The organism is Bacillus sp. FSL W7-1582, from assembly GCF_038593325.1.
In the GTDB taxonomy this organism is placed as follows: Bacteria; Bacillota; Bacilli; order Bacillales; family Bacillaceae; genus Bacillus; species Bacillus altitudinis.
Map to the genome: position 1 here is coordinate 762,296 of NZ_CP151987.1, position 57,671 is coordinate 819,966.

At 40.5% G+C, this 57,671-nt stretch carries 55 protein-coding genes (2 of these 55 running past the window's edge); 34 read left to right on the forward strand and 21 right to left on the reverse strand.

Going from position 1 to position 57,671, the window contains the following annotated elements:
* Window position 1, forward strand: partial view of a nitric oxide synthase oxygenase gene (locus NSQ11_RS03790; RefSeq protein ID WP_058214353.1) — a 1-nt sliver only. 1,106 nt of this gene lie to the left of the window's left edge; only 1 of the gene's 1,107 nt is visible here; its start codon lies beyond the left edge, outside the window; its stop codon straddles the left edge of the window (only 1 of its three bases is visible, at window position 1).
* A gap of 100 nt (window positions 2–101) precedes the next feature.
* The gene (locus NSQ11_RS03795; RefSeq protein WP_058214352.1) at window positions 102–527 is read left to right on the forward strand and encodes a hypothetical protein; all 426 of its coding nucleotides are present in this window, start codon (window positions 102–104) and stop codon (window positions 525–527) included.
* A 14-nt stretch (window positions 528–541) separates the two neighbouring features.
* On the opposite strand, the gene NSQ11_RS03800 is transcribed toward NSQ11_RS03795, so the two are convergent.
* Complete coding sequence (locus tag NSQ11_RS03800) at window positions 542–814, reverse strand: acylphosphatase (protein ID WP_058214351.1); 273 nt, start codon at window positions 812–814, stop codon at window positions 542–544.
* 122 nt (window positions 815–936) lie between these two features.
* Here NSQ11_RS03800 and NSQ11_RS03805 point away from each other — a divergent pair, with 122 nt between their 5' ends.
* Window positions 937–1,587, forward strand: coding sequence for an MOSC domain-containing protein (locus NSQ11_RS03805; RefSeq protein WP_058214350.1), 651 nt, complete (start codon window positions 937–939; stop codon window positions 1,585–1,587).
* Window positions 1,588–1,628: 41 nt separating this feature from the next.
* Here the strand turns inward: NSQ11_RS03805 and NSQ11_RS03810 are convergent, their stop codons facing one another.
* The 3 genes from NSQ11_RS03810 to map form a co-directional block, all read right to left on the reverse strand.
* Window positions 1,629–1,766, reverse strand: coding sequence for a YflJ family protein (locus NSQ11_RS03810; protein ID WP_008341771.1), 138 nt, complete (start codon window positions 1,764–1,766; stop codon window positions 1,629–1,631).
* A gap of 134 nt (window positions 1,767–1,900) precedes the next feature.
* Window positions 1,901–2,062 (reverse strand): hypothetical protein, encoded by a 162-nt coding sequence (locus NSQ11_RS03815; RefSeq protein WP_008341770.1) that lies wholly within the window; start codon window positions 2,060–2,062, stop codon window positions 1,901–1,903.
* A gap of 262 nt (window positions 2,063–2,324) precedes the next feature.
* Complete coding sequence (map, locus tag NSQ11_RS03820) at window positions 2,325–3,074, reverse strand: type I methionyl aminopeptidase (RefSeq protein WP_008341769.1); 750 nt, start codon at window positions 3,072–3,074, stop codon at window positions 2,325–2,327.
* A gap of 190 nt (window positions 3,075–3,264) precedes the next feature.
* Here map and nagE point away from each other — a divergent pair, with 190 nt between their 5' ends.
* Window positions 3,265–4,629 (forward strand): N-acetylglucosamine-specific PTS transporter subunit IIBC, encoded by a 1,365-nt coding sequence (nagE, locus tag NSQ11_RS03825; RefSeq protein WP_342501273.1) that lies wholly within the window; start codon window positions 3,265–3,267, stop codon window positions 4,627–4,629.
* 19 nt (window positions 4,630–4,648) lie between these two features.
* On the opposite strand, the gene NSQ11_RS03830 is transcribed toward nagE, so the two are convergent.
* Window positions 4,649–5,407 (reverse strand): DUF817 domain-containing protein, encoded by a 759-nt coding sequence (locus NSQ11_RS03830; protein ID WP_254506371.1) that lies wholly within the window; start codon window positions 5,405–5,407, stop codon window positions 4,649–4,651.
* A 194-nt stretch (window positions 5,408–5,601) separates the two neighbouring features.
* On the opposite strand from NSQ11_RS03830, the gene NSQ11_RS03835 reads away from it, so the two are divergent.
* Entirely contained in the window at window positions 5,602–6,105 is a 504-nt protein-coding gene (locus tag NSQ11_RS03835; protein WP_007496570.1) for a DoxX family protein, read from the forward strand.
* 42 nt (window positions 6,106–6,147) lie between these two features.
* On the opposite strand, the gene NSQ11_RS03840 is transcribed toward NSQ11_RS03835, so the two are convergent.
* Together NSQ11_RS03840 and NSQ11_RS03845 are read right to left on the reverse strand one after the other, a co-directional pair.
* Window positions 6,148–6,735 (reverse strand): YjgB family protein, encoded by a 588-nt coding sequence (locus tag NSQ11_RS03840; RefSeq protein WP_017366815.1) that lies wholly within the window; start codon window positions 6,733–6,735, stop codon window positions 6,148–6,150.
* A 101-nt stretch (window positions 6,736–6,836) separates the two neighbouring features.
* Entirely contained in the window at window positions 6,837–8,819 is a 1,983-nt protein-coding gene (locus NSQ11_RS03845; protein ID WP_254506370.1) for an LTA synthase family protein, read from the reverse strand.
* A 578-nt stretch (window positions 8,820–9,397) separates the two neighbouring features.
* Between NSQ11_RS03845 and NSQ11_RS03850 the strand changes: the two genes are divergently transcribed.
* The 7 genes from NSQ11_RS03850 to NSQ11_RS03880 all read left to right on the forward strand — a co-directional run bounded on the left by NSQ11_RS03850 (window position 9,398) and on the right by NSQ11_RS03880 (window position 17,827).
* Window positions 9,398–11,056: a pyridoxal-dependent decarboxylase gene (locus NSQ11_RS03850; protein WP_007496575.1), complete on the forward strand. Its 1,659-nt coding sequence runs from the start codon at window positions 9,398–9,400 to the stop codon at window positions 11,054–11,056.
* A 31-nt stretch (window positions 11,057–11,087) separates the two neighbouring features.
* On the forward strand, window positions 11,088–12,812 hold the full coding sequence (locus tag NSQ11_RS03855; RefSeq protein ID WP_048002723.1) for a methyl-accepting chemotaxis protein: 1,725 nt from the start codon (window positions 11,088–11,090) through the stop codon (window positions 12,810–12,812).
* 81 nt (window positions 12,813–12,893) lie between these two features.
* Window positions 12,894–13,280 (forward strand): DUF1992 domain-containing protein, encoded by a 387-nt coding sequence (locus NSQ11_RS03860; RefSeq protein WP_057078330.1) that lies wholly within the window; start codon window positions 12,894–12,896, stop codon window positions 13,278–13,280.
* 162 nt (window positions 13,281–13,442) lie between these two features.
* Window positions 13,443–14,876, forward strand: a complete 1,434-nt coding sequence (gene treP, locus NSQ11_RS03865) for a PTS system trehalose-specific EIIBC component (protein ID WP_017358785.1) — start codon at window positions 13,443–13,445, stop codon at window positions 14,874–14,876.
* A 15-nt stretch (window positions 14,877–14,891) separates the two neighbouring features.
* On the forward strand, window positions 14,892–16,592 hold the full coding sequence (gene treC, locus NSQ11_RS03870; protein ID WP_046527354.1) for an alpha,alpha-phosphotrehalase: 1,701 nt from the start codon (window positions 14,892–14,894) through the stop codon (window positions 16,590–16,592).
* 19 nt (window positions 16,593–16,611) lie between these two features.
* Window positions 16,612–17,328 carry a trehalose operon repressor gene (gene treR, locus NSQ11_RS03875; RefSeq protein WP_007496585.1) on the forward strand — a complete coding sequence of 239 codons (717 nt, stop codon included), beginning with the start codon at window positions 16,612–16,614 and terminating at the stop codon, window positions 17,326–17,328.
* Window positions 17,329–17,392: 64 nt separating this feature from the next.
* On the forward strand, window positions 17,393–17,827 hold the full coding sequence (locus NSQ11_RS03880) for a hypothetical protein (RefSeq protein ID WP_048002063.1): 435 nt from the start codon (window positions 17,393–17,395) through the stop codon (window positions 17,825–17,827).
* 214 nt (window positions 17,828–18,041) lie between these two features.
* Here NSQ11_RS03880 and NSQ11_RS03885 read toward each other — a convergent pair whose 3' ends face one another.
* Window positions 18,042–22,322, reverse strand: coding sequence for a multifunctional 2',3'-cyclic-nucleotide 2'-phosphodiesterase/3'-nucleotidase/5'-nucleotidase (locus NSQ11_RS03885; RefSeq protein WP_342501274.1), 4,281 nt, complete (start codon window positions 22,320–22,322; stop codon window positions 18,042–18,044).
* A gap of 254 nt (window positions 22,323–22,576) precedes the next feature.
* On the opposite strand from NSQ11_RS03885, the gene NSQ11_RS03890 reads away from it, so the two are divergent.
* Window positions 22,577–23,095, forward strand: coding sequence for a type 1 glutamine amidotransferase domain-containing protein (locus NSQ11_RS03890; protein WP_007496591.1), 519 nt, complete (start codon window positions 22,577–22,579; stop codon window positions 23,093–23,095).
* Between the two features lie 107 nt (window positions 23,096–23,202).
* On the opposite strand, the gene NSQ11_RS03895 is transcribed toward NSQ11_RS03890, so the two are convergent.
* Together NSQ11_RS03895 and NSQ11_RS03900 are read right to left on the reverse strand one after the other, a co-directional pair.
* A complete protein-coding gene (locus NSQ11_RS03895) occupies window positions 23,203–23,418 on the reverse strand; it encodes a DUF1128 domain-containing protein (protein ID WP_008341757.1) in 216 nt (71 codons plus the stop codon).
* Between the two features lie 75 nt (window positions 23,419–23,493).
* Complete coding sequence (locus NSQ11_RS03900; RefSeq protein ID WP_007496593.1) at window positions 23,494–24,849, reverse strand: sodium:alanine symporter family protein; 1,356 nt, start codon at window positions 24,847–24,849, stop codon at window positions 23,494–23,496.
* A gap of 174 nt (window positions 24,850–25,023) precedes the next feature.
* Here NSQ11_RS03900 and NSQ11_RS03905 point away from each other — a divergent pair, with 174 nt between their 5' ends.
* From NSQ11_RS03905 to NSQ11_RS03915, 3 genes are read left to right on the forward strand one after another with little or no spacing between them, the layout of a single operon-like run.
* Window positions 25,024–25,494: a low molecular weight protein-tyrosine-phosphatase gene (locus NSQ11_RS03905; protein ID WP_035391345.1), complete on the forward strand. Its 471-nt coding sequence runs from the start codon at window positions 25,024–25,026 to the stop codon at window positions 25,492–25,494.
* A 20-nt stretch (window positions 25,495–25,514) separates the two neighbouring features.
* Window positions 25,515–25,847, forward strand: a complete 333-nt coding sequence (locus tag NSQ11_RS03910; protein ID WP_017366825.1) for a hypothetical protein — start codon at window positions 25,515–25,517, stop codon at window positions 25,845–25,847.
* 18 nt (window positions 25,848–25,865) lie between these two features.
* A complete protein-coding gene (locus NSQ11_RS03915; protein WP_008341753.1) occupies window positions 25,866–26,684 on the forward strand; it encodes a YhjD/YihY/BrkB family envelope integrity protein in 819 nt (272 codons plus the stop codon).
* Window positions 26,685–26,891: 207 nt separating this feature from the next.
* Here NSQ11_RS03915 and NSQ11_RS03920 read toward each other — a convergent pair whose 3' ends face one another.
* Complete coding sequence (locus NSQ11_RS03920) at window positions 26,892–27,401, reverse strand: GNAT family N-acetyltransferase (RefSeq protein WP_342501275.1); 510 nt, start codon at window positions 27,399–27,401, stop codon at window positions 26,892–26,894.
* Between the two features lie 14 nt (window positions 27,402–27,415).
* Window positions 27,416–28,579 (reverse strand): MFS transporter, encoded by a 1,164-nt coding sequence (locus NSQ11_RS03925; RefSeq protein WP_017366827.1) that lies wholly within the window; start codon window positions 28,577–28,579, stop codon window positions 27,416–27,418.
* Window positions 28,580–28,654: 75 nt separating this feature from the next.
* On the opposite strand from NSQ11_RS03925, the gene NSQ11_RS03930 reads away from it, so the two are divergent.
* The 3 genes from NSQ11_RS03930 (at window position 28,655) to NSQ11_RS03940 (ending at window position 31,015) form a co-directional block, all read left to right on the forward strand.
* A complete protein-coding gene (locus NSQ11_RS03930; protein ID WP_017366828.1) occupies window positions 28,655–29,032 on the forward strand; it encodes an OsmC family protein in 378 nt (125 codons plus the stop codon).
* Between the two features lie 65 nt (window positions 29,033–29,097).
* Window positions 29,098–30,165, forward strand: a complete 1,068-nt coding sequence (gene cax / locus NSQ11_RS03935; protein WP_017366829.1) for a calcium/proton exchanger — start codon at window positions 29,098–29,100, stop codon at window positions 30,163–30,165.
* Between the two features lie 88 nt (window positions 30,166–30,253).
* Window positions 30,254–31,015, forward strand: coding sequence for a YfkD famly protein (locus NSQ11_RS03940; RefSeq protein ID WP_241511948.1), 762 nt, complete (start codon window positions 30,254–30,256; stop codon window positions 31,013–31,015).
* Window positions 31,016–31,389: 374 nt separating this feature from the next.
* On the opposite strand, the gene NSQ11_RS03945 is transcribed toward NSQ11_RS03940, so the two are convergent.
* From NSQ11_RS03945 to yfkAB, 4 genes are all read right to left on the reverse strand, one after another.
* On the reverse strand, window positions 31,390–32,109 hold the full coding sequence (locus NSQ11_RS03945) for a YebC/PmpR family DNA-binding transcriptional regulator (protein WP_007496614.1): 720 nt from the start codon (window positions 32,107–32,109) through the stop codon (window positions 31,390–31,392).
* 132 nt (window positions 32,110–32,241) lie between these two features.
* A complete protein-coding gene (locus NSQ11_RS03950) occupies window positions 32,242–32,643 on the reverse strand; it encodes a nuclear transport factor 2 family protein (RefSeq protein WP_017358797.1) in 402 nt (133 codons plus the stop codon).
* Window positions 32,644–32,743: 100 nt separating this feature from the next.
* Window positions 32,744–33,580, reverse strand: coding sequence for a mechanosensitive ion channel domain-containing protein (locus tag NSQ11_RS03955; protein WP_046527360.1), 837 nt, complete (start codon window positions 33,578–33,580; stop codon window positions 32,744–32,746).
* 7 nt (window positions 33,581–33,587) lie between these two features.
* Window positions 33,588–34,709: a radical SAM/CxCxxxxC motif protein YfkAB gene (gene yfkAB / locus NSQ11_RS03960; RefSeq protein ID WP_017358799.1), complete on the reverse strand. Its 1,122-nt coding sequence runs from the start codon at window positions 34,707–34,709 to the stop codon at window positions 33,588–33,590.
* Window positions 34,710–34,856: 147 nt separating this feature from the next.
* On the opposite strand from yfkAB, the gene NSQ11_RS03965 reads away from it, so the two are divergent.
* A complete protein-coding gene (locus NSQ11_RS03965) occupies window positions 34,857–35,048 on the forward strand; it encodes an SE1561 family protein (protein WP_003218031.1) in 192 nt (63 codons plus the stop codon).
* 102 nt (window positions 35,049–35,150) lie between these two features.
* Window positions 35,151–35,942, forward strand: a complete 792-nt coding sequence (gene pdaA, locus NSQ11_RS03970; RefSeq protein WP_039168013.1) for a delta-lactam-biosynthetic de-N-acetylase — start codon at window positions 35,151–35,153, stop codon at window positions 35,940–35,942.
* 232 nt (window positions 35,943–36,174) lie between these two features.
* On the opposite strand, the gene NSQ11_RS03975 is transcribed toward pdaA, so the two are convergent.
* The 3 genes from NSQ11_RS03975 to NSQ11_RS03985 all read right to left on the reverse strand — a co-directional run bounded on the left by NSQ11_RS03975 (window position 36,175) and on the right by NSQ11_RS03985 (window position 38,306).
* Window positions 36,175–36,669, reverse strand: a complete 495-nt coding sequence (locus NSQ11_RS03975; RefSeq protein WP_041090709.1) for a DUF2716 domain-containing protein — start codon at window positions 36,667–36,669, stop codon at window positions 36,175–36,177.
* A 33-nt stretch (window positions 36,670–36,702) separates the two neighbouring features.
* Window positions 36,703–37,662: a magnesium/cobalt transporter CorA gene (gene corA, locus NSQ11_RS03980; protein WP_007496624.1), complete on the reverse strand. Its 960-nt coding sequence runs from the start codon at window positions 37,660–37,662 to the stop codon at window positions 36,703–36,705.
* 131 nt (window positions 37,663–37,793) lie between these two features.
* Window positions 37,794–38,306, reverse strand: coding sequence for a hypothetical protein (locus tag NSQ11_RS03985; protein ID WP_017366836.1), 513 nt, complete (start codon window positions 38,304–38,306; stop codon window positions 37,794–37,796).
* Window positions 38,307–38,739: 433 nt separating this feature from the next.
* Here NSQ11_RS03985 and NSQ11_RS03990 point away from each other — a divergent pair, with 433 nt between their 5' ends.
* The 4 genes from NSQ11_RS03990 (at window position 38,740) to NSQ11_RS04005 (ending at window position 42,861) form a co-directional block, all read left to right on the forward strand.
* Window positions 38,740–39,609, forward strand: a complete 870-nt coding sequence (locus tag NSQ11_RS03990; protein ID WP_035391333.1) for a DNA-3-methyladenine glycosylase — start codon at window positions 38,740–38,742, stop codon at window positions 39,607–39,609.
* Window positions 39,610–39,705: 96 nt separating this feature from the next.
* On the forward strand, window positions 39,706–41,097 hold the full coding sequence (gene rlmD / locus NSQ11_RS03995) for a 23S rRNA (uracil(1939)-C(5))-methyltransferase RlmD (RefSeq protein WP_046526917.1): 1,392 nt from the start codon (window positions 39,706–39,708) through the stop codon (window positions 41,095–41,097).
* Window positions 41,098–41,541: 444 nt separating this feature from the next.
* Window positions 41,542–42,300, forward strand: coding sequence for a methyltransferase domain-containing protein (locus NSQ11_RS04000; RefSeq protein ID WP_048002093.1), 759 nt, complete (start codon window positions 41,542–41,544; stop codon window positions 42,298–42,300).
* Window positions 42,301–42,447: 147 nt separating this feature from the next.
* Window positions 42,448–42,861 (forward strand): DUF6508 domain-containing protein, encoded by a 414-nt coding sequence (locus tag NSQ11_RS04005; protein WP_144684861.1) that lies wholly within the window; start codon window positions 42,448–42,450, stop codon window positions 42,859–42,861.
* 29 nt (window positions 42,862–42,890) lie between these two features.
* Here NSQ11_RS04005 and NSQ11_RS04010 read toward each other — a convergent pair whose 3' ends face one another.
* A complete protein-coding gene (locus NSQ11_RS04010) occupies window positions 42,891–43,775 on the reverse strand; it encodes a LysR family transcriptional regulator (RefSeq protein ID WP_058214335.1) in 885 nt (294 codons plus the stop codon).
* A 111-nt stretch (window positions 43,776–43,886) separates the two neighbouring features.
* On the opposite strand from NSQ11_RS04010, the gene NSQ11_RS04015 reads away from it, so the two are divergent.
* From NSQ11_RS04015 to NSQ11_RS04050, 8 genes are all read left to right on the forward strand, one after another.
* Window positions 43,887–44,276 (forward strand): tautomerase family protein, encoded by a 390-nt coding sequence (locus tag NSQ11_RS04015; RefSeq protein ID WP_046526906.1) that lies wholly within the window; start codon window positions 43,887–43,889, stop codon window positions 44,274–44,276.
* Between the two features lie 26 nt (window positions 44,277–44,302).
* Window positions 44,303–44,626: a carboxymuconolactone decarboxylase family protein gene (locus NSQ11_RS04020; protein ID WP_046526907.1), complete on the forward strand. Its 324-nt coding sequence runs from the start codon at window positions 44,303–44,305 to the stop codon at window positions 44,624–44,626.
* A 140-nt stretch (window positions 44,627–44,766) separates the two neighbouring features.
* Window positions 44,767–45,594: a MerR family transcriptional regulator gene (locus NSQ11_RS04025; protein ID WP_342501276.1), complete on the forward strand. Its 828-nt coding sequence runs from the start codon at window positions 44,767–44,769 to the stop codon at window positions 45,592–45,594.
* Window positions 45,595–45,620: 26 nt separating this feature from the next.
* Window positions 45,621–46,808, forward strand: a complete 1,188-nt coding sequence (locus NSQ11_RS04030; RefSeq protein ID WP_335358027.1) for an MFS transporter — start codon at window positions 45,621–45,623, stop codon at window positions 46,806–46,808.
* A gap of 190 nt (window positions 46,809–46,998) precedes the next feature.
* Entirely contained in the window at window positions 46,999–47,829 is an 831-nt protein-coding gene (locus tag NSQ11_RS04035) for a DNA alkylation repair protein (protein ID WP_046526910.1), read from the forward strand.
* Between the two features lie 239 nt (window positions 47,830–48,068).
* A complete protein-coding gene (locus tag NSQ11_RS04040) occupies window positions 48,069–48,638 on the forward strand; it encodes a hypothetical protein (protein ID WP_046526911.1) in 570 nt (189 codons plus the stop codon).
* 31 nt (window positions 48,639–48,669) lie between these two features.
* The gene (locus tag NSQ11_RS04045; RefSeq protein WP_212339221.1) at window positions 48,670–49,944 is read left to right on the forward strand and encodes a hypothetical protein; all 1,275 of its coding nucleotides are present in this window, start codon (window positions 48,670–48,672) and stop codon (window positions 49,942–49,944) included.
* Between the two features lie 369 nt (window positions 49,945–50,313).
* A complete protein-coding gene (locus NSQ11_RS04050) occupies window positions 50,314–50,595 on the forward strand; it encodes a hypothetical protein (RefSeq protein ID WP_017366847.1) in 282 nt (93 codons plus the stop codon).
* 52 nt (window positions 50,596–50,647) lie between these two features.
* On the opposite strand, the gene NSQ11_RS04055 is transcribed toward NSQ11_RS04050, so the two are convergent.
* Entirely contained in the window at window positions 50,648–52,156 is a 1,509-nt protein-coding gene (locus tag NSQ11_RS04055; RefSeq protein ID WP_035391314.1) for a helix-turn-helix domain-containing protein, read from the reverse strand.
* Window positions 52,157–52,855: 699 nt separating this feature from the next.
* On the opposite strand from NSQ11_RS04055, the gene NSQ11_RS04060 reads away from it, so the two are divergent.
* Window positions 52,856–57,671, forward strand: partial view of a SpaA isopeptide-forming pilin-related protein gene (locus tag NSQ11_RS04060; RefSeq protein ID WP_342501277.1) — the 5' portion only. Its footprint extends 1,343 nt past the window's final position; 4,816 of the gene's 6,159 nt are visible here — the first part of the coding sequence; it begins with the start codon at window positions 52,856–52,858; the stop codon falls past the right edge of the window.

Genomic DNA, 57,671 nt, shown 5'->3' on the forward strand with positions numbered 1-57,671 from the left:
GCGAAAAGCTAGGTTTTTTTGTATGAAATGAGTCTTTTGAATGTTGTTTGATTTGGAAAATGATGGTTTAATGGCGGTGAAATCAAAAAGGGGGAATATAGATGAAAAAAATGACGTTGCTCATATTTTTGGCTGTATTCAGTTTCAACGGATTTCTACCACTAGGTGATGAAAGAGCTAAAGCAACGACTGGAGCAATGGTTCAGAATGACATCGATTTAAAGGTGACAACCGATCGTTCAACTTATACTTCGCTTCATCCTCAGGTCAACGTCAACATGACAGCAACAACAAATGAAACACTTTATTATACAGCTGCTGTTCGAAAACTTACTTTCCCAGTGACACCAGTCTTTACACACGAAGGGTCTATCTCTGGACAAAACGCTTTCGCAGCACCTACTCGTTTATTACTTCCTAACAGTGGATCAGCCAACTATGATGTTCATGTGAGTCTCTACAAAGATGCTTCACGTACAACCTTGATTGGTTATGATGTTGCAAACCCATTTACTGTTGTGAAATAAAGGATACACATCAACTATCCTCTAATCCGAAAGTCTTGATAATGGGCGAACGTGGTGAGCGGCTTCATGTCCAAATGTGTGACTTTTGAAAATGGACTACCTTTACGGACGGTCTCTAAAAAGTCAAACACCTCCTGCTGCTCTCCTTCTACTTTTAACTCCACGTGACCCTCATCTGTGTTGCGTACCCAGCCTTTCATCCCTCGATTGACGGCTTCTCCTTGAACAAAATAACGAAAACCGACTCCTTGCACTCGTCCTTTTACAATAGCGTGATAATGAACCAATGTCATCTCTCCTTTTTCTCATCGTACCATAACCTGCCTCATTCCTTCATGTACCGACTATGATTTAACTGTCAAACCATGTAAAATAAAAGGCAATCAGACAATCTAAGGAGATGGCGAGAGTGGGGCAGACAAGGTACGACATCGAAGGAATTCAAGTAGGGCAACCTATCACCACCTATGTGAATGGTAAAGAAATCAAAACAGCCATCAACAAAAAGCGTATTCACGAGCCTGTTTATTTGAGTAAGCTCAATTTTGATGGAGATGGCCAGGGTGATTTGGTCCATCACGGAGGTGATGATAAAGCCATTTGCGTCTTTCCATATGATCACTATACTTACTTTGAGCAATTTTTAGGAGTGTCGTTACAGGAGGCAGCTTTCGGTGAGAACGTGACCGTGCATCAGCTTGTAGAGACAGAAGTCCGTATTGGTGATGTATTTCAGTTTGGGGAAGCGATTGTTGAGGTCAGCCAGCCAAGACAGCCATGTGTGAAGCTCTCTCTTAAGCATGGAAACATGAAGCTTGTGAAGGAAGTGCAGCAAACGGGATATACCGGTTTTTATTTGCGTGTGCTGAAAGAAGGAATGGTCTCTCCTGATGAAGCTCTTGTGTTAGTCGAAAAAGCGCCCCATTCCATCACAGTCCACGAAGTCAATGAAGTCAAATACCGTCAAGTAGATCAAAACAGGCTGAAAGCAGTTCTTGAAGTAGATGCCTTAGCAGATGTGGTCAGGAAGTCTTTAGAAAAACGTGTTCAGCCCATATAAAAAAGCCGTACATCTGCTATGGATGTACGGCTTTTCAACATTTAAGAGCTCGTTTTCTTTTGCTCAAGAAGATTTGCAAGGAAATAAGTTTTAAAGCTTTGAAGCTTTCTTCCTTCATGCTTGGTCACACCAAGCTTCTTTAATTCTTCGACATACCAGCCTTTGCTACCATAATGCATGATAGAAAACTCCTTTCAATGGAAACTGCCTGCATTGTAACATCTCAAAAAAGGACGTGAAAAGTGTGCAGGTGTTTAGAAATGAAAACTGATTCTATCTGCCTATGATCCATGTATATGCTGGAAATAATTATTTATGAATTTGGCGGGTTGAGGGTAACGATGATCATGCCCACTGTCATAATCATGATGACAATACCGAGGTAGGTCATCATGGATTGTTTTTTCTTAATACCTACAACCGTTAAAATAATACTTTCAATAAAGAAGATAACACCGATGATGATGAACCACATATCAAATAAGACCCCTTTCGCATATCTTTGCCTATTTTACCACAGGCATTTTTGTTTAGTCGTGACAGATTCGTGAAAGGGATTGCAGATTGTTGAGAAAGGGCTAAAATGAACTTGATTTTAGCCCTTTGTCTTCTCTTCAGCGTGATAGAAAACCTTTGAAGTCTAGGAAGGACGAGTACTGGCGCGCAGGACTGACACCGAATGCGAGGGTTTGTCTACACGCTAAAATCCCCTCCAGTGAAGGAGGGGACCCGCTTGCTTACAGCTTTGTTAAAATAATCGGTTCGTCTTTTGTGATCACAATCGTATGTTCAATCTGTGCGACCAGACTCTTATCAGGTGTTTTAAATGTCCAGCCGTCATCCGCTTGATAAATCGACTCAGCATTTGTTGAAATGAAAGGTTCAAAGGCGATGACAGTCCCATTCTTAAACAAAGCATTATCGAATGGATCATAATAGTTCAAAATATGGTTAGGTGCTTCATGCAGGCTTTTCCCAATGCCGTGTCCTGTCAAGTTCTTAATGACGGTAAATCCTTGTTCTTTCGCCGTATTGTAGACCGCACGGCCAATTTGATTTTGTCTTTTTCCGGCTTTCGCATGCTTTAATCCTTCAAGGAATGCATCCTCTGCACACTGGCATAATGCTTCAAGACGAGCATCTCCTGTACCTAAAACGAATGAAATCCCAGTATCGGAATAATATCCATCAAGCTCTGCTGAGATATCAATATTAATGAGGTCGCCCTCTTGTAAAATGGTTTTTTCACTTGGAATGCCATGTGCGACTTCATCATTGACACTGATACAAGTCGTACCGGGGAAATCATATTCTTTTTCAGGAGCTGAATTGGCTCCATGCTCTTCTAATATTTTTTTTCCAATCAAATCTAATTCTTTTGTAGACATGCCTGGTTTCGCTTGGCTTTTCATTTCTTCTCTTGCCAAAGCGACAATTCGGCCGACTTTTTTTAAGGCTTCTAACTCATGATCATGTTTGACAATCACTGTTCATTCCCGCTTTCTATAACTTCATTCTATTCAATAGCTTACCACATTTTACGCCAAAAGAGTAAAGGCTGAGATTTGGGTGAGATGTGGACAAATTGGTATAGATAACTAGATGTGCATATGATATATTTTTTATGAACATCATGAGAGATTTGTTCATGATGATGACGAAGGGGGGAGAAATAAGATGGTGTTTCAGTTTTTTCAAAAGTTAGGAAAATCATTTATGCTTCCAATCGCTGTGCTTCCTGCAGCGGGTATCATTTTGGCTATTGGGCGGGAAGATGTATTCAACATCCCGTTTATTCATGCGGCAGGAAATGCAATTTTTGCGAATTTGGCTTTAATTTTTGCTATGGGTGTAGCGATTGGTATTTCAAAGGATGGTAACGGAGCAGCGGCGTTATCTGGAGCGATCTCTTATTTTATTTTGTCAGCTGGTACCACATCGATCAATTCGACCAACAATATGGGGGTATTGGGTGGTATTTTGTGCGGACTTTTGGCAGGTTACGTTTACAATAAATTTAAGGACACGAAACTGCCTGAATACTTAGGTTTCTTTAGTGGAAGACGGCTTGTGCCTATTATGACAGCACTTTTTACCATTCTATTAGCAGCCGTTTTTGGTTATGTATGGCCTCCAATTCAAAGTGTGATCAATGATTTAGGGGAGTGGATTTTAAGTCTTGGAGCAACGGGTGCCGGGCTGTTTGGCTTCTTTAACCGCTTGCTCATTCCATTAGGACTTCACCATGTGCTGAATAATCTATTTTGGTTTCAATTTGGTGAATTCAGCGGAGCGACAGGTGATTTAGCGCGGTTCTTCAAAGGCGATCCAAGTGCAGGTGTCTTTATGACTGGTTTCTTCCCAGTGATGATGTTTGGGCTGCCGGCGGCATGTCTCGCGATGGTTGTGACCGCAAAGCCTGAAAAACGAAAAGCAACAGCCGGTCTTATGATTGGAATGGCACTGACGTCATTTATTACAGGAATCACAGAACCAATTGAATTCTCATTTATGTTTTTATCTCCACTTTTATATGGTGTTCATGCGATATTAACTGGTCTTTCGCTCTTTATTGTCAACACCTTAGGCATTCATAGCGGTTTCGCTTTTTCAGCGGGTGCGATTGATTACGTTTTAAGTTTTGGAATTGCGCAAAAACCCATTCTGTTACTTGTGGTTGGGGTCATCTATGGCGTGATTTACTTTGTTGTTTTCTATTTCCTGATTAAATTGTTAAAGCTAAAAACACCGGGCAGGGAAGATGATGACATCGAAGATATTTCAGGGGATGATACACATACTGCCGGAGCAAGTATGCTCATAGAGGGACTAGGCGGCAAAGACAATATCACCACAATTGACCATTGTGCGACCCGTCTTCGTTTAACAGTAGAAGATACCAATTTATTAAATGAAGGTACATTGAAAAAAGCAGGTGCCAAAGGGGTACTGACGTCAGGAAAAACTTCCGTACAAATCATCATTGGAACAAATGTCGAATTTGTCGCCGATGATCTTCGTAAGGAAGTCGCTCAGGACTAAAAAAAAGCGTTCAGCCAGATCAAATGGGCTGAACGTTTTTTTGTTTTCGCTGTTCGATTACCAGTACAATGCTGATGACAACAAGTAAAAACCATGAACTGATTTTACCAAGATGGACGAGAGACCAAGCATGCTGCTGATTTGGATATTGCCATGCTCCTAAAAAGGTCGTGACATTTTCGGCCACCCAAATAAAAAAGCCAATCAGCAAAAACGAGATAACAAGCGGCATGCGAAAGGTCGATGAACCGACCTGAAAGGAAACGGTTGTTTTTCGAAACACAACCACTAGGAGTAATGTCAGCCACCAGCGTAGATCATAAATCCAGTGATGAGTAAAGAAATTGAGGTAAATACATAAACTGATCCCAATCGAAAGATACGGATGAGGCCATGCTTTCACCTTCACGTGAAGTCGAGTCAGTGCCTGATAAATATAGCTTGCCACGCTCGCATACATAAAACCGCTATAGAGCGGAACCCCCAAAATTTTCGTATAAGCTTCTTCAGGATAGGACCATGAACCCATATGTACTTTGTAGATTTCTAAGCCTATTCCAATCACATGAAAGAGACAAATAACCTTCAACTCTGTCAGTGTCTCAAGCCGCAGCATCAGCATGAGGAGCTGTGCCATAAGGCAAAGCAGAAGAATAACATCATATCGATGAAGAAAAGGAATAGACACGACCTTTGATAGGGCAAGCGCCGTAAAGATCATGACAGGAAATAGACAAGAGATGGCCTGTAAATAAGCAAAATGAAATAATGTTTTCATACAAAATGTAGCCCCTTTTTACTGTCTGAAATAACTTAGACGGCCATAGCAAGGGGAAAGTTTACCTCGACTAGATATTCATGAACAATTTGTGAATATATATGTGAAAAGGATCACAAATGTATATTAAGTAGTATAATAAGATCATAAAGAAAATGTGAAATATTTCACATAATTTAAAAGGAGGCATCATCATGTTTACAAAATTCTTACAAACGAATGTATGGGCAGCGGTTATCCTTTTGGCAGCAAGACTTTATATCGGATGGACTTGGCTGACATCTGGTATTGGAAAACTAACAGGCGGATTCGATGCATCAGGATATTTGCAATTTGCCATAGCTGAACCTGTTGTGAAAGATGGACATCTTGTTTATCCGTTCTATGTCTGGTTTTTAGAAAATGTCGCGTTGCCAAATGCCGGACTCTTCAGTGCCATGGTCATGTGGGGAGAAATCTTAGTTGGTCTAGGACTAATTGTTGGATTGTTCACAACAACAGCAGCCTTTTTTGGAAGCGTGATGAATGTCTCTTTCTTACTAGCTGGAACCGTTTCTGTTAACCCGCTTCTTCTTCTAATCGCCGTCTTCATTATGGCAGCGAAAGGAAATGCCGGAAAACTTGGCCTTGATTATGTAGCAGGTCCAGTCCTTAAGCGAAAACTGAAAAGAAAGCCGCATTTAGAAGTGGCATCATAATAAAGAAAAGCATCCTGAGCGAAAACTCAGGATGCTTTTTATTTAGGAACCGGCTTTGATGAGGTTAATATGCACCACAGTCAGCTCGTGCTGACTGATATCTGGATCATGTCCGACGATAAATTCGAGCTCATAATCACCGGTCTGATAAACGTATTTCTTCTCTTTTGTTTGTGGGATGGTGCTGACTGAATCTGCTGGTCCAAGCTGTTTCTTTAATAGGGAAGGAGTCATTCCTCCGATATTCGTTTCTTTTTCTACATTTGTTCCAAAATAACGGATTTCGTTAATCTTGCCTTTTTTGTCATAGTGAAAAGCAAATCCAGGGTTGCCCATCTCAGCATGATACAAATCAAAGCCGCTTTGACCCGTTTCTGGATAAGGCTGTCCTAGTTTATGCCGAACGTCTTTTTTTGTTTGAACCCCTATTTTGAGTCCTTCTGCATAGTATGGCATTTGTCCTTTATGCGCCAGCTGATAGATGCTGTTTAGCGCTGCATTCGGCCCTTGAGGAATGGACTGTTCTGCCTGCGTTTGGGTCATGGCGTGCGCTGAAATCGATGGGCTGAAAGCAAATAAGGTGGAAGAAGCGAGTGAAGCGGTCACAACAAAAGCTGCTGTTTTTTTCATGATCAATAATCCCTCCTTCTTCAACTATACCCGGTGTCATGCGGATCAAACGTAAAAAGCCCCAGCTGATCTTGGATCGGCTGGGGCCTTAAATGAGAAAGTTATTTGGAAGACGAGCTGGATTCATCTTTGGCGGAAGAGGAATCTTTTTCATCCTGTACTTTCTTTGTGTAGTCATAATCATTTCGCTCAATTGGTGTAAAGCCTTTAGGTTTGTAGAAACGGAGTAAATCTTCCGTGACAATCTTATCAGATGTCTCTAGCATCTTTTTCACCGTTTCGTTTTCTTGTGATGCCTTTTCAGTCGGCTCGATTTTTTCACCTGTTTTGTTGCTGTAATAATTGTTGCCTACTTTCGTGTAGTCCTTAGACACGAAGTCTCCATTTCTAAATGGCACAAGCTCTTTAAAGTTCTTCGATAAGATATCAGAACCAGACATTATATAGTTCTTCGTATCATCTCCGAGCAGGTGGAGAAGGGTAGGCGCAACATCGACTTCACCAGAGTATTTATGAATCTGTCCGCCTTTTACGCCTGGCACATGGATAAAGAGCGGCACACGCATAAGCTGGGCATTTTCATAATCTCCAATTTTTTCGCCAGTCACTTTTTCCATCGCTTCATTATGGTTTTCTGAAATGCCGTAATGGTCACCGTACATAATGACGACGGTATTGTCATAGAGACCGGATTTCTTCAAGTCATTAAAGAACTGTTCAATGGCTTCATCTAAATAATGAGCAGATTGGAAGTAGTTATCAACGACGGAGTCTCCGAAGTCGCCAGGTTCAAAATCGGTATCACCTTCATCCATACCAAATGGGAAGTGGTTTGACAGCGTAATGAATTTCGAATAAAACGGCTGTTTTAGATTTTCAAGCATTGGCATGGATTCTTTGAAGAAAGGTTTGTCTTTCAATCCATAGTTCTTCGTATCTTGTTCATTCATATCGTAGTACTCAGAATCGTAAAATCTGTCATATCCAAAGGACTTAAACATTTCATTTCGGTTCCAGAACGTTTTCGTATTTCCGTGGAATTCAGCGGACGTGTATTGGTCCTTTTTCAAAATGCCAGGAAGCGCCTGATATGTGTTTTGAGCTTTGTTAATAAACACAGAGCCTTGTGATAATGGGAAAAGCCCCGTATCCATCATAAATTCCGCATCAGATGTCTTTCCTTGTCCTGTTTGATGGAAGAAGTTATCAAAATAAAACGTTTTGTTGTCATGGGCTAATGAATTGAGGAAAGGAGTGACCTCTTTTCCATTCACTTTGTAATCAATGACAAAGTTTTGCAGTGATTCAAGAGAAATTGTAATGACGTTCATGCCTTTCGCTTTCCCGTAATAAGCCGGGTTAGGATCAGCGCTGTTCGCCTTTAGATAATTCTCTACATCTGTTACGTCACTTGAATTTGCCAGGGCACGCTGGCTGTTTGATTTCACATTTTGAATAGCATCAAACACCGTAAAATTATAAGCACCCAAGTATTTGACTAAATAATTGCGGTCGAACGATCTTGATAAAAGCTCTGGGCGATCAATTTCTGCTGCGATTAAGTTGACAACAAATATCAGAACAGAGGACACAAGAACGAGTCTAAACGATTTTGTTTTTTGAACAGGTACAGTCGCTGTACTTGTTTGCTGCTGTCTTTTCATGCGGACTGCGAGTACGATCAAGATGATGGTATCGAGAAAGTAAAACATATCAGTCCAACGCATGAGTGAAAATGCACTATCACCTAATTGTCCGCCATTCGTTCCTGCCTGCATCACTGTAGGCAGCGTGATAAAGTCATTGAAGAATCGATAGTACACGATATTTGCGTAAAGTAAAAAAGACATGAAAAAGTGAATCACAATGATAGCGGCAGGCTGCCATTTTTTCTTGAACAATAAAGCAAAGCCAAGAAAGAACAAGCTGGAGCTAATAGGATTCACAAAAAGCAAAATATGCTGAAGCACATTTGATATACCAAGTTTAAATTCGATTAAATAAGCTGTATACGTCTTGAGCCATAACAAGATGGCTGCAATTACAAAGAAGCCGAGGCCTCTTTTTTGAATAAATGTTTTCATTTAAACACTCCTTTTCTCCGTTAAACGGAAGAGGCGGAACGAAAGAAAACGAACCATTAGAATATACCATGAAATGCACAAATAGAAAAGTCATAACCGGTGAGCACCTAAGGCAGCCTGTCCGAGCTAGAGTTGGGAAGACATCGAAAACATTCGATTTCCGAAAAACTTTTTGTGAAATCTATCCTAATAATTACAGAAAATTCTGTATTTTTCCTGTTGCTATATCAATAAAACAGGTAAAAAGACACAAGTCTAAAGAATTAATTTGATTTCTACAATGGTGCATTTAGGCGGATTTCCAGTGTTTATTAATGTTTATGCAGGTTAAGTAAAAAAAATGAATGAATAAGCAGCTGAATTGTCTGGATAATAATTCCTTCATGGAAGTATATTAATATATTTTATTGTTTCACAAACATAATGGTTTTGATGTGTATTGTAAGGGTTTTATTCGTTTTGACGAGCGAACAAATTATCTAAATATACTTAAGCGAACAGTTCGACACTATAAACTTTTGAAACGGGGTCGATATAGACAGTGACAGGAAATCTTCCATTGAAAGGATTGATAGTATATGACTGTACGAGCACAGAACCTCGTTCAGAACTGGTTTCCGAGTGAGGACGGAAATGCAGAAGAGCGGAAAGAACTCATTAAATTAATGGAACAGATCATTTCAGGGGTCGATGACCTGAAGGATCCGAACCGTGCTCACCTAAAAGGTGAAAAGAATCGTGAGGAGGACTTTTACAAAAAGCTCACTGAAACAAGTCAAATTCCGATGAACGGACAACAAGCGGAACTTGTGAATGAAGAATTACTGAAGCTTTTACATAATCATCCATACCACACGAAGTATTTCTTCACGAACATTTTGCCAATGGCAAGTACACCAGGAATTCTAGGCATGCTGACGGCTATGCTGGTTAACGGAAACAACCTATGGGATGTGTATGGACCAGCAGGCGCGGAAGCTGAGGTCAGAGTGGTCTCAATGATGTCTAAGCTCATCGGATATGATCCAAATGTGAGCGGGGGCTACACAACATGGGGAGGTCAAGGGGCTATTTTCTCGGGACTTCGTTTAGCGATTGCGAAAGTTGCACCGGAGTCATTACGAAAAGGTGTCCCGCAAAATCTTTATGCGTTTTGTTCTGATGCAGCACATTACAGCTTATTTAAGTCAATGGAAGCAACAGGGATTGGCACAGACAACTTAATCAGAATTAAGACGAATAAAGATCATTCGATGGATATGGAAGATTTGCGTTGTCAAATGGAACGTGTTGCCCAAAATGGCGGAATTCCCGTTTATATTGTGGCAACAACCGGAACAACAGATGCCATTGCAATTGATGATGTAAAAGGGGTGCGTGAAACGGCAGAAGCCATTGCTGAGAAGTATGGTCTCAAGGTGCCGCATATTCATGCAGACTCGGCGCTTGGTGGATTCTTTGCTTTCTTTAATGAGTATGATGTATCTGAAAACCCGCTGCAATTCTCAGACGGTGTTCTTCGTATGTTAAAAGAAATCAAAGCAAAGTTTCAGCATCTTTCTCTTGCTGATACGATGTGCTTTGATTTTCAAAAACTTGGACAAACACCGTACACATCTAGTTTATTCTTAGTGAAAAACGCTGCTGACTTAAAGCGCTTGGACCTAGAAGAACAAGAAACACCATATGTTGGACATAGAGGATACGGGGAATACCATACCGGTTATACGCTTGAATGCTCAAGAATGGGAAGCTCCATCAGCATGCTAAGTGTGCTGCTAACGTTTGGAATTGAAGGATACCAGCGCTTGCTCGGTCAATTTTTAGAGGTGAACCTTGCATTTAGAGAAGCACTTCGTCAGGAAATTCCACAAGCAGAAGTCGTCAATGATGACAATGTCGGAATGGCTACATTGTTTAGAATTTACCTAGACGGCTCTCCTCGTTTTAAGGAAGAAATATCTGGAGAAGCAACTGCTATGGAAATTGAGCGCAACAATGATTTGAACAAAATCCTCTTTGAAAAGCTTGGAGAGAAAAGAGACGAAATGTTCTTTGGTGATACAACGAAGTTTTTACAAGTCAATGCCAAAGAAGGTCAAGAATTCTATCTAAGTGTGAGTAAATTTTTTGTGATTTCACCTTATACGTTACCGGAGCATATCCCTCATATCGTATCTTATTTAAAAGATGTCATTGCATCTGTTTGTGGACAATTTGAAAGTGTAGAGGCTTAAATTAAAATTGAGAGTGGAGATGTAGAAAAAAATGGCGAAACAAAGGAAGTTTGGAGGACTTACGATATCCTCCAAAATCATGTCAGTCGTTGTCGTAACATTACTCGCAACCGTTGCATTATTCGTTCTAACATTTTATTTAGTTAGCCAGGATTTATCTTCCCAATTATTAAAGCAATTTGATTATCGATTAACAACAGATATTGATACAGCGAAAAAAGAAATCGATAATATTGATGGAAATGTCCTTAGCATTAGCGGGAAGGATGATCCCATTTATGTGGAGATCAAAAAGAAATTCACAGAACTACAAAAAGATCATACGCTTGAGAACTTATACGTGTTATCAAATAAGGGCGGCAAAGAAAGAATCATCGTACTAACAGGGGAAGACAATGATTTTGATCAAGATTATGTCTTTTCAGATGAAATGAAACAAGCTCTTTCTGAAGATAAAATGGTCAAAAGTGACATTTATGTTGATTCGTATGGGACTCATAAATCCGTCTTTTTACCAATTAAAGATTCAGGCGGTGAACTCACGGGGATTTTAGGAATTGACTTAGATGCGTCTGTTGTTCCAGCAACAACGAAAAAGCTGACAATTTATATTACAGTAGCATCTGCGATTGTGCTCATCGGCGGATTACTCTTCTCATTCTTCATGGGAAGAAGAATTGCAAAACCAGCACGTTCATTAATGGAATCAGCGGATCGAATTGCAGATGGTGATTTAACTGGCATGGTAGAAGTTCAAAGTCAAGATGAGATCGGTCAATTAGCGGCTTCCTTCCAGAAAATGCAGGGACGGATCAAAGAGCTTATTGGAAAGATCTCAAACTCATCAAGTGAAGTGTCGAAAATGTCTTCACAGCTTCGCACAGTGACAACGGAATCTAGTCAAAGTGCACAACAAGTGTCAGAAGCGATGACGAATATGAGTGAAGGAATCAATGATTCAGTCGCAAACATTACAGACTGCACAACATCTGTTGCGGAAATCGATACTCAAATCGAAGGCGTGACAAAAGAAGTGGATGAAATGAAATCTGTTTCATCAAAAGTACAAGAGCAGTCAGAATCTGGTCAAAAATTGGTGCAGCATGTGCTTGAACATCTCAACATGTTACACGACATGATGACAAGCTCCAAGCAAGCGGCAGAAGAATTGCAATCACATTCAACAGAAATTGAAAGTGTCATCTCCATTATTACGGACATTTCAGCGCAAACGAATCTGCTTGCACTGAATGCTTCTATTGAAGCCGCACGTGTAGGAGAAGAAGGAAAAGGATTTGCTGTTGTGGCTGATGAAGTCCGTAAGTTAGCTGAACAGTCAGCTGATGCAGCTAAAACGGTCTCAGACTTAGTCATTGGCACACAGGAAAATAGTCAGCGTGTCCTTGAAAGCGTGGAGGAAAGCAGTAAAGCAGTGGAAGAAGGCCGTGAGCAAATGAAAGGCACCTCGCAGAACTTCGCTGGTATTTATGATGGAGTGTCTCAATTTGCAAGCAGAACGAACAATTTGCTTCAATCTATTCAGCAGGTAGAACGAGCATATCAAACAATTTCTACATCGATTGAACAAATTTCGGTCGTGTCAGAAGAACATGCGGCAAGCTCTCAAGAAGTAGCGGCAGCAACAGAACAACAAAGTGCTGGCATGCAGCAAATTTCAAGTGCGATTGAACAGCTCTCTGACATGTCAGAGGACTTGGCACAAATGGTATCTACTTTTAAAATCGACAAAAAATAACGAGAAAGCTGGCTCTTGTGAGAGAGTCAGCTTTTTTGCTATGCTTAACCAAATATCAGACGATCTGAAAGGAGACGTGTCATGGATTTTGCGCAGAGATTGTCAGAAGAACGGATCAAAAAGGCGATGGACCATGGAGCTTTTGAAGGACTATCAGGCTTTGGGAAACCTCTGCCAAAGGATGATGCTGCTCATGTACCTGAAGAGCTGAGGATGGGCTATCGAATCATGAAAAATGCAGGCTTTGCCGGGGAAGAAACCGCTTTGAAAAAAGAACTAATGACGGTCAAAGAATTACTGAAAACGAGTATAGATGGAGAAGAAAGAAAAAAACTCTCTCTCATATGTGAGGAAAAACAGAAACGCCTCGATGAACTCACATCCAAGCGCCAAACGTTTGCTCGACCAGCCTCCTCCTTTTATAAGAATAGGGTCTACGAAAAACTAACGGAGCATAAAAAAAGATGATGACACGCTGCCTCTCTGAGCACATTGAGGGAGCTTTTTTTATGAAAGCGCTACATTTTCTTATTGACTACATGTATATACAAATATAAAATATGAAGTGAACATGTATATACAAGTTTTGATTCTTTTTTCTTATAAAAAAACGATCTCGGAGGGGATAGCATGGCTGATTATCAGGCAGCGGCAGATCAGATTGTGAAAGCCATTGGCGGCAAAGAAAACATTGATCAAGCCACACATTGTGTGACAAGACTTCGTTTTGTGCTAAAAGATGAAGGTAAGGTGGATGAGAAAGCACTAGAACAAATTGATGAAGTGAAGGGATCTTTCTCAGCGAATGGCCAATACCAAGTGGTCATTGGTCAAGGAGTGGTGAATCGGGTTTATGCCGAAATGGTCAAACAGACGGGAATCGGCGAAGCGACAAAAGAGGACGTCAAGCGTGCCTCTGATCAGAAATTAAACCCACTTCAGCGTGCGGTGAAAACGCTTGCAGATATCTTCATTCCAATCCTTCCAGCTATCGTGACAGCCGGTTTATTGATGGGGATTAATAATATTTTAACAGCTCCTGATATTTTCTTTGATCAAAAATCCATTGTGGATGTGTATCCGGCATGGGCGGATTTAGCAAATATGATCAACTTGATTGCAGGTACTGCCTTTACCTTTTTGCCAGCATTAATCGGCTGGTCGGCTGTCAAGCGGTTTGGAGGTAATCCACTTTTAGGGATGGTCCTCGGACTGATGCTTGTACATCCAGATCTGTTGAATGCGTGGGGATATGGAGCGGCGGAAAAGACAGGTGACATTCCTGTCTGGAATTTGTTTGGACTTGAAGTACAAAAGGTAGGTTACCAAGGGCAGGTTCTTCCGATACTTGTCGCCTCCTATTTACTCGCAAAGCTCGAATTATTTATTACAAAGCGGACACCTGAAAGTATTCAGTTGTTAGTTGTTGCACCAATTACATTACTACTCATTGGATTTTTATCATTTATCGTCATTGGTCCCGTTACATTTGCGATCGGAAACGTATTAACATCTGGACTCGTCACTGTATTCCAGCAATTCGCAGCACTTGGCGGCCTTTTATATGGTGGATTATATGCAGCGTTAGTCATTACAGGCATGCACCATACGTTCCTAGCTGTCGATATTCAGCTGATTAACTCAAAACTGCACGGCACGTTCCTATGGCCAATGCTCGCACTATCTAATATTGCTCAAGGATCAGCGGCACTTGCGATGATGTTTGTCTTAAAAGATGAAAAGCAAAAAGGGCTCTCGCTGACATCAAGTATTTCTGCTTACTTGGGGATTACTGAACCGGCGATGTTTGGGGTGAACTTGCGCTATAGATTCCCGTTTATTTTTGCCCTGATCAGTTCAGGGATAGCTGGTATGTTTATTGCCTCACAAGGGGTACTGGCAAGTTCAGTCGGCGTTGGAGGCATTCCAGGAATCTTCTCGATCATTCCGAAATATTGGGGGGCATTTGCCATCGGAATGGTGATTGTGCTGATCGTCCCATTCATTGGTACCCTTTTATATGCAAAACTTAAGAAGAAGGATGTATCACAAGAACTTAACTAGTGGTGGTGAAGGAAATTGAATCAACAAACAAACGAACCGTGGTGGAAAAAAGCCGTGGTCTATCAAATCTATCCGAAGAGCTTTTTAGACACAACAGGCTCTGGTACAGGTGATATCAATGGTGTGACGAAAAAGCTCGACTATATTAAAGAGCTAGGGGCGGATTGTATTTGGCTGACTCCTATGTATGAGTCACCACAGCATGACAATGGTTATGATATTAGTGATTATACAAAAATCCATGACATGTACGGCACAATGGCTGATTTTGAGCACATGCTGAAAGAAGCACATGAACGAGGGATCCGTGTCATCATGGATCTCGCCGTGAACCATACGTCGATTTTCCATGAGTGGTTTCAAGCCTCCCGAGAGTCGAAGGAGAACCCGTATCGAGACTATTATATTTGGAAGGAGCCGAAAGCGGACGGCTCTCCTCCGAATGACTGGCAGTCAAAGTTTGGCGGGCCAGCGTGGGAATTAGATGAAGCGACAGGTGACTATTATCTTCATTTATATGATGTTACCCAGGCAGACCTCAACTGGGAACATGATGAAGTACGCAGGAAAGTATATGACATCATGCACTTTTGGTTTGAAAAAGGGATCGATGGATTCAGACTGGATGTCATCAATAACATTTCAAAGGATCAACGCTTTTTAGATGATGCCGGGCAATCAGTGCAAGGTGATGGACGTATGTACTATACAGATGGGCCGAGAATTCATGAATTCTTGCATGAAATGAACCAGGAAGTGTTTTCGAAATACGATAGCATGACCGTGGGGGAAATGTCTTCAACGAATATTGCAGACTGCATTCGGTATACAAGACCTGATCGGCAGGAGCTGGATATGACGTTTAATTTTCATCATTTAAAAGTTGACTATCCTAACGGTGAAAAATGGGCCATTGCGCCATTTGATTTTCTAGAGTTGAAGTCAATTCTGTCAGAATGGCAGACGAAAATGCATGAGGGCGGCGGCTGGAACGCACTCTTTTGGTGCAACCATGATCAGCCACGCATCGTGTCTAGATACGGTGATGATGGCACGTACCATCAGCAATCAGCGAAGATGCTGGCGACCACCATTCATTTGATGCAAGGCACTCCTTATATTTATCAAGGTGAAGAAATTGGGATGAAGAATCCTCGCTTTGAGGACATTTCGTCATACCGCGATATCGAATCACTCAATATGTACGAAGTCATGCTTGAAAAAGGGAAAACAAAGGAAGAAGCTTTGGCGATTTTACAGGTCAAATCAAGAGATAACGCAAGGACACCTATGCAATGGACGGCGGAAAAAAATGTGGGGTTCTCAAAAGGTACGCCTTGGATTGAACCAGCTCAAAACGGCATTTCAGTAGAAGCTGCCTTAAAAGATGAGACGTCGATTTTTTATCATTATCAAGCTCTTTGCAGACTTCGAAAAGAACTTGATGTAATCACCTATGGAAGCTTTACTTTATTGCTGGCAGATGATCCAAAGGTGTTTGCGTATGTCCGAGAAGGCAAAGATGAGAAGATTCTCGTGATCAACCATTTTTATGCAGGCGAGACGGACTTTACACTTCCAGATGAGCTTGCAAAGGATGTCAATGAAATGGAAGGGCAAGTCCTGCTGTCCAATTATGAGGATGTGCCGGCAGATATCAAGGGATTTACGTTGCGCCCATATGAGTCAATCGTTTATCATTTAACCAAACGCTAGTAAATGGGGCGGAAGGAAAATGAAAGAGAATAAGTTTCGAGTGATCTATGATCAGCTCGCAAGACGAATTGAACAAGGTGAATGGCAGGATAAAGGCATCCTCCCATCAGAACATGAGCTGTCTGTCATGTATGACACATCCCGTGAGACGGTGAGAAAGGCATTAAACATCCTTGTGCAAAATGGCTATATCCAAAAAATTCGCGGGAAAGGCTCAGTATTGCTGAACCGAGAGAAAATGCAGTTCCCAGTTTCGGGTCTTGTCAGCTTTAAAGAGCTTTCCCAAACGCTTGGGCGCAAGACGGTAACAACGGTTCATGAGTTCGGTTTAATCAAGCCAGATCAGTATATTCAGTCTCAGCTGAAAATCAGTGGGCAGGAGGACGTTTGGGAAGTCATTCGCTCTCGCAATATTAGCGGAGAAGAAGTCATTTTAGACAAAGATTACTTTTTGCAAAAACATGTGCAGGTCTTGTCTAAGGACATTTGTGAAGGATCGATTTACGAGTATATTGAAGGAGAACTTGGGGTCTCGATTAGTTATGCTCAAAAGGAATTTGTGGTCGAGCCATGTACTGAAGAAGATGAAAGGTATCTCGATTTGAACGGGTTTGATCATGTGGTAGTGGTGAAGAATTATGTGTTCTTGGAGGATACGAGTCTATTCCAATACACAGAAAGCCGCCACCGCCTAGATCGTTTCAGGTTCGTGGATTTTGCTAGAAGAGAGAAGTAGACAGGGCCGAGGCTCTGTCTATTTCAGGTTTTAGGGAAACAAGAGCAACATTCTAGGAGGACAAATGATCAGACTGAATAGACCATTAAAATTAAGAGATTTAGAAATTTTTAGCGTGATGAAAGATCACAGGATTTTATGTTATGTCATCATTGAAGACACGCGAAAACCGTTTACGGAAGAAGATAGAAAATTAGAGCCATTATGTGATATGGATGAAGAAGACATTCAAGCGATTTTGAATGTGTTTCATATTTCAATTATCAGTGATGAAACATTAAATGAAGAAGATTTAACCCTAGTGAAATCGTACTTTGCTGAATTTGTGAATAATACGAACTTAACGAATTTCATTACGAGAGAATATGTTCAAGAGGATTTATATGCCGTTGATGATGAAGATGATATCACGTTCTTTAATAGAATGCTGCGTCATATAGGGTCAGATGATGTGAAAAAATTTGATGACCGTCATTGGATGTATTTATCCCAAGATTGATAGTGAGATGGAAAAAGGACAGAGCCGAAGCTCTGTCCTCAGCGTGTAGACAAACCCTCGCATTTGTTGTCAAATCTGTGCTCCGGTGCTCGACTTTCCTAGACTGCAAAGGTTTTCTATCACGCTGAAAAGAAGACAAAGGGCTAAAATAAAGTCCATTTTAGCCCTTTGTCCTCAATCTGAAAGGACAGAGCCAATGCTCTGTCCTTTTCTATTAAGATGATACTTTGTTTCGTGTGCGCTTGCGCTGGTAGTAATAAAGGATACCGCCTGAGGCGAGCATGAGTAAGCCAATCAATACCGCTGTATACATCATCGTTGCAGTATTCGGCAGAGTGCCGCCTGGCATGCCGCTTCCATCTTGATTTGGATCCGATCCGCCTGGAGCAGAAGTTCCACCGTCTCCGCCATTTTGGTCTGGACTTGTTCCAGCAGCTTCACTTTGATTGAGTACGGTGTATTCACTAAAGTGCTCCGTTTTACCTGAGACAATCCCGTTTTCGAATGAACCGTTACTTGTTTTGGCATAGCGGTTTTTCTCACGATCGACATAATAGACACCTGGTTTTTTCGCTTTTTCAGGCGCATCTAATGTAAAGAACAGTGTGACGGGATCTTTAAAGGTAGACACATTTTTCTGATCTTGTTTGATTTGGAAATCGTAAGTGTCGGTTAATGCGTTTTTCACCTTATTTGTTTTTGCCATTGATATATCTGCTTGTTGCTCTGACAAATTGGAGAGCGGTAATGCTAGACCGACTTTGTCATGATAGATGGTGACGTTTGGATCTTGCTCTCGTTTCTTCAGTTCAGCTACTTGCCCTTTTGATAGAGACAATTGAACCTTTTTCGCTTCGGTTGCTTTGTCTAAATAAAGCAATGCTTTGTTCGTATGCTGCACATACGTTTGGAATTTCTCATCATCTTGAATGTCATAGGCGCCTTTTCCTTTCAAGCGAGGAAGGAATACTTCTTTCACTCGATGGTCAATGACTGGAGAAATATGACCGTCTGCCTGTTCAATTTGCTCTTTGAAAATTTCATAGTCAACATAGCCTAAGTCTTCACCATGAGACGCTTCTGTAAAGACGCTGTAGCCATCACCGCCTGTGCCGACAAATGCATTAGTCGCCACGCGGTATGTTTTCTGATCATCAATATCAGTCAGATTGCCCTTTTGATCTTTCAATTTGACATCAATCAGTCTGCTGCCAGCCGGTTTACTCAGTGTAAACGTATATTCAATACCGGCTACATGAGGGAATGCGCCTCCGCCTTCTTCAATGCCTGAAAGACCTTGTTCAAGCGCTTTTTTAATTTGACTGCCTTTTAAATCTGCGACATATAGTGTGTTTCCAAAAGGCATCACCGTTAAAATATCCCCTAATGTGATATCTCCTTTTTCAATGCTGCCTCGAATACCGCCACCGTTTGTAATGGCAAGGTCAGCCCCAGCAGATTCTTGTGCTTTCTTTAACATGCCATCTGCAATAAAGTTTCCAAGGTTCGTTTCCTTTGCACGGACGTGTTCACGCTGTCCATCTAAGAAGACATCTGACGTCCCGACTTTTTCGGTTTTTAAATCTTGGATATCTGCCTTGTACTGATCAAGAATCGCTTTTGCGTCCGCATCTTCTTTCACAGAGTCGTCGATCGTGATGAGGTCAAAAGTAGATTCTTTTGGCTGTACGACGCCTTTTTTGTCAAAGGCCACGTCTACTTTTCCTAAAAATTGTCCGTAGTCTTTTACTTGCGCAACAATCGTTGGTTCTTTTTTATTGATGACCTTTAATTTTTCAACAAGGGTGTGGGTGTGACCACCAATGATGAGATCAATGCCATCTACTTTTTGAGCCAGTTCTAGATCACGGTTATAGCCAATATGTGTAAGCGCAATAATTTTATTGATTTTTTCTTCAGTTTGAATGGTTTTGACTGTTTCTTTTGCTTTTTTGTATGCATCTTGAAATTGAATGTTTGGACCACTGCTGGATGTAATGGCTGTGTCTTCAGTGGTTAGACCGAATACAGCGACCTTTTCACCATTTACATCAAGCAGAATGTAAGGGTAAATGCCAGCTTCTTTTTTCTCACCAGCTTTAAATGTTGCTGGTTTTTTCACTAAGTCGCTTAACTGTTTTTCCTTAGAGACATTCACGTTTGATGACACGATTGGGAAGTTCGGTTTTTCAAACTGGTGACGGTTTTTAGCATCTACACTGGATGCGTCACCTGTCAGGAATTGACGTAGGACAGATGGACCTTTGTCAAATTCATGATTCCCAAACGTCATGGCATCGTATTTCATTAAGTTCATCAGTTTCAGATCGGCAAGTCCTTGCCATTTTGTGAAATAGAGATCACCAGAGAAGACATCTCCAGCGTCTAATAAAATATTGTTTTCGCTTTGGGCGCGAACTTCTTTGATCTTGGTTGCGCGTCTTGCTGCATCATCCAGATGGGCATGTGTATCGTTTGTATGCATCACCGTTAAATGCCAATTGTCTGTTGCAGGTGGTTCTGTTGTACCATCATCTTTAAACGCTAGCTTGTACACGCCAAGTCCGTCTGTGCTGGCATTCCGAATAAAGTCGACGCTGCTTGATTTCTCTGCGAACGGTTTGGCTAAAAGAGAAGATTCAAAAGTGACGGTTGCGCCTTTGATCGGTGCAATGGACCAGTTTTGATCTGCGCTTGGGTTAATGGTTTTTTGTTCAATAATATAATCCATCAGCACTTGGCGGTTCTCATCTGCTGAGGCAAGCACGACTTTATCTTGTGTGAGGTGCGGGAAGCCTCCGCCGCCAGATGCACGGTAATTGTTTGTCACGACTAAAAATTCTTGATTGTCAGAAACGGGTTTTCCGTTGTAAGACAAGTTTTTGATGCGGTTCGCACTAGCGTTAACAAGTGTGCCTGTTGTGCTGTATTTAGCAGGCTGTGTGACATCTACTTGGTACGTCACACCATCGATTACATCAAAATTATATGAGCGGTATTCTTCGTTTAAAATAGGCTGTTCATTTGAAGTATTTGGTTTGATTTGGTTAAACTGACCAGCAGACATTTCAAGCCAGTCTTTTACTTCACTGCCTTTTAGTTTTACAATCTGTACGGTGTTATCGTAAAGATAGAGATCGCCGATGTTTTTAATGGCTAAATCACCTTTTGCGATATTTGTATAATAGTTCACACCGTTGCGTCCGCCGGCTTTAAATGGCGCACCCGCAGAGAGAATCGGCAAGTTTTTGTACGAAGTATCTTTCATTTTTTCTTGTGCATACCATTTCTGGGCATCTGTCACGATTTGAATAGAAGGGTCATCCATCACTTGAGCGAAAAAGCTGTTAATGTCTGCTTCTGTTTTTCCAACTGGCTTTCTGACGTAATCTAGGGTGTTTTGGTGAGTTGTTTGAATGGCATTTTTCACTGTACTGTTTTGAGATGTCACCCCGGCAACGGATTCGATTTTGCCTGTTCCGTCTGTGACTTTCCAGTTGCTTCCGTCTGGTTCTAGCGTTAAATCAATGACCCCGAGGTAGCTTCCCCAGTTTTTTGACATGACGACAGGAATGCCATTAATGGTTCCCTTTGCGACATCAAATTTGTCAACGCCGCTATATTCAGCGCTTGGGAATGTGCCATGCTGGTGGCCAGACACAATCGCATCAATGCCTTTTGTTTTCGTGGCAAGGTCAAAGATCATATTTTCTGATCCTTTAGGTGAAGCTGTTTTTTCAATTCCTGTATGAGCAAGAGCGACGATGACATCTGCGCCTTTTGCTTTCATTTCTGGAATGGTTTCATTGGCAGACTCCACAATATCTTGCACTTGAACTTGTCCATCTAAATGTTTCTTATCCCACGTCATAATTTGTGGTGGTACGAATCCTATGTAACCGACTTTCACAGTTTGGGAGGCTCCGTTTGCATCTTTAAAGGTTTTATCCTGAATGACATAAGGAGTAAATCGGTGTTCTCCGTTTAACTTTTTGACGTTCGCATTGACAATCGGGAAGTTGGCGCCCGCAATGGTACCGTCAAGAAAAGATAAACCGTAGTTAAATTCATGATTGCCGAGTGTACCTGCATCATATTTTAATTTGTTGAGTGTATGAATAATGGGGTGAACCTTTGTTTGATTGATGATGCTGTCTTTTTCATTTTTATAAACGTATTCTCCAAGAGGGGTTCCTTGAATCAGGTCTCCGTTATCAACAAGGAGTGTATTGGGATTTTGTGAACGGTGCTTGTCAATCAGCTCGGCTGTTTTTGCCAAACCGAATTCATTTGTTTCTTTGTCACTGTAGTAATCATAATTCATCATGTTCGCATGAACATCTGTTGTGGCTAAGATACTGACCTTTACGGCGCTGCCGCTTTCTGTTTCTGCATAAGTAGGTACTGCTGGGAGAATGAGACTAATCAACATCATGGAAGTGAGCAGAATAGACAGGTTTTTCCTTCGTTTAGACCTATGTGCTTGTTTCTTCACCTGATCTCCGCCTTTCTAATTTTTTTGACCACAATACCTATTGTAGAAATGTTTCGTTAACTTTTGTAGTTATTTTTTGCAGATTATTGTAAAGATAACATAAATCATACGAATTACCTTGTTAAGGGAATGTGAATGAGTCTAAATGCTTATTTTTCTGAAAGGGGGTTTTCTCATAGGGATAGGATGTTTGATTTCAATTGGCGGGGGTATAGTGTGTAGTGTAAACGATAATTAAGCAGGAGGGTTTCTACATGGGTAAGAAAATTGCAGTTGTCTTAACAGATTACTTTGAGGATGTTGAATTCACCGAGCCTGCAAAAGCCTTTAAAGACGCAGGCCATGAGATCACAGTGATTGAAAACGAAAAAGGAAAAACAGTGAAAGGAAAGCAAGGAGAGGCAGAAGTAAGAGTCGATGCGTCTATCGATAACGTGAAACCAGAAGACTTCGATGCACTTCTGATTCCTGGCGGCTTCTCACCAGACATTCTGCGTGCGGATGATCGCTACGTGCAATTCACAAAAGCCTTTATGGACGAGAAAAAACCAGTATTTGCGATCTGTCATGGACCGCAATTGCTTATTACAGCGAAGACGCTGGAAGGAAGAGGCGCGACCGGCTATACATCCATTCAAGTAGATATGGAAAACGCAGGCGCCAAATTCAAAGATGAAGAAGTCGTCGTTTGTCAGGATCAGCTTGTCACAAGCCGTACACCTGATGACATTCCAGCATTTAACCGTGAATCATTAAAACTGCTCGCAAAATAAGTAGTTTTGACAGGATAAACAAAGCCAGCACCTCGCGAGGTGCTGGCTTTTTCTGTGCATGGATGTAAGAAAGCGGCGTCAACCGCAATTCAGTATCAGGTGCACGATTATTTTCTTAAGCTTTTCAGCTCGCTTGCAATGGCTTGCATTTCACTTGGGCTGAATGAAGATTTTTTCATCACCATTTGGTGAAGAAATTCAATATCTTCATACTTATCTGGACTGAAGTCTTCGGCTTTGATGACTCCAATATTCAGCATATTGAGCTTTTGCGAAATGTCTTCAATCAGCTGATTGACTTCAGCCGCTTTTTGCTGTGACAAGGGCGGCACGTCCTTTCCTGCATGTGTCGAATAATATGTCTATTTTAACAGAAAAGCAAAAGAATAAAAGGGCTATTATGATGACACTGAAATGTTTTTTTCCTTTTTCTCCTCTTTGATCTTATCAATGATTCGTTTGGATTCAAACACCACAACACCTGATAAACCGATGAGTCCAATTAAGTTTGGAATGGCCATCAGTCCATTGAGCATATCTGCTACGCCCCAGACGAAGTCATTCTTAAACACGGCACCGAAAAAGACAGCTATCACAAACACGATACGATAATACATGACATACGAATCCTTCGCCAAATATGTAAAGCATTTTTCCCCGTAATAGGACCAGCCAATGATGGTTGAATAAGCAAACAGGAGCAGCCCAATTGCCACAATGGTTGAGCCAGCTGGACCGAGGAAGTGAGCAAAGGATAACGAAGTCAGCGCATCACTTTTTTCTGTTAAATACATATCTGCCATGACAATCGTAATGCCAGTGATAGAACAAACAATGATGGTGTCAATAAACACTTGCGTCATAGAGACGAGAGCTTGACGGGCAGGCATATCCGTTTTCGCAGCTGCAGCAGCAATTGGTGCTGATCCAAGACCAGCTTCATTGGAAAAGACGCCTCGTGCGACACCCCAACGAATAACGGTTCCAATCGCACCACCTGCCACGGCTTGACCTGTAAAGGCATCTGAGAAAATAAGACTGACTGCGCCAGGAACAAGATCAGCATTCATGACAAGAATGATGAGCCCACAAATGACGTAAAATAAAGCCATGACTGGTACAAAAATAGATGTCACTCGGCCGATACTTTTAATTCCGCCTAAAATCACGAGTGCCGTAAAGGCGGTAATGATGATACCTGTTACCCATGTTGGAATTTGAAAAGTAGAATTCATGACGCCTGAGATGGAATTAGACTGTACCAGGTTGCCAATCCCAAAGGCAGCACTGGCACCGAAAACAGCAAATAGCACCCCTAGCCATTTCTGTTTTAAGCCATGCTCTAAATAATACATAGGTCCGCCAGACATTTCGCCTTTTTCGTTTTTGACCCTGTATTTTACAGCAAGAACAGCTTCTGCAAACTTTGTGGCCATCCCGAAAAATGCAGCAAACCACATCCAAAATACTGCACCAGGACCACCTGCAATGACAGCTGAGGCAACACCGACGATATTCCCTGTACCGACAGTTGCAGCAAGAGCCGTCATTAATGCTTGGAAATGGGAGATATCTCCCTCTGAAGTTTTGTCTTGTTTTGAAAAAGCGAGCTTTAAAGAATAAGGAAGTAATCTAATTTGAATGAAGAGAACGCGAAAGGTGAGGTAGATTCCAGTACCAACAATTAAAATCAACAGGGGAGGCCCCCACAAAAAATTGTTCATCGTCGTGACAAATTGCTCAATGATTCCCATCTAATGTCCCCCTTTGTTTGTGTAATTCTCCTAAAGTTTCTCCTGTTTTTGTGTAATTTGTCAATGCCGATGGGAGTTTTTCTTGCAAAGTTTCCAAAAGAAAAAGGGCTTGATATGATAGAGAAAAGGTTTTCCAAAGGGACTCTTAGGGAAAAGATAGGAGGAGAATGAAGGATGATTCATGTATTATTTGTATGCCTCGGCAATATTTGCAGGTCACCGATGGCAGAGGCGATGTTTAGAAAACGAGTCGAAGACGAAGGGCTGAGTGAACACTTTGTGATTGATTCAGCAGGCATTGGCGGCTGGCATCAAGGCAGTCCTCCGCATGAAGGAACACGAAAGCTGCTTGATGAAAAGGGTATCAGCTATGAAAGAATGACTGCAAGACAAATCATGGATAAGGATATCACCACATACGACTATATCATTGCGATGGATGCTGAAAATGTTGGCGCCCTCCGCAGTTTAGCCGGCTATGGAAAACATCACTTTATTGGCCGTCTTCTTGACTTTGTAGAAGACGACGATCGAGACGATGTGCCAGATCCTTATTACACTGGGAACTTTGAGGAAGTACATGACTTAATTGAAACAGGAATTGATCGTTTTTTGACGTATGTAAAAAAAGAGAAACACCTTTAACTGAAAGGAGATCAGATGAGATGGAAGAGAACAAACAAATCGTGCTTCGGGGAGCTGTTATAGGCGCAGCCTGCGGCATATTGCTGACATTATTTCATCGTCCAACAAGAACTGTACTGAAAGAAAAATGGAATGACTGCCAGCAAAAGCTGGATGAATACCGCCTGGAGCCTGGCAGGATGTCTGCTTGCGTGAAGGAAAAAATGGAAGAAACGAAGCAATTGATGAGAACGGTCTCAGATGATTTGTCTTTTCTGAATGAACAGGTAAATCAGTTAAAGGAAACAACACCAAAGGTATTAGAGATTATTGAAGAAACAAAGGATCACTTTCAAAAGAAACAGAAAGATTGATCATTGGAGATGAGGCGTATGGGTTTTGTTAAAGCGTTAATTGGACGCTTTTTGCTGCATGAAGGACCGGCAAAATCAGCTGAGCTTGCGTATTTCTTTTTGCTTTCATTATTTCCGTTTCTCATCTTCGTGCTGACGCTTGTTGGTTATTTGCCGCTGACATCAAAGGATGTTCTAAGTGTCATTTCTGGTTATGCGCCAGAGGGAGCGCTTTCCATGATTGAATCCATTGCCGAAGAGACACTGAATAACCGTAACGGCGGATTGTTGTCATTCGGGATTATTGCGGCACTCTGGTCTGCATCCAACGGCATTAATGCGGTGGTCAGAGCATTTAACCACGCTTACGAAGTTGAGGAAAATCGTTCCTTCATTCTCGTACGTTTAACATCAATCATCTTAACCATTGCGATGGTGCTTACGATTATTTTTGCCTTGATGCTGCCTGTCTTTGGAAAAGAACTTGGTTTATTCGTTGCCAAATTAGTAGGGCAGTCAGATGCTTTTCTCACCATTTGGACCGCCATGAGATGGATTATTAGTCCACTAATTTTACTGATTGTTTTTACATCCCTATATTATTTTGCCCCCAACATCAGGCTGAAATTGAAATTTGTGCTGCCGGGCGCCATATTCGCATCTGTTGGCTGGATTCTCGTCAGCATGCTGTTCTCATTTTATGTAGGCGAATTTGCCAACTATAGTGCGATGTACGGAAGCATTGGGGGAATCATTATATTAATGATCTGGTTTTATTTAACCGGCATTATGATCATCCTCGGCGGCGAGCTCAATGCGCTTTTACATAAGCGTAAAATCGTACCAGGCAAGGTGTGAAAAAAACCGGGCATCCTAAAGAAGAACGAACTTGTTCAATCTTAATGGATGGGGGAATACCGAATGTCTAAACAATCGAAAAAAGGCGGAAGCAACACAAAACAAAACAAAGGCCATCAGCCAAAGCACAAAACAAGTGGAAGTGCGAATGGGCAAAATGGGTATCACTAGATGAAAAAACTCCTCTGCATAGGTGCAGGGGAGTTTTTAATGATTCAATTTCCGTATATAACGCTTCAGGAGAAAAGTTGCATCAGGCTTTGGCTGATAGTTTGGATCGAGCTGAAACCCTGCTTTCATCGCAACACGTTCACTTCTGACATGACCAACAGGACAAAAGATTTCAAATCCATCGACTTCAGGAGCAAAAGTATCTGTCATCCATTTCACTGTTTTGGTCACAATACCTTGCCCTTGTGCATCTTGACCAATCCAATACCCAATATTGCCTATCCGATGCTGAAACGTCATGCGGAACACCCCAATTAATTGATCGTTTAATACGATACCCGCTTCTATGTCTTTTCGTTCAGCATAGGCAGTGTGGGCAGATTGAATAAAAGATTGAACATCTTCTATGCGATAACAGTGATTCACCCATGGTAGCCACTCTCCCAAGTGAGTTTTATTCTGCTGGATAAGTGCAAATAATGTCTCTGCATCGGCTACTTGTAAACACGCCAATTTTAAGTCATTTGAAATGTTAAATGTAAACAAAATAGATCCTCCATTTAGTTACTTTCAACCACTGCCAGCGTCCTCCCAAATCGAACACAGCAAAACACAAATAAAATCACGATACTGACAAGATAGAGTAAATTCATGCCCTCAAACGTCTGCACAAAGAATCCGCCAAGAACCGGACCGAGAATACTTCCTGCACTAAACGCCATCCCGCACATCAAATTCCCAGCAGGCAGCAGATGCTTTGGCAATAAGTCCGTCATATAACTGATGCCAAGTGAGAAGGTCGAACCTACAGCCATACCTGCGATAAAGAAACAGATCGCAACAGCCAAAACGGACTGAATGAAAATCCCTGCTAAAAGGAAAAAGAATGAACCGACGAGTGTCACAACTAAAATCATGAGTCGTCTGCCGAAACGGTCACTCAGCATCCCAAGAGGAAGCTGAAAAACAATACTCCCAATCGCAAACGCAGGTAAAATAAACGCAACAGCATCTATCGTCACCCCACTTCTCAGCGCATACACAGGGAAGTTACTATTGAGCGTCGTTTCTAAAAAGCCATAGCAAAACGGCATCATAAACGCTACCCAGCCAAATTGAAACGCCTTCTTGAAGCGCTTCAAACTATTTGTCTGCTCTGACGTCTGCATTTCACCTGTATCAGGATATGTATTTTTTAAAACAAACACAAGCAGCCAAATACACAAACTAACTGCACCAGACACAATAAACGGCAAGGATGGATTGATTTCAATGAGTGGTGTTAAAAAAGGGCCAGCGGCAAAACCGAGTCCAAAGGATAACCCATACAATGAAATATTTCGCCCGCGATTTCTAGATGAAGAGGCATAGGTTACCCACGTCTGTGTGGAGAAATGAAGCATATGATCACCGATGCCGATCATCAGCCGCAAGAAGAACCAGACGACATAAGATTCAATAAAGACAAAACTAAATAAACTTAAAAAGACAGCAGCGCCCCCAATGACGATCAATGGTTTAAATCCGAAGCGGCGCAGCGGCGCTTCCATAAAAGGAGACGCAAGCAGCACGCCGAGATATAAGCCTGTGGCATGCAGTCCGTTTAACGTCGGGGAAGTGCCGGCATGTTCGAAAATAATCGAAATAACTGGCAGTAACGCTCCCTGTGAAAAACCAGATACGGATACAAGTAAAATTAAAATCATAAAATGAATTCTCGACATAAGAAGCTCCTTACAAGTTCATGCTTTCATCGTACAATGGAACCATAGGGGTTTCAATAGAAAGGTGGAAAAGGAATGAAGCTGATATACGAAAATGATCGGTGGGTCGCTAATGCTGATCAAAGGCAGCTACATATTTCAGGAAATGAAGAAGCGGGATACAGGCCGTATCAATTGTTCACCTCGGCTATTGCAGGCTGTTTTGGAGAAATGGTCATTCATGTATGCCGGAAAAAACGAATATCCTATCAAGGGCTGACCATTACACCTGAAACGACAAGAGAAGGACCTGTAAACAAAATCACTCATATTCATTTACATATAATCTTTGAAAACATCAGCACCTCTGATGAACAGCTAGAAAAAGTAATGAAACTTGCGTTGAAGCATTGTTCCATGGTGCAATCCGTGAAAGGAACGATTGATATCACCCTTTCACACGAACGAATCTAAATGTATATGATGCCGGCACTCACGAAAGAATAACAGTCAGATATGATGTAAAGGAGATTGGCTGTATGAATCGTTTGTTTCTTGTGATTGTCGCAATTGGTGTTCCATTATCTGTAATTGGCAGTTTTCTTCATTTCCCGCAGGCTGTCATGTTCGCCGTCTATTGTATCGCCATCATCGGTCTTGCAAGTTTTATGGGAAGAGCGACAGAGAGTCTTGCCATTATAGCGGGACCAAGAATTGGTGGGTTATTAAACGCTACTTTTGGAAATGCAGTGGAATTAATCATTTCATTTTTTGCATTAAAACAAGGACTCACCGCCATTGTCCTTGCTTCACTCACTGGCTCAGTGATCGGCAATTTACTGCTTGTGGCTGGACTGTCTTTTTTCGTTGGCGGATTGAAATTTAAACGACAGGAGTTCAATGTCCACGATGCAAGGCATAACTCTGGGCTGCTTATGTTTGCGATTATTGTGGCATTTGTCATTCCAGAAGTCTTTTCCATGGGGATGGCAGAAGATCGTCAATTTGTTTTAAGTATCGGCATTAGCATCGTGATGATTTTGCTTTATGTCGCAGCACTCTATTTCAAACTGGTCAGCCACAGAGGTGTTTATGTTGCCAAGCAGGAAATTGCGGAAGGGGAAGCAGCGACGGAAGAAGAAACACCAGAGTGGTCTGGGAAGTTTGCCACGGCGATTTTACTCCTTGCGACAATTGCTGTGGCGTATATTTCAGAGCGGCTCGTCCATACATTTGACACAGTCGGAGAACAGTTTGGCTGGAGTGAGCTGTTTATTGGGGTCATCATTGTTGCGATTGTCGGTAATGCAGCAGAACACGCTTCTGCTGTCATTATGGCGTATAAAAACAAAATGGATGTCGCAGTGGAAATTGCTTTCGGTTCTACGCTTCAAGTCGCCATGATGGTCGCACCGATCCTTGTGATCAGCTCTCTGTTTTTTGAAAAGCAAATGCCACTGATCTTCTCATTACCAGAGCTCATTGCCATGGCATCCTCTGTATTACTAACGGTCATCCTCTCAAATGATGGGGATACGAACTGGTTTGAAGGTGCTACATTGCTCGCTGCCTATTTCATTATGGCGATTGGATTTTTCCTTTTATAATCTTTTGTGGATAAGGGACGTCTTTCGGGAAAATACTATGGAAAAATGAATGAGAAAGAGTGATGATATGAAAAAGATGCCCCGCATCATGTTTGTTGTTCTCTTAACCTTAAGTTTTCTATACAGCTTTCCAGCCGAGGCAGCAAAGCCGTTTAAGGTGCCATCGTCTGTCGCCAGTATCTCAAAGGAAAATACGTATCCAAATGCTTCACAAGATCAACCGCTGCTACAGCCAAGCGAGCTGACGGCCGAATTATTTAAAACAACAAGTGTACCAATTGAAAATACACATTTAATTAAAATGCTGAATGAATCCAGTATCTCAGGTACACCGCTAGCAGTTGGCTACAGGGCAACGATTTTTCTTGGAAGATGGGCACTCAGCTATGATTCAAACGAAACCGTCGCCAATTGGGAATACAAAAAAGTGAACACGAATCACATTGATAATAGAGGCGGAAACAAAACAGCCATCGGCAAATATGTGCAAAAGCAACAAGTAAAAGTAAGTGGAGGGCTCACAGCAAAAGTACCAAACCCAGAAGATGTGAAAACATTGATGATGCAAAAAGCCATCCAAAAAACAAAACTTCCGCTCGCCTTCGACACAGTGATTGGTGCAGGAACAAAGCGAGATCAGTCCTACCACGTATCTCCGAAAAAAGCAGCAACCCTGCATGCATACGCTCCAGCGATTAACGAAAAAGGAAAGGTTACTTACGGAGAAGTGTATCTTGTGCTCAAGGGAAATAAACGCAAACTTGTCGTAAAAAATGTGACCTCACAAGGAATCGGCGCTTGGATTCCTGTTCAGGATCACCTGACGTTTGGGTTTCAAGGGATGAATTAAAAACAGTCATCTCCTCTTACCAAGGGGAGATGACTGTTTTTTGATTAAGATGTCCTATCTTTTTTCTTTTTCATTTCATGAATGTAAAAATCAAAGGCGTTATATAAAAGATATACAAAGAAAAGAAAGAGAAAGACTTTCGTGAATATCGTCAAATTTTTGAAAATTAAGCATAGACCAATAAAAGGGAGGATCATAAAGCCATAATACGAAAACCACCATGTTTTAAAAATGAAACTCAGCTCCTTGGTTATTTGTGGAAACGACTCTTTCTTCATATTACATGGTCTTGAGTAGAACGTAAACCTTACCTAGACAATAAAAAAGCCAACGCAGAAGTTGAATGAATCCAACAACTACGATGGCTTAGCTCATTATTCCCCTAAATCCACATTATGATAAACTTGCTGCACGTCTTCAAGCTCTTCTAATACATCGATGAGTTTTTCAAATTGTGCTTTCGATTCATCATCTAATGTCACTTCGTTTTGAGGCAGCATTGTGATTTCAGCGACAGTAAATTCTTCTACGCCTGCCTGTTTGAACGCTTCTTGTACTTGATGGAATTGATCTGGTTCAGCGTAGACGATCACCGTATCATCTTCTTCCATAATGTCACGTACATCAATGTCTGCTTCCATTAAAAGTTCAAGCGTTTCTTCTTCACTTTTCCCCTCGACACCGATCACCGCTGTTTGGTCAAACATGTAAGCAACAGATCCACTGACGCCCATATTTCCGCCGTTTTTCCCAAATGCTGCACGAACATCAGACGCTGTGCGGTTGACGTTATTGGTCAGGGCATCAACGATCACCATAGATCCGTTTGGACCAAATCCTTCGTAACGCAGCTCATCGAAGTTCTCTTCTGCACCGCCTTTTGCTTTTTCAATCGCACGGTCCACAATGTGTTTTGGGACACTATATGTTTTTGCACGTTCTAGGACAAAACGAAGTGCTTGGTTTGATTCTGGATTTGGCTCACCTTGCTTGGCAGCCACATAGATTTCACGCCCGAATTTTGCGTAAATACGACTTGTATTGGCATCCTTTGATGCTTTCTTTTCTTTAATGTTGTTCCATTTACGACCCATCTTATTCACTCTCTTTCAATTAGTAAATACACAGTATGAGGGTCCCCATGCTGCATGAAATCAATCTGCTTTCTATTATACATGAATCAGTCAAGAGGATAGAAGTAAGACGGCTGAAAAGAAAAGAATTCCTTAGCTGATATGTCCAAGTTGTTCAAGCGTCTTATTTTTCTCATGCGGTCTAGTCAGCTCATCACACCGAATGATTCTACCATCTAATAAAGTAAATAACGCCATCACATCTATTAGACCATGGTCTCCTGTGGACAGCTCAACATGTACAGTGTAACGAAAACACCCTTGCTGAGTCTCTTCATCAAACAACATATCATGAAAGGCGGGGATGTCGAGCTGTTTGGTCATGACTTTTAATGTGGAGAGATGCTTTTTAAATTCATCAAGGGAAGAGACCTTTCCATCAGTGACTTGCTGATAATCTGAAGAAAAATAAGTCTCCACCTTTTCTATATCTAATTGGATTAACACCTCTTGATACATTTGCTTAATAAAAAAAATCGCTTCAGTTTTTCTCAATGTAAACATCCTTTCTTTTAGTTAACCGGTGAACTATATAATATTATAATTAACTGGTTAACTAAAAACAATCAAAAAAATAACCTCATCACAAATGAGGTTATTTTGTAGGCTGTGGATAGACGAGATCCTCAAGCAATTTCACATCATGCTGATGAAGTTGTGTGATCATTTCTTTTCGCACAGCGAGGGCGGCTTCAAAGTATTTTTCATCCTCGACCATTCCTTTTACGGTGATCTCAATCCCGCGATTCAATTTATTGAGCCCCATAATGCCATGAACCTGAAAAGGTTCAATGGCGTTTTGGAATTCATCTTTTTTCAGTAAATCATGATGCATTTGATTTAAGTGATCACATGCTGTTTCTAGCGCCTTGAAAGCAATGTCAGGATTTTGGTTTGCGCTGATCAAGACTGACTCTGTGATACGCATGTAGTGCATATTGTAGTTTTGGATTTGACGAATGTCTCCGTTTGAAATGGTTAACAGCTTGCCGCTCCATTCTCTAATTTGCAGAGACCGGAGACCAATTTCTTCAATGGTTCCGTTAAAAAGATTATTGACCGTCACATAGTCACCTTTATGAATTTGCCTTTCATAAATGAGGAAGATGCCAGCTAAAATATCACGAATCAAGGTCTGAGCGCCAAAACCAATGACAATTCCAGCAACACCAGCCCCCGCAAGGATTTTCCCAAAGTCATGAAAAAATAGAGAAATCACATATAAGACAAAACATATGGAAGCTGTATACTTTGAAACCGATTTGACCAAGCTCTCAATCGTTTTTTTCTTTTTATCTTCAATGAATTCAGTTCGTTTAAAGAAAATCTGAAGCGCTTTGTTGATCATAAAGACGGCAAGCCAAAGAATGAGTCCAACAAGGAGAATTTCAATGTATTTGTTCTTGACCACTGTCAGAAATGTTTCGTCCATCTATCGGTTACCCCCTGGCTGTACGAGAAGTAAAATCAACATCTTGATAATAACTGTTTTTCACAAGAACATTTGGACCAAGGCATTGCACACTTGGGCAATGACAATTCAGTTCTTTTGCCAATTTTGTGTTCATCCAGCGTGTATAAGCTGATTGCAACGTATCGGTTTCAATATTTCCTAATGGCGGTGTATCGCCAAAGTCTGTCACAATAATATTCCCATCAAAAATATTCACATTCAACCGTGAACGGCCATCAGGGTCATTTCGTACTGTCACATTTTTCGCTTGACGCAATCGAGTCAAGAGGCGCTGGTCTTCTTCATCTGTGCTGCATGAATAAAATGGCAATGTGCCAAACAGCATCCATGTGTTCTCATCACGAACATCGAGCAACTGATGAATCGCATCCCGCATTTGTGGAAGCGACAATGATTCAAGGGCGCTCGCAAAATCACTTGGATACATCGGGTGAACTTCGTGGCGCTGGCATTTCATCTCGTCCACGATTTGACGATGGATGTGTTCAATATAAGGAAGCGTACGCTTATTCAGCATCGTTTCAGCAGATACGGTTACACCCGCTTTCACAAGTGCCTGACTATTCTCAATCATGCGGTTAAACAATTTCTCGCGCTGCTCAAAGGTTGGCTTTCGGTCCATCATTGCAAAACCAACCGTAGCAAACTCTTCGACTGTTCCCCAGTTATGTGAAATGTGTAGGACATCCAAGTATGGAATAATCTCTTCATATCGAGCCAAATCAAGTGTTAAATTCGAATTAATTTGGGTACGGACGCCGCGTTCATGGGCATACTTTAATAAAGGAACGACATATTCCCGTACAGATTTCAGAGACAGCATCGGCTCTCCGCCTGTGATGCTAAGGGAACGCAAGAGCGGTACTTCATCTAAACGGCGAAGCAGTAAATCGAGTGGCAGTGCATTCGGATCTTTTGGCTGCAAAGTATAGCCAACCGCACAGTGCTCACATCTCATGTTACACAACGTCGTTGTCGTCAATTCAATATTTGTCAGCTTCATTTCTCCGTAATCCTGCACATCGAGATAGGCTTCCCAAGGGTCGAATGCAGGTGTAATCGGACGAAGTGCTGTTTTTTGGTTCATGGTATCTATCTCCTTTTCATTCGGGCAAACATAGACCCGCCAACAGTTAATTTTAAGCCCCATCACCGTTATACGCAAGAGGGGACACAATTGATTTACAAAGGAAAAAAAGATAAGCTATAAACAAATGCTAAAGGGAGTGTATCTATGGGCAAGGCAGCAGACAGCAAAGAGCAGCAGGTTGATTATTTAAAGAACCGATTAGATATGTTTATGAATGTGATTGATTCATTAGATCCTGAATCCACAGACGTTGAGGATATAGACAGACTCATCCAGATGATTGACGACCTAGAAGCGAAATATGAACGGTTTAAAACCGATTGGAAGGAAGAATAGCTCGCGCTGATGCGGGCTTTTTTCTTTAAATTGGCAGGTCAAAAAGTGTATGAGTACCCGGTATATTCTGCACAATAGAAGAAAAACCGGGAAGTGACGTAAATGAAAAAATGCATACTGATCTGTCTATGTGCGCTTTTTGTATCGATGCCTTTTTCAAACTTAGAAGCCGTGTCTAATCAGCCCATTCATTGGGGATTTGCTAAAAGCAAAGAGCACAAGCCAGCAGATGCCGGCAAGGAACTGACGACACTCTTAAAGAAATATGATGCTTTCTATTTAGGAAATACGAAAAAGAAAGAGATTTATTTTACATTCGACAATGGCTATGAGAATGGATACACACCCAAAATCTTGGACGTGCTGAAAAAGCATCAAGTACCCGGCACCTTTTTTGTGACTGGGCACTTTGTAAAGGACCAGCCCAAGCTCGTCAAACGTATGGCAGAGGAAGGTCATATTATTGGCAACCATTCCTATCACCATCCAGATTTAACAACAAAGAGCACGAAAGAAATCAAAGAAGAGCTAGATCGTGTCAATGAAGCGGTATACAAAATCACAGGAAAACAAGATAACCTCTACCTTCGTCCACCGCGCGGGGTGTTCAGTGAAAGGGTACTAAAGGAAACGAAACAGCTTGGCTACCAAACCGTTTTCTGGTCAGTAGCGTTTGTAGATTGGCACATCCACCATCAAAAAGGAAAACAGTATGCGTACAATCAAATGATGAAACAGGCGCATCCGGGTGCCATTTACTTACTTCATACCGTTTCAAGGGACAATGCCGAGGCACTTGATGATGCCATCACTGCTTTAAAAAAACAAGGATATACCTTTAAAAGCTTAGACGATCTCATGCTTGAAAAAGTATGGCATCTCCCTCAGCTATAGAAAAAAGCTTGCAGACATCTGCAAGTTTCAGCGTGTAGACAAACCCTCGCATTCTTTGTCAGTCCTGCGTGCCGGTGCTCACGAATGTCAAATTCGCTCCGCGCCGGTACTCGTCCTTCCTAGAATTCAAAGGTTTTCTATCACGCTGAAACGAAGACAAAGGGCTAAAATCAAGTTCATTTTAGCCCTTTGTCAACAATCCGAAGCTTGCAGACACTGCAAGCTTTTTGACTTATCCTTCTCTTATTTTACGTTGGAACAAAAGGGGACGATGACGAGTAAAGGAGTCAATCAAGCCCTCACCGAAAATCGTGATGCTTTGCTCCCAAGGATGTCCTAGTAAACCCCAGGTCATCTCTTTTGATAAAAAGAAATAGTAATCCCCATTTGGGAGCACAGGAACTCTCCATTCTCCAAATTCATCTTTTTCAAATGAGCCGTATGGTGTGATCCAATAGCATTCGTGCTGCCAATCAAGTACCTGCATATATTCGCCGGTTCCGGTGATATTCTCCTGAAAAGACAGCAGTGCCTTCTTTTCAAGGTCTTCATCCGCACTTAGGAGAGAAGGGTCCTCGAAATAAGCAGAGATATCATATGTGATGTAAGGAGATGGTGCTTGAAAACCGGGAAAGCGAGAGATGCTTGGGTTAAATTTAAACTTTTGATCAAATGTTTTCCATGCGTACTTTAGTTCTTTGTCTGTCAGTGGAATCCAGTTTTCCATAGTATCTCCCTTTCAAGCACTTCTCTCAAAAAACTATTTGAAAATCCTAAACCATCCTTTATGTTTAAACCACAAAAGCATCCCTGAGACAAGCAAACCCATGAAAATCAGTACGCCAAAATAGCCATATTTCCAGTGTAATTCAGGCATGTTATCAAAGTTCATCCCATATACCCCAACAATAAAGGTCAGTGGAATAAAAATCGTCGAGACAATGGTCAGTGTCATCATGATGGCATTCATTCGGTTGGAATTTAGTGTTTGATAGCTATCTCGTAAATCGGCTGTCATATCACGATTTGACTCAACGATCTCTGTTAGTTTCAATAGATGATCATAAATATCATTAAAATATGCTTGCCGGTTTGCATCGCTTTTCATCATATTCGTGTTCACAATTCGATATAAGAGGTCCCTCATCGGGATAATGGTTCTGCGCAGTTTGAGCAAATCGGATCGAATACCGAATACTTCGTTCATTAATGTACCATACGTTTTATGCCCTTCTTCATCCTCGATTTCATTGAGCCTGTCCTCAATTTGATAAATAATAGGAAAATAATCATCGACGAGCTGGTCGATCAGCATATAAGCCATATGCTCTGGACCGCTCTCTCGCGCTTTATCAGACCCTTTGAGCTTTCGAATGACTCGATCAATGTAGGGTGCTTCCTTCAAATGAAAAGTAACGATATAGTTTTCTCCAACAAACAGGTCGACTTCTTCAGATCGAAGTGTTTTTTGATTGAGGGCATGAAGGACGAAAAATAAATACCCTTCATAAAAATCAAGCTTTGGCCGCTGTAAATAATGGAAGCAATCTTCAATCGCAAGCGGATGGAACTGAAAAAATTCCTTTAACAGTGCTGCTTCCTTTTCCGTTGGCGCATAAAAATCAATCCAATACCAGGCAATGTCAGGGCTTGAAAGCTGCTGCAATGTTGCATGTTCAATCAAGTCGCCGTTTTTTGTCACTGCAAGTTTTTTCAGCATGTGCACCCCTCCAGACTTGCATTATATCATGAAGCAGCAGCGGTGAACTTATACGTTTTCACCATAAAAAAGCCGATCTCATCGCTGAGATCGGTCCAATGTGCGTGTATGATTGATGGATAAAGCGAGAATTAAGGACGGTGGAACGTAACGAATTTATTTTGACGGTCAAACCAGCCTCTAAATGCCCAGTTATCCCAGCCGCCATCGCCGTTGTTTTTAAATGTACCGCTCTCAAAAACCCAAATACCGTAAACAACATTACCAAGGTTAGCAGTAGCGAAAGTTTTCACACCATTAAAGCGGTCTTCATAGTTTTGGCTTAGGTTAAAGACCATGACGTTATATCTGCCGCCAGCAGCATAGAATGTGCTTTCCATTACACCTTTAACGAATCCAGAACGGTTGGCATTTGCATTTACTGCGTTAATGATTGCATTGGCAATTCCAAGGACATCAAAATTGACGTTAACATTAGGACTAGCTGTCGTTCCAGCTTTACCTTCAGCAGCTTTGTTTAAAACAGTTTGCTGTAGTGTAGTAGAGACGGGTGCTGATGATGTTTTTTCAGCAGCGTCAGCGAATACTGGTAGTGTCGAAGAAACAGCAGTGGCAAGGGCAACAGAAAGAATTGTTTTTTTCATTGGTCGGATCTCCTTTGTTTTTAAATTTTGGGTCTTCTTTTAGTAAAACGTGAAACTAGGTGAAGCCGGTTATCAATGAGGTAAATATGTTCCTGCAAGATGAAACAAATGATTGCCTAATCCGCTAATTCCTTTGTTCACCTCCTTGATATGTCATAATTATACAAATATTTTTGAAATAGAAGATATCACCCATAGGTTCTATTTCTAATTTAAGGAAAATGATCCTAAAATGTTGAAGATTGCTGTCGAATTTTAGCTGAATTCGACTAAAAATTTTCATCTATCCAAAAGGAGAATGACCATAAATAAGGAAGATATAACTGATAAATTCTTGTACTCTTTATATTTAAAAGTATTCAATATAGAGAATCATTCATGCAAAGTGAAACAATCACATCTGCGTGTGTTGACAGAAAGGAAGAGGAAAAACATGTGGGAAAAACACCTATTGGTTGAACCACCCTATCACTTCGATCAAGTGCTGAGACGTTTATCGAGCGATCCATTAAAGGCGGTCGATCTGGATAAAAGAGAAATCAAAGTACCGATGAGGCTGAATCATAAACCGTACATTGCAGTCGTTCAAGCGACAGGAACAAAAGAAGCACCTTCGTTCCGGGTACAGGCTAACGGGCCGGAGGAAGCCATCCTTTCTGAGGTGAAGCGGATATTTGGCATGGAACATCAATTACATGCTGTGCATGACCATTTTGCTCAAACAAATCTTGCGCCCATTTTTGACCGTCATATCGGAACGCCGCTTATGCTGGATTTCCATCTATATCATTGCTTGATGAAATGCATCATTCATCAGCAGCTCAATCTTGCATTTGCTTATGAGCTGACGAAACGGTTTGTTCATACGTATGGTGAGCAAATCGACGGCGTCTGGTTTGACCCTTTACCGAAAACCATTGCATCACTTGAAACCGACGATTTGAGAAAACTGCAATTCAGTCAGCGAAAAGCGGAATATGTGATTGATGTCTCAAAGCGAATAGTGAGCGGCTCTCTGGATTTAGAGGAATTACACGACTTAACGGATATTGAAATTGAAGAACGTCTGCTTCCGATTAGAGGGATTGGACCTTGGACGGTTCAAAATGTCCTCATGAATGGACTAGGAAGACCAAATCTCTTTCCAATGGCAGATATCGGGATTCAAAATGCGATCAAACGTCACTTTGACCTGCCAGAAAAGCCAACAAAAGAAGAGATGGCAGTTTTAAGCAAGGAGTGGGCACCTTATTTAAGCTACGCCTCCCTTTATTTATGGAGAAGTATAGAGACAGATAAATAATTGAAAGGCATTTTCTCTCTTCGTCCAAGTCGTGATATACTATTCAGATGGAATAAAATGAGGACAACCGATAAAGGTTTAAATAGAACGGAGAGAATAAACGTGAAAGAAAAACAGCAAGGAGCCCTTCTGCAAAAGGGGCAGCAGTTCCCGCTTACCATTAAACGCCTTGGCATTAATGGGGAAGGGGTCGGTTATTTTAAAAAGCAAGTGGTCTTTGTCCCAGGTGCACTTCCAGGTGAGGAAGTAGTAGTTGAAGCAACGAATGTTCAAGCGAAATATGCAGAAGGTACGGTGAGGAAAGTTCGCAAGCGCTCAGAACATCGAGTGAAACCGCCGTGCTCAGTATACGAAGAGTGCGGAGGCTGTCAGCTTCAGCATTTGGCATACGAGCAGCAATTAAAGGAAAAACGCGATATTGTAATTCAATCAATGGAGCGTCATACAAAGCTGTCGGTTGAAAAGATCGATATTAGACCAACAATCGGTATGGAAGATCCATGGCACTACCGGAATAAAAGTCAGTTCCAAGTCGGAAGATCACATAGCGGCGACATCATCGCAGGGCTTTATGGGCTGAATTCTCATAAACTTGTTCCGATCAAGGAATGTATCGTCCAGCATCCGAAAACGAACAAAACAACAGGCGTCGTCCGCAAAATTTTAGAGAAATTCGGCGTATCTGTCTACAACGAGCGGACAAGAAAAGGCGACGTGCGCTCGATTGTTGTGCGTGTCGGCTTTGAAACAGGTGAAGTACAAGTCGTCCTTGTCACATCAAAGCCTGAGTTTCCAAAGAAAAAAGAAATCGCCGAAGCCATTCAAAAACGTCTGCCAGAAGTGACGTCTATTATGCACAATATCAATGGCGAAAAAACGTCAGTCATCTTTGGGCATAAAACATCGCTCCTAGCTGGCAACATGGTCATCCAAGAATTTTTAGGAGACGTCTCATTTGAATTGAGTGCACGGGCTTTCTTCCAATTGAATCCGAAGCAGACATTAAAGCTTTACGACGAAGCGAAAAAAGCGGCCAAACTGACTGGCAAAGAAAAGGTAGTCGATGCGTATTGCGGTGTTGGAACCATTGGAATGTGGCTCTCAGATGGAGCAAAAGAAGTAAGAGGTATGGATGTCATCAAAGAATCAATTGATGACGCGAAGAAAAATGCCAAAAAACACGGCATGAAAAACGCAACTTATGTGACAGGCACAGCTGAACACTGGCTGCCAAAATGGGTCAAAGAAGGCTTCCGTCCTGACGTTATCGTCGTCGACCCGCCAAGAACAGGCTGCGAACGCACTTTCCTAGACACCGTCAAACAAGTCAAACCAAAACGCTTTGTCTACGTCTCTTGCAACCCATCTACACTAGCAAAAGACCTCGAATATATGTCAAAAGACTACAAGATCGAATACATGCAGCCAGTTGATATGTTCCCGCATACGGCTCATGTGGAGTGTGTAGTGTCTTTATCTCTTAAATAAAAAGGGAATGACAGCTATGATAGACCAAAATGCATTCAAACGATTCCAACTATATATGGACCCACAGCAGACGAAATTGGTGGACCGAAAACAGCAATAGAAAAGGCAGTAACTAAATGAAAAAACCCTTCCAACAGGAGGGGTTTTACTTTAACTAACAATCTATTTTTTCCTAAGCTCTTTTTTCGTATTCTCTTCTATCATTGTACTTAGACCTCTATAATGAGACATCCATCATGAACTCTCGATTCTCAAACAAAATCATGTCTTACTCAAATATCAGTTGAATGAATTTTGGAATGAATGTCAAAAATCAAGATTCTTACAGGGAGTTATTGAATATGAGACTAAAAGAACATGAAATATAACAACTTTATATATTCGTAAGAGGCCCACCTATTATTTAATCATTAAAACTGCAAAATGATAATTGGAGGGATTATGATGAATGACAAACAGTTTTCTTCATTTATAAAACAAGCAGATGAACCTTTTGTTGGGTGGGATTTCTCATTCATATCTGAAACTGGAAGAATGAAAAGTGAGTTGCTTTCATGGTCATATGGTAGTATAGCTACTTCTCTTGTTCAAAGTGCAAAATCAATGCTGGACATGGGAACAGGTGGTGGAGAGTTTTTATCAAAATTAAGACCTTTTCCAACATCAGTTTATGCTACAGAAGGTTACTTACCTAATGTACCTGTCGCAAAAGAACGATTAACCCCTTTAGGAGTTAAGGTAGTTCAAATTTCTAATGATGAAAATTTGCCGTTTGAGACTGGAAAATTTAATCTTATCATCAATCAACATGAGTCATTTTCATCTCAAGAGGTGAGAAGAATTATCTCGAAAGAAGGTATTTTTCTAACTCAACAAGTCGGTGGACTCGATTGCATAGAGATTAATGAGAATCTAAGGGTACCAATAAATGAAGAATTTATTGATTGGAACTTAAAGCTAGCTTTAAAAGAGATACAGGAGAATCATTTTGAGGTGTTGAAAAGTGCTGAAGAGTTCCCCATTCTAAGATTTTATGATATCGGAGCATTGGTGTATTATCTAAAAGCAATTCCTTGGCAAGTGCCAGGTTTTGAAATAAGTAATTTCAAGGATGAATTATACACCATTCATAAAACCATTGAACAAAAGGGTTATTTTGACGCAAAACAACACCGATTTATGATTTTAGCTAAAGCAATTTAGTTGGAAATGGAGCCTTCGATCTATTTGAAGGCTCCATCTTAATTCTGAACTAATGTCATTCCTGTATGCACGATACATGGCCTGAAAATGTTTCCTTTTATTATTGTCGGACTTGAAAGCATTCTAAAAAAATAGAGGAGGATAACGATGAGTCAATTTGAGATTCTGACAAAATACATACCGAAGCTTCAGGAGGATCATATCGGAGAATGGGTGATCGATCAAGAAAATGATGGAACAGCTGAACGCCCAATCCAGATGCCTTTTGTGAATTATTCAGAAACGGTCCAACGCTTTATTGAAGATGTCTATACCTTTGCAGAACAGCATCAAGAAATGGAACTTATCCACTATAGAGAAATCCTCAAAGAAAATGGCATTGAATGGGGAACGAACGATATGGAGCATGTGGACATTTCAAATTTAAATGCACAGTGTGTACTTGCTCTCATCATGGGGGTTTTGAGAGCTGAGCGATTTAGTGAGGGAGCCATATTCAATTTCTTTAAAAGTGGAGCGATCTTGAAATGGCTTGAAAGATTAAAAAACCTAGATGTATGAAATCTAGGTTTTTTGTTTTTGATACGAGATCACGAGCATGTGAATTGCTCCGCTTCTTGACGAAATAGATTAAGCAGCAGCTGCTTGGTGTTTTCCAGAGAGAGATGGGGGTCCTTATGAGTTAAGACTCCTATCGGGATAAAAGGGTCCTCCATTTCAATTGGAATTTTCACAAACTCGTCTGATAATGGGGTAGAGGAAAGGACGACGCCGACAGAGGGAAATCCCTTTAGAAATGATGGAATGGCTGAAATCTGGCTGACGGTATAAGTGAAGGGCTCCACATTTATTCTTGAAAGTTCCTTTTGTAACTTCATGTGATATAAACAACTTTCCCCGCCTATGATCAGAGGCTGTTCATAAAGTTCCTTGATCAATGAGATCGTTCCAACTTGATCTGCCTGCTGTTTTGCAATAATAAAAGACATTTCCTCCTTGTACAACTCCTCAAACGGAAGTGTGTTCATCACAGGTTCCCCTGCAATAGCAAAATCGATCTCCCCCTGGAGGAGCTGCTTGTGAAGGAAATCTGTATTACCGATGATAAAGTGGCATGTGATATTCGGTTTTTGCTTTCTGAATGTTTGAAGGACGGAAGGAAGAATAGAGACAGCAATTGGTTCTATGACGCCTATATTCAAGGTTCCGATTTCTTCTTTTTGGAGTTTTTGTGATTGCTCTAATACAAAATGCCAATGGAGTATCAACTGATCAATCTCTTTGGCAAACAATTGTCCTGAAGGGGTTAATTCAGCCTCCCATCCTCTTACAAACAATTGAAATCCTAACTCCTTTTCTAATCGTTTAATCTGATTCGTTATGGTCGACTGTGCATAATTCAATTTTTGAGCGGCTTTTGAGAAGGTCCCTTCCTGAATCACGGCTTGAAATGCTTTTAACTCTTTTAGGTCCATTTCTAATATTCTCCATTCGATATATGAATACGTTTTTATATATTATTCAATTATATAAAACGAGTATTGGGATGTAAAATGAAGTGAGACAGAAAAAGGGAGATGACATACATGCCATTTGTAAAAGTCAATTATATGGAAGATGAGTACGATAAAGAAAGCTTAACTTCTATTAGCCAAACGATCATGAAGGCTCTGATAAAAGAATTTCAAGTTCCTAAAAAAGACTACTTTCAGGTATTCAGTTCACATAAGAAAGAAGAATTTTTTTATGATCCCCATTATCTTGTTCGTCATGAAAGAGATCATTGTCTTTTATATATCCAAATTACATGTGGTTCAGGAAGAACCGAGGGACAGAAGCAATCTTTATATAAGGAAATAGCTGACCAGTTGTATAACAAACTCCATATATCAAAAGAAAATGTATTCATTATGCTGATTGAGACAGGCTTGGAAAATTGGTCCTTTGGAGAAGGGCTTGCGCAGATGATCAAGTAACGGAACGATTGAAAGGGGAAATAGCTATGCATCAACCAATCAAGCAAACTGTAAAATTCACTCTCGGAGATTTTGCTCCAGCATTTGTTGAGTATTCAGAAAAAGTTCTCTTTGGAGATTTATGGAGAAGGGAGGAACTTTCTCTTAGAGATCGCAGTATGATTACAGTCTCAGCTTTAGTAAGTACGGGCAGTCTGAATCAGCTGGAATACCATTTACATCTTGCCAAAGAAAATGGTGTCACGAAGAACGAATTGATTGAAGTCATCACTCATCTTAGTTTTTATATCGGATGGCCTAAAGCAGCTTCAGCACTAGAAGCGGCTAAACATATTTTGGAGGACAAATAAAATTCATCAAACAACGAGCCCTATTTGAGATAGGGCTTTTTTATATGCGAATAAATTGTATTTTAAAATCTTCTATTGACTTTCCCCTTTACTGAAAGGTTTATACTGTGATCAGATCAACAAATCGGAGGAGATGCAGGATGTTCAAGATCGGCGATTTTTCTATGTTAAGTAAAGTGCCTGTCAAAACCTTAAGGTATTATGACCAAATTGATTTATTAAAGCCTCAGCAGATCGATCAAGATTCGGGATACCGTTATTACTCAGCTGAACAGCTGCTTGAGGTCAATCGAATTTTTCTCTATAAGGAATTAGGCTTTACGTTAAAGCAAATGGGGCAGCTTCTTCGTGAAGATATTTCGGTAGAGCAAATTCAGGGCATGTTTCTCTTGAAAGAGAGTGAGATTCAGCAATTGATCGAAAAAGAACAACAGAAATTAGCCCGTATTAAGGAGCGGATGCACCTCATCAAACGAGAGGGGTGTGTTGAAAAAGAACAGGAGGTCATCATCAAATCGGTTGAAAGCAAACGCATCATGTCTTTTCAATCCAACGGAACTGTTGATGAGATCCCATCATTCTTTCAAATGTTTCATCATTTATTACATAAACATCAACAAGAATCGATCTCGGGACCACAAGTGGTGCTATGGAGAGAATCACTGGATAAAGAAAGTGAGTTCGAATTTGAGGTGGGGTATTCCGTCAAATCGTTCAGGTGCTCTCTTCCTCAGGGAATGACAATTCGCACGTTACCTGCAGAAGACACCATGGCGACACTCTTATTTCATTCACATTCTCCATCTGCACAAACTGCTTGTGTTGACCTGGCGACATGGATCGAACATAACGGATACCGCGTGAAAGATGATCAGCCGGGCCGAGAAATCTATTACCCATTGTCAGAAAATGAAGAAGGCAGACTCATTGAAATTCAAATTCCTATTAAAAATGAAATCAAATCGTAAACATGGCCCAAAGGAGAAACGTCACGATGCAAAATAAAACCGTTGTCTATTTACTTGCTTTAGCAGCTTTTTTAATCGGAACGATCGAATACATCATTACTGGCATTATTCAAATGGTCGCACATGATTTACATATCACAACGTCTACTGCTGGCTTATTGGTCACATCTTTAGCACTTTCGGCCGCAATCGGTGCACCGATTGTCATCGCACTAACCATCAATATGGACCGCAGAAAAATATTAACATGGACGCTGATCATTTTTATTTTAAGTAACTTTATCACAAGTATCAGCCATTCGTTTGAAATGGTCATGATCACAAGAATTTTACAAGGAATCAGTGGGGGAACGGCGATTGTAGTGGCGATGGCGGTTGCAACTCGTCTTGTGGAACGAGAAAAAAGAGGAACAGCCATTGGCATCATTTTAATGGGATTAAGCAGCTCCTTGGTTTTAGGCGTTCCAATCGGGACATTTCTAAGCAGTATGATCGGATGGAAAGCATTATTCGCAGCCATTGGAGTGATCACGCTTATTCCGCTGATTGTGGTGTATAGGCGGATCCCTTCTATGAAAGAACAAGAACCGGTGACGCTTCGTATGCAATTATCGATTTTAAAAGACAAGCGAATATTGCTTGCAGTGGCAGTCACGTTATTCTATGTAGGGGGATATTCGACTTTATTTACCTATTTAACGCCCTTCCTGCAAGCATCAGCCAACCTAAGCATCACAGAAATCAGTGGCATTTTGTTACTAGCGGGAATATGCAGCTTTTTAGGATCAAGCCTTGGAGGGATGGCAGCAGATAAAAAAGGACCCATCTTCACGATTTTTTCTGGCATCATCTTGCAAATCATGATGCTCATGCTACTAGCATTTGTCACAGGGAATCTCGTGGTCATGGTGGCTGTTATCATGATATGGATGATCGCAACATGGAGTACATCACCAGCTCAGCAGCTATATCTTGTAACCCTTGTTCCGAAATCTCCTGATATTGCATTAAGTGTCAATACATCATTTATTCAATTCGGATTTGCTTTAGGCTCGGGGGTAGGGGGGATTGTGTTAAACGGAACCTCTGTATTGAACCTAAGTTGGCTCAGCGCCGGTACGGTTTTCCTTGCGTTACTCATGACCATTCTCATGGTGGCGTTTGACCGATTTTCTCAACATATGCGTTTGAAGGTGATCGAGCAAGGAAGCTAACTTAAATTCAATTTTGTATGGAAGGGACTACTTATTTCGGGTAGTTCCTTTTTGGTTTGAAGAATGCACCAGTAAAGTTGTTTATTTGATACAATAGGGGGCAATATCCAAAGATTGAAGGCATTCATATATTTCTTTTAAAAACGATGAATATCAAACAAAAGAACCACTAGATGAGGAGAGAAAATAAATGCAAATCAGCGAAGAGATCATCAATCGAAAAGGTGCTCGAAAGGGGACTGATATCCCTCATGACGTCTTGTTCCTTTTGAATCAAGGAAAAATAGAGAGTGTGAATTTAACTGAATGGCTGGCTGTCAATCATCTGACGTTATTACATCATGTTTTGCCATCCGTTGGTTTAGACCATCATTTAGACGATGTATCATCTGATGTCACTCAACAAAAGGCTGAGTCTGGAATGAAAGCAATTCGTCTCATCGGTCAATTGTTAGATGAAGTGTTGCAGAAAGAGAATGGGGAAAAACAAGCGGAAGTGCTACAGGCGTTTACTCACCATGTATCTGATAGCGTCCGCTGTTGGGCTGCTTATATGAACAAACCCCGTTTATCAACTTTGGAAGAGAAATTGGCGTACATTCAACCATTTGCAGCTGATCCTCATTTTGGAGTTCGAGAAATTGCGTGGATGTCAGTGAGAGAAAGCCTAACGGATCAGCTCGATCAAAGTATAGAACATTTAACAGCATGGGCTAAAAGTAATGATGAAAATATTCGCCGATTCTCAGTAGAAGCTATTCGCCCAAGAGGTGTTTGGACAAAGCATATTGAGTCATTAAAACAAGAGCCAATGAGGGCACAGCCTATTCTAGACTTGCTCAAATCTGATCCATCAACATATGTTCAAGATTCTGTAGGAAACTGGCTCAATGACGCTAGTAAAACACAACCAAATTGGGTCATAAACCTGTGTGAACAGTGGTTAAAAGATTCTGATACAAAAGCAACTAGCAGAATTGTCAAGAAAGCCAAAAGAACGATTGTGAAGGGGAATTTTTAAACACTAATATCAACTGATTAGACAGTCCATGAAAATGAGTAAGCAGTCAATTCAGCGGTTTGAGAATAGGACTAAACCCATAGAGGCAAGCGAAAAAGTAAAGGGAATTACTCTTTACTTTTTTCGTGTGTGAAAAACCAAATTCACAATAGAAAGGAAAAATATTGAAACATTTTTCCGATAAAAACGTAGTACAGATAGAGCGATTATCAAACCATTTGAACGGGGAGGAGTATAGTATGGAACAAGCTGTATTAAAAAAGATGCGAATAAAACAAATAGCAGCGTCTAATTTAATATTTGGCATCATGATGGTGATCTTTTTTATGATTATTCAAATTTCTGAAATACGATTTACACATTTCTTTTTTTGTTTAGGCATTCTAATGCTTTTTCAAGGTGTATTGGGCTTTATCAAAAAAGGAACAACAAAGTCTTTCATTCCTCTTTTCGAGCAGGTAGCTATTTATGAAAAGGAGAAACTGGGTAAAGAATGGTACAAAGAAAAAAAGATGGAGAATATTTGGAAATTGATATTGAGTGGACTTATGTTCTTTCAGTCGTTTAATATTCAAAATATACCGAATCCATTCTTTGACATAGAACCTATTTTTCTCATTTTCTTCTTGGTTATTTCTTTAGCTCTTATCAATGTAAGTATGCTTTTTCGAATTAGAAAAATCGATCGATCTACTGAGAAACACGAATTAAAAGGTTATACAAAAGAGTCAAATATGATGGCAATGGCTTTAGGTTTCTTGACCATCATCATCCTATTCGGCTTTATCGTCATATTCGTCCTTCCATAAGATAATCACTTAACAGATTGAGGTGAAACAAATGAATGAAACTCTACAGCATCTAATAGATGATACAAGAAAGAAGTTCGGCTTAGATGATTATTGTTTAAAAAACTACGAGTATTACCGAAATGTGAATATGTTTAATGAAACAATTTATAAATTGTGTATGGAATGGTTTCCTCCACATCAAACGGCACCTGTGGACGAAGATTTAAACCCGGATGGCACAGCCGTGATAGAAGTGAATTTGAATACAGGAAAGGTTGAGAGTGCTGTTTTTGTCATGGGTAAAACATATGCAAAGGAGGGTGTGTGCTTTGATAGCGGTCAGAATGACGCCATCAAATGGATTGAACAAGAAACAGGGTTGATATATGGAGAGCACTTTCACTTGCATAAGGAGGAAAAAGGGGAGCTTATTTTTGAGGAAAAAATTGCTGGTGTACCAGTGACCCCTTCGGGCATGATTGATGTGAAATGGGATGAACATGGACAACTCATTTACTTTGTTCTTCACGGCCCATTTGTTTCTATAAAAAAGTACAGGGCTGAAAAATATACGTTGCTCATTGAGAAGATTGAAAGCTTAGCCGTTCAGCAAGTGCAACGAATCGAATGGCCTTCCTTTGATCAGAATAAAATTCGTCCAATTTATGCGTTAGAAGAAGTGTATGTAAAGAATGATGGAACCGGAATCCTCCCGTTTGAAGGTACGATACAGGAACATCAATGTCTCAATATCAACCAAATCATCAAATGGGATGAACCAATAACTGAACCTTTTGTAAGAAAGGAATTAAATATTCAAGAAGACATCTCAGATGATCAAGCCTTTTCAATTGAACCCTCACCAGATACAATGCCCATAACAGAGGAAGAAAAAGATAAGTGTTTGAAAGCAGTTCAAAAATTGTTGAGTCAGGAATATCCTAACGACACCGGAAAATGGGTTTGCATTTCTCTTCATCGTGATCATTACATTCATGCAACAGTAAAAGCAAATAGACAAGAGAAAAGCTTGCTTACAGATAAAATCTTGATATTCATTGATGCCCTTACATTTGAAGCCGTTAATTACATAGATAGAAAAGAAATGTTTAAGGAGTGTGGCATGTTGGATGAACTCCAACCCCCTGGCGAAATCACCCTGACAAAACAAGAAGCCTTCGAAAAATTAAAAGATCGGTTAGAGCTGACCCCCATCTATGTATATGATTTTACAGAAAAGCAGTATGTCTTATGTGGAAAACTAGATTGTCATGATGGAGTGGATGCAGTGAGCGGGGAAGTCATTCCTTTACAGGATATTTGAATTGGCATTTTACGCTATCAGAAGAACAGTCAGTGCTGTTCTTTTTTTTGTCCCATCTCCCTCTTTTTTGCAGAAAAATGGAATATTGTAGCAGGAAGTTGTCGTTTCATCACGAAAGAAAACAGGTAAGAATATGATCATAGGTCCATTGTTTGGATTCGTGGTGGAGTCAATGAGATGACATAGGAAACGTTATACATATTAAACATTCGTGACAGTACAGTCGATCTACAGTTCATGTCTAAAAAGTGAGTGATCGTGTCTCAAGCCGTATGCGAAAATACGTGTACCGAGATCATATGATGAGTTGGTTCCGTTTGTTTTTAGGTGAGTTTGAAGCCAAGTTAGAAGAAAGTGAGGATATCTACCTTGAGTACATTGGAAGTGTTTCGTCAGTTTTTGGTTGACCATTATCCTGCGTTACAAGATGAGCTTTGGCTGAAAGATGTTGATACCCTTCGAATCTCTCCTATTCTTCATCCTTTTCTGAAAAGCAAGCTGCCAGATGGGATTGAAAAATTCACTTGTGTCCTATTCACGCAGCAAACAGATCAAACCACTGCCCCGCTCAAAGTATACCTTCTATTAGATGAATATGGGCAATCGCTTTACGCCATTGATTTGATGAATGAACAAATCGTGCTTCATTAATACAGAACCAAAAAGCTGCTTGAGCATGTCTCAGCAGCTTTTTTGGTGAAACTTAGTTTGTCATATCAACCAATCTTGATTGCAAGTTGTCCAATTCTTTCTTTGTTGGAAAAGAGCTGATCAGCAGCGTAGACCGTCCTAATTGATGAGGAAGCTCAGTATCGGTCACAATCATATCAATCCCAAGTCGATCCATTGTCAGTTCATTTAATGTATTTTCTGGACTTGTGAAAATATGAATGAGAGGAGGCAATCTTAATTTAATTAAATCCGCAATAAACAAACTATGATTATAACCTAATGTTGAAATGACAAAAATGTTCAACACGTTTCTCCGATCCATTTCCAAATGAACAAGCCCTCTCCAGTTAGAAGTAATGATACGAATCAATTCTCGTTCATTTTTCACAAAAGAAGCGAGTATATCGTCTGTTTTTAACTCTTGGATGATATGAGTAATCCTCGAATAGAAGTAAGGAAGCTGTTTTTTTACCTCTGATAAATAACTCGATTTCTTTTTGAAAAGGAATCCATCTCTTACGGTAATTTCCCTAGAATACACATAATATTGGAGAAGAATCAGTGTCATCGCCTTGCGATTAGCCACCTCTTGATGAAAAATCAACTCCAATTGATTGATAAAGGAATGAATGGCTTCAAAGAGCTGTGGTGTATGCGATTGAAAGAACGTCAATTTTTCTTCGACCGTTTCAATTGATTTATAATGGCCAATAGCTGGTTCAATCAATAATAAAAAGACAAATTCGTGACGATCCAATGTAACACCAAAAGTGTCCTTTGTCATTTGGCAAACGTGTTCTTCCAAGTTTTTGATTTGTTTATAGATACCTTTAGCTGTAGATGTTTGTTTTTCCTTATCCATTGAGTACCTATAATTGCGTCGTATGGTAAAATTTTTCCTCAATCGGTGTATGGAAACGGCGAGCCATAGGCAAAATTTATCTAAAGCCACATCAGGTAGATTGACTTCGAGCACCTGAAATAGCTTTTGTAAAAAATCAACTGCTTCTTGCTTTTGAATATCATCGAATGGCCAAAGCCTGCTTCCATAAACTTCAAACAAAAATTCCACAAAAAATTGACGAATCTCCTTCTCATTTCCATGGAACTGCATACTATCTGGTCGTAACTCAATGTCATACGAGGTAAGAAGCGAATTGATTTTATGTATGGTGTTATACAATGTGGATCTACTGATATTCAGCGTGTCCATCCATTCATAGAAAGACCTGTTTTGTTCAAAGAAAACGCCGTCAATCAATCGAATTTCAATCGTATCTTTTAGAATTTCTTTGATATAGTAGTCGACTCGTATCGTCTGTGTATAACAAATGGATATGCCTTGTCTTGGCTTTATGCGGATTAACGGCTCACCGTTCTCTGTTTGGAACGACTTCATTTGTTCTAAATCGTTTTGAATGGCACGAACCGAACCGATTTGTTCATTCGATATCTCTTGAAGGCTCCACCACTTATCTTTTGATACAAGCAGTTTTAGAATTTTTATCCATCTCTTTGATTTATTATCAATGAGCTCCATTAAACAACTAACTCCTTCCCTTGGCTTGCCTTTATATTATGAAGTTCACTTAAAGAACATTTTAATTTCTAAATAGGCATAAAATGATTTTAATGTTTAGGATAAATCGTTTTGTCTTCACTTTTCATGATAAAAGAGAAAAAAATTAGACGAAAACAAATGTTATACCCTAATTCTCCATATCTTTCTTTTAAAAGATGATAAGTATGCCATGAATCCCATAAAAATGGATCATTTTGTTTATTTTTTTGCTGCTCAAACGGTAAAAGTAAGAATAAAAAGCATCGGCTTTTTGATTACCATATGGAAGGGAGTAGAAGGAATGCGATCTATATGATGCTGAACTATCTCACCATACATACCATATGAGTCATGCTTGTTTTATATGAACGTTCTATATGTGAATACATGCTTATATATGCATGTACTAATTATTTATTGTTCGTTCCAGTATAAATAGAAAAATTCACATTTAATCTTTTCACGATCCCTCTCACTATTCCCCATTTCTATAGACCCCTATCTAGTTACTATACCCACTACTCATGATTTCCTTTCAATTCATGATTGATCAACTCATCTTATTCATAGGGTCTTAAGGTACATTTTTTTAGAAAATATTTGATCAGAAGCGGAGTGATCGATCTGAGAGTATACAACTGATTTTTTATCATTGTTGAAAATTAATTTTAGAAAAGGGTGGATGTATTGAAAAGAATATTGTCATTGGCTCTCATTGCGGTGTTAGTCATACAGTCTAGTATATTAGGAATCTTGCCTTTAGCAGGGGCACAAGCTAAAGACATTCAAGAGAATATTTATGTGAATATTGAGTTTGCTGATAGCGAAGGCAACAAGTTATCAAACAAAGAAGATCAGCAAGTTAGAAAGGCCATTGTGCATTGGTCTATCAAAGGAATTGATCTCAAAAAGCAGTATCCGTATATTCTCTCTCTTCCATCAGTCATTCAGGTAGAGAAGGAGCAGAAAGAACGCATTACTGTCGATGACATCCCTGTTGGTGAGTATACCGTTTCAAAACAAAATGAAGTGACTGTCACATTCAATGAGGATATTGAGCTTGATCCGAATTTAGAAGGATCTATAGATATTGACGTCACCAGTATAGCTGAGAAAAAAGAGAAAACAAAGCAAAATGAGCATAAAGAAAATCTTTCAAAAGATGATTCAACCTCATCGGAGAAAGACGAAGCTGCTAACAATCAAGAAACTGTTCAAAAGACACAAAGCGATGAAGATGAGTTACTAAAAAACAAAGTGAACGTGTCTAAGCGTGTAGGGCTGCAAAGTGTTTCAAAACAAATGCAGATACAAGAAAATCTCCTTACTGACGCGAAATTAATTTTTGAAGATCAGGAAGGTAATTCAGTTGATAAGCCTGACGTCAACTCACTGATTTCCATTAACTATAAGTGGGCCATCCCGAATGGTCATAACTATAATGGCGGGGATGAATTCCATTTCAAGGTTCCAGAGGAATTAGTCATTTACGAAAAAATCGATCGTCTCGAGATGAAATTTAATCAATCGATCATCGGTTATTTTTCTGTAGATGAAAGCGGAAATGCCTCTATCGAATTCACAGATTTTATTAAACAATATTCAAATATCCAAGGAACACTTCAAGTTTGGACACAATTAGATAAACAAACAGTGATCACTGAAGAAAAAGAAGTGGTGATTACCCCGATTGAAGGCAAAGATACGATATCGATTCCGATTCAATACATTCCAAATGGTCCGAATGTCTCTAAAAAGGGAGAACCCAATCGATCTTACAATGCTGAAACCATTCAATGGACAGTCGATTTTAATATGGACTTAGATGATGTGAAACAAGCGAAACTGTTAGATCCGATTCAAGAAGGTCAAGCGTTAAAAAAAGATTCAATCAAGCTTTATCGTGTAGATACAAAGCTAAATGGTGAAACATCGCTTGGACAGCTGCTTGACGAAAACCACTACACCATCGGCCAAACAGCAGATGGTCAAGATTTCACGATCGAATTTAAAGATGACGTGCATCTCGCTTACCGTTTAATGTATGAAACGGACATTACGAATCAAGATCAGTCTGTGTTTCGTAATAAAGCGTCCCTTGTCTCTGCTGATAAAGAGATTAGTTCAGCAGAAGGAACAGTGAATGTGACAAGAGGCAGTCCTTTAAATAAAAAAGCCGCCCACTACGATCCAGTCACACAAACGATTACTTGGGAAATTCGGTATAACTATAACGAAAAAAAGCTGGCTCAAAAGGATGCTTTGATAGAAGACTTCTTTAACGGCACACAGGCGCTAATATCTGACTCAATTCAAGTCAAAGAAGTCACAATTGATCAGAACGGCAACGAAGCAGGAACAAAAGCATTTGAAAATTACGTGGTTCAACCTCAAACAAAGGATGAACAAAACGGGTTTACCTTGCAATTCAATCAAGAAATTCAATCGGCTTACCTGATCACATATCAAACAAAAGCAACCGAGCGAATTTTCGAAGCTGAAGACATTATCAATACTGTAACAGCTGGCAAAGAGAGCGAACAAGGGAAGCAAAGAATTGATCAGCAAATCCTAACGAAAGACCACGGAACACCGGATTACAAGAACAAGACCATTCCATGGCGTATCATCTTCAACAAAGATCAACAAACCATGAACAACGTGATATTAAAAGATACGTTTACAAACGAAGGATTGACGCTGCAAAAAGATAGTTTAAAAGTGACGACAGGTAATACAGTGCTTGAAGAAGGCACAGATTATCAAATCGTTGAACATGCAAATGGATTTGATATTCAATTTACGAAAGAAATCAAGACAGAACATACTATCACATATACAACGTCTTTTGATTATGAAAAAAGAGCAGATAAAGATCAAAAGAACTTGCGTAACCATGTAAAACTTGAATGGGTAAATGAAGATGGCAAGGATTTGACGAAGGAAAACCAATCTGTCTTTACGCCTGACACATACACGCAGTCCAATGGGTTCAAGAATGGAACATATGATGCAAAGAAAAAAGAGATCACATGGAATATCGGTGTGAACTATAATTTGAAGCATCTAGAAGAGGCGAAAATCGAGGATTTCATTCAAGGAAATCAGCGTTTGCTTAAAGATTCAATTATCGTCTACTCGCTTGATTTACAAGGCGGGGAAAATGGTGCGGAAGAAAAAGAAGTATTAGCGAAAGAACATTATGACATCAAATTCCTTGAAAATGAAAAGGGAGAATCAGGCTTCGAAGTCATTTTCAAACATGCCATTGATTCCCCATACAAAATCACGTATCAAACAAGTGTTGAAGGAATGGATTTAGTACAGAAAACCTACGAAAATAAAGCGACCCTTTATGATGGGAAGACGAAAGAATCAGACGTGAATGCTGTGGTGTCCATTCCAAATGGAGGGAAATACACGAGCAAGTCAGGAAATCAACAAGGGAAAGTCATTGATTGGAAACTGAATATCAACTTTGGTCAATCAACAGTCCAAGATGCGACGATTATAGACCATCCGAGCAGTAATCAAGCCATAATAGAAAACTCATTTCATCTGTATTCGACAACAATAGATGAAAAAGGGCAAGTGACTAAAAAGGATGAGCTTGAAAAAGGGAAGGATTATGAACTAGACCTTGAATTCGATCCAGATTCTTTTCAAATCAAATTTAAAGAAGAAATCACGAGACCCTATATTTTAGAATACCAATCTCTCATTTTAGATAAGGTGGGAAGTACACTTCAAAACGAAGTAACGTTTAGAGGTGAAAATGTAAAAGAAATCAAAAAGGAATCCGAAGCCTCAATTGTGGTCAAACGTACCGCTGGCATGGGAGATGGCACAGGAGCGATTGGCGCTTTAACCATTAAAAAGGTAGATGCGAGTGGTGGAAAAGCGCTAAAAGGAGCAACCTTTTCTCTGACAGATGCTGCGAGCGGTATCGTCATTGGAACAAAGACAACAGATGAAGAAGGAGCTCTTCGATTTGATCGTCTTCTGTATGGTGACTATATCGTGACAGAAGAGAAAGCACCTGATGGTTATTTGAAAACGAAGGAACCGATCAATGTCACGATTGATCAGCCTTACGAATCAGGAGATCAAACGAAAATAGGAAACAGCATGACGGTGCAAAACCAAGAAATCCGCCAGCATGTGAAGCTCACGAAAAAAGACAAAGAAACGGGTGCGGCATTAGAAAATGCAGAATTTGAACTGAAAAATGAATCTGGAGATACCGTCCAAACCCATTTGAAAACGGATGAAAAAGGAGAAATCCTATTCAAACATCTTGAGCCAGGTTCCTATTATTTTGTTGAAACAAACGCACCGAAAGGCTATCAATTAAATCAGCAAAAATGGCCGTTCACCATTAAAGAAAATCAAACAGAAACAACGGTTGTCACCGCAGTAAATGACATCATCAAAGGCTCTGCAGAATTGAGCAAAATAGGTGAAGGCGGAGAGAGACTAGAAGGTGCACAGTTCAAGCTCTTAGATCAAGATGGGCATGAGCTAAATGGTGCGCTTGTCACAGGAAAAGATGGCAAGATCACGATCAATGAACTAAGACCGGGTTCGTATCAGCTCATCGAAACAAACGCACCAGACGGTTATGTATTAGATGAAACACCCATCACATTTGAAGTACCACTCGATCCAAAAGAACCAGTCATCATTTCACAAAAGAACCTCTATGAAACAAGTGCATTAGAAGTGATGAAAGAAGGGGAAGATGGCAAGAAGCTTCAAGATGTTCGATTTGAAGTCTTGGATCAAAATGACAAAGTCGTGCGTAAAGATTTGACAACAGATGAAGATGGGAAGCTGTTGGTCGATGACCTCAAACCGGGCAAATATCAGCTTGTGGAGACAGAGAGTATTGATGGTTACCAAAAGAAAAATAAACCTTATCCGTTTACCATCGAAATCGCACAAAAAAAACCGGCAGAGATCAAAGTGATCAATGATCTCAAAACTGGAGCTGTCCAGCTCACGAAACTCGGTGAAAAGAATGATGTGCTTGAAGGAGCAGAATTCAAGCTAGTAGATGCAAATGGAAAAGAGATAAAAACAGGTCTTGTCACAGATGAGAACGGGAAGATCATCGTCAACGATCTGAAACCTGGAACCTATCAGTTTGTTGAAACGAAGGCGCCATTCGGTCATGAGCTTGACGAAACACCTGTCACTTTTGCTATTCCATTTAACCCTGAGAAGCTGGTCAGTGTGACAAAAGAAAATAGCCGCACAACTGGCGGAGTGCTGTTACACAAAAAAGGTGAAGATGGGAAATCATTAGAAGGGGTTGTCTTTGATCTATCTGATGCCAAAGGAAAGATTGTGGCAGGAGGAGAAGGAATTACAACCAATCAGGATGGAAAGATTACCTTCACAGGTCTTAAACCTGGAACCTATCAATTTGTTGAAAGAAAGAGTCTTGAAGGCTATGAATTGAGTGCGAAACCACTTGTCTTTGAAGTTGAAT

Coding starts and splice junctions, on each gene's coding strand:
- NSQ11_RS03860 (WP_057078330.1), top strand. CDS start 12,894: ATGGATTTTGCGCAGAGATTGTCAGAAGAACGGATCAAAAAGGCGATG.
- NSQ11_RS03975 (WP_041090709.1), bottom strand. CDS start 36,669: ATGGAAAACTGGATTCCACTGACAGACAAAGAACTAAAGTACGCATGG.
- NSQ11_RS03810 (WP_008341771.1), bottom strand. CDS start 1,766: ATGCATTATGGTAGCAAAGGCTGGTATGTCGAAGAATTAAAGAAGCTT.
- NSQ11_RS04055 (WP_035391314.1), bottom strand. CDS start 52,156: ATGGAGCTCATTGATAATAAATCAAAGAGATGGATAAAAATTCTAAAA.
- NSQ11_RS03845 (WP_254506370.1), bottom strand. CDS start 8,819: ATGAAAACATTTATTCAAAAAAGAGGCCTCGGCTTCTTTGTAATTGCA.
- treR (WP_007496585.1), top strand. CDS start 16,612: ATGAAAGAGAATAAGTTTCGAGTGATCTATGATCAGCTCGCAAGACGA.
- yfkAB (WP_017358799.1), bottom strand. CDS start 34,709: ATGAACCAAAAAACAGCACTTCGTCCGATTACACCTGCATTCGACCCT.
- NSQ11_RS04000 (WP_048002093.1), top strand. CDS start 41,542: ATGAATGACAAACAGTTTTCTTCATTTATAAAACAAGCAGATGAACCT.
- treP (WP_017358785.1), top strand. CDS start 13,443: ATGGCTGATTATCAGGCAGCGGCAGATCAGATTGTGAAAGCCATTGGC.
- NSQ11_RS04015 (WP_046526906.1), top strand. CDS start 43,887: ATGCCATTTGTAAAAGTCAATTATATGGAAGATGAGTACGATAAAGAA.
- NSQ11_RS03830 (WP_254506371.1), bottom strand. CDS start 5,407: ATGAAAACATTATTTCATTTTGCTTATTTACAGGCCATCTCTTGTCTA.
- NSQ11_RS03795 (WP_058214352.1), top strand. CDS start 102: ATGAAAAAAATGACGTTGCTCATATTTTTGGCTGTATTCAGTTTCAAC.
- NSQ11_RS03915 (WP_008341753.1), top strand. CDS start 25,866: ATGGGTTTTGTTAAAGCGTTAATTGGACGCTTTTTGCTGCATGAAGGA.
- NSQ11_RS03965 (WP_003218031.1), top strand. CDS start 34,857: ATGGGCAAGGCAGCAGACAGCAAAGAGCAGCAGGTTGATTATTTAAAG.
- NSQ11_RS04020 (WP_046526907.1), top strand. CDS start 44,303: ATGCATCAACCAATCAAGCAAACTGTAAAATTCACTCTCGGAGATTTT.
- NSQ11_RS03880 (WP_048002063.1), top strand. CDS start 17,393: ATGATCAGACTGAATAGACCATTAAAATTAAGAGATTTAGAAATTTTT.
- NSQ11_RS03955 (WP_046527360.1), bottom strand. CDS start 33,580: ATGGACGAAACATTTCTGACAGTGGTCAAGAACAAATACATTGAAATT.
- NSQ11_RS03900 (WP_007496593.1), bottom strand. CDS start 24,849: ATGGGAATCATTGAGCAATTTGTCACGACGATGAACAATTTTTTGTGG.
- corA (WP_007496624.1), bottom strand. CDS start 37,662: ATGCTGAAAAAACTTGCAGTGACAAAAAACGGCGACTTGATTGAACAT.
- NSQ11_RS03855 (WP_048002723.1), top strand. CDS start 11,088: ATGGCGAAACAAAGGAAGTTTGGAGGACTTACGATATCCTCCAAAATC.
- NSQ11_RS03910 (WP_017366825.1), top strand. CDS start 25,515: ATGGAAGAGAACAAACAAATCGTGCTTCGGGGAGCTGTTATAGGCGCA.
- NSQ11_RS03835 (WP_007496570.1), top strand. CDS start 5,602: ATGTTTACAAAATTCTTACAAACGAATGTATGGGCAGCGGTTATCCTT.
- NSQ11_RS03930 (WP_017366828.1), top strand. CDS start 28,655: ATGAAGCTGATATACGAAAATGATCGGTGGGTCGCTAATGCTGATCAA.
- NSQ11_RS04010 (WP_058214335.1), bottom strand. CDS start 43,775: ATGGACCTAAAAGAGTTAAAAGCATTTCAAGCCGTGATTCAGGAAGGG.
- NSQ11_RS04005 (WP_144684861.1), top strand. CDS start 42,448: ATGAGTCAATTTGAGATTCTGACAAAATACATACCGAAGCTTCAGGAG.
- NSQ11_RS04045 (WP_212339221.1), top strand. CDS start 48,670: ATGAATGAAACTCTACAGCATCTAATAGATGATACAAGAAAGAAGTTC.
- pdaA (WP_039168013.1), top strand. CDS start 35,151: ATGAAAAAATGCATACTGATCTGTCTATGTGCGCTTTTTGTATCGATG.
- cax (WP_017366829.1), top strand. CDS start 29,098: ATGAATCGTTTGTTTCTTGTGATTGTCGCAATTGGTGTTCCATTATCT.
- NSQ11_RS03840 (WP_017366815.1), bottom strand. CDS start 6,735: ATGAAAAAAACAGCAGCTTTTGTTGTGACCGCTTCACTCGCTTCTTCC.
- nagE (WP_342501273.1), top strand. CDS start 3,265: ATGGTGTTTCAGTTTTTTCAAAAGTTAGGAAAATCATTTATGCTTCCA.
- NSQ11_RS04040 (WP_046526911.1), top strand. CDS start 48,069: ATGGAACAAGCTGTATTAAAAAAGATGCGAATAAAACAAATAGCAGCG.
- NSQ11_RS03985 (WP_017366836.1), bottom strand. CDS start 38,306: ATGAAAAAAACAATTCTTTCTGTTGCCCTTGCCACTGCTGTTTCTTCG.
- NSQ11_RS03850 (WP_007496575.1), top strand. CDS start 9,398: ATGACTGTACGAGCACAGAACCTCGTTCAGAACTGGTTTCCGAGTGAG.
- NSQ11_RS03925 (WP_017366827.1), bottom strand. CDS start 28,579: ATGTCGAGAATTCATTTTATGATTTTAATTTTACTTGTATCCGTATCT.
- NSQ11_RS03890 (WP_007496591.1), top strand. CDS start 22,577: ATGGGTAAGAAAATTGCAGTTGTCTTAACAGATTACTTTGAGGATGTT.
- NSQ11_RS03815 (WP_008341770.1), bottom strand. CDS start 2,062: ATGTGGTTCATCATCATCGGTGTTATCTTCTTTATTGAAAGTATTATT.
- NSQ11_RS03945 (WP_007496614.1), bottom strand. CDS start 32,109: ATGGGTCGTAAATGGAACAACATTAAAGAAAAGAAAGCATCAAAGGAT.
- NSQ11_RS03940 (WP_241511948.1), top strand. CDS start 30,254: ATGTTTGTTGTTCTCTTAACCTTAAGTTTTCTATACAGCTTTCCAGCC.
- NSQ11_RS03990 (WP_035391333.1), top strand. CDS start 38,740: ATGTGGGAAAAACACCTATTGGTTGAACCACCCTATCACTTCGATCAA.
- NSQ11_RS04035 (WP_046526910.1), top strand. CDS start 46,999: ATGCAAATCAGCGAAGAGATCATCAATCGAAAAGGTGCTCGAAAGGGG.
- NSQ11_RS03905 (WP_035391345.1), top strand. CDS start 25,024: ATGATTCATGTATTATTTGTATGCCTCGGCAATATTTGCAGGTCACCG.
- NSQ11_RS04030 (WP_335358027.1), top strand. CDS start 45,621: ATGCAAAATAAAACCGTTGTCTATTTACTTGCTTTAGCAGCTTTTTTA.
- NSQ11_RS04025 (WP_342501276.1), top strand. CDS start 44,767: ATGTTCAAGATCGGCGATTTTTCTATGTTAAGTAAAGTGCCTGTCAAA.